This is a genomic window from Nonomuraea sp. NPDC003214 (genome assembly GCF_053590035.1).
Genome location: NZ_JBSFSX010000017.1, coordinates 1 through 56,031, shown reverse-complemented (window position 1 = coordinate 56,031; position 56,031 = coordinate 1). Strand labels below are relative to the sequence as shown.

The following is a 56,031-nucleotide window of genomic DNA, read 5'->3' as shown; positions in this document are numbered from 1 at the left end:
GGCGCACGATCCTGATCGCCGACGCCGTCATGTTCATCGCCGCGGTCGTGCTCTACCTGCTGGCGGTCGGCGGTGTGGCGGGATTCGCGTTCGCGATGGGCCTGACCACGCTGATCGACATCGTGGTGGTGTTCATGTTCACGAAGCCGTTCATCGCGTTGCTGGCGAGGCTGAAGTTCTTCGCCAAGGGGCACCCGCTGTCCGGTCTGGACGCCGAGCGCATGAGCCTCGACTCCTCCACCGGCTCCGGCCACAAGACCACCCCGCAGGAGGCCTGAGATGGGACTGGGGCGTCGCCTCTATCGGGGCGAGATCGACGTCGACTTCGTCGGCAAGTGGCGGCTGTGGTACAGCCTGTCGGGCATCCTGCTGGCGATCTCCATCGCCGGTCTGCTGATCAACGGGCTCAACCTGGGCGTCGAGTTCAAGGGCGGATCGGTCTTCTCCTGGAAGCCGCAGTCGACGGTCGGCATCGAGCAGGTCCGCGGGACGTTCCTGGACGAGGGCGTGCACCAGCCGATCGTGCAGACGGCCGGTGACCGCTACCGGGTCACGACCGAGACGCTGCCCGAGAGCAAGACCCTCGAGCTGCAGAGCGTCATCGCCAAGGAGTACGGCGTCACGGTCGACGACGTCAACATCCAGTCGATCGGCGCCTCGTGGGGCGGTGAGGTGTCCACCAAGGCCTGGTGGGGCCTGGCCGTCTTCATGGTGGCAATCATTTTGTACCTGTCGATGGCGTTCGAGCCGAAGATGGCGCTGGCGGCGATCGTCGCGCTCATCCACGACCTGGTCATCACGGCCGGCATCTACGCCTGGTCGGGCTTCGAGGTCACGCCGGCGACGCTGCTGGGCTTCCTGACGATCCTCGGCTACTCGCTGTACGACGCGGTCGTGGTGTTCGACATGATCAAGGAGGTCACGGCCAAGCTGGGCGCCACGTCGAAGCAGACCTACTCGATGGCGGCCAACGACGCCCTGAACCACACGCTGATCCGCTCGCTCAACACCTCGCTGGTGGCGATCCTGCCGGTGGCGGCGATCCTGTTCATCGGCACCACGGTGCTGGGCGCGGGCACGCTGAAGGACCTGTCGCTGGCCCTGTTCGTCGGCATGATCGTCGGCACCTACTCCTCGATCTGCGTGGCCACGCCGCTGCTGGTGACGCTCAAGGAGCGGGAGCCGCGCTACCAGGCCATCGCCCGCCGGCTGGCCTCCACCGGGGGCGGCAAGGGCGCCAAGGGGTCGAAGGGCTCCAGGAGCGCGGCCACGGCCAAGGGCTGACCGCTTCGCCGACGCCCCCGCCCACGCGACCGGGCGGGGGCGTCCGCGCGTCTGGACGCCCCCGTGCGCGCGTCTGAACGCCCCCTGAGCGCTCGCGGGGCCACGGGCGGGCTCCCCGGGGGCGCTGGTCGGATTACCGCCCGTCATGGGCCATCATGGAGCCCGCAAGCGTGGACAGCCCCCGAGGAGTGACGTGAAGACCGAGCTGAGCACGATGATCCTGGAGCGCATCCGGGACATCCCCGACTATCCGCAGCCCGGGGTGCTGTTCAAGGACATCACCCCGCTGCTGGACGACCCGGTGGCGTTCGCGGCCGTGGTGGACGAGCTGGCGGGGCTGCACGAGGTCGACAAGATCGTCGGCATCGAGGCTCGCGGCTTCATCCTGGCCGCCCCGGTCGCCTACCGGGCCGCCGCGGGATTCGTGCCGGTCAGGAAGAAGGGCAAACTGCCTGCCGCCACGCTGGAGGCGTCCTACGATCTGGAGTACGGTTCCGCGACCATCGAGGTGCACGCCGACGCGTTCCAGCCCGGCGACCGCGTCCTCATCGTCGACGACGTGCTGGCCACCGGCGGCACGGCGGAGGCGACGGTCGAGCTGGTGCGCAGGGCCGGAGCCGAGGTCGTCGGCGTGGCCGTCCTCATGGAGCTCGCCTTCCTCAAGGGGCGCGAGCGCCTGACGGGGGTGGAGACCCACGCCCTGGTGATCGTCTGAGCAGGACCCGCGGCGGCCCAGGTTCGCCGCCTGGATACACTGGGGGACCTGGACTCGAAAGTGAGGAGTCTGAGTGCCCCGTGATGTGGTCGCGCCCGACGTAGCGGACGCAGGCAGCGCCGAGACCGTGCCCGGCGCGCCCGCGGCACGTCGACGGCGATTTGGGGGTGGTGGCATGAATCCGGTGCTGGAGCCGCTGTTCCGGACCGTCCGCGCCACCCATCCCAAGGCCGACCTGCGGCTGATCGAGCGCGCCTACGATGTGGCCGCCTATCACCACCGCGATCAGAAGCGCAAGAGCGGCGACCCGTACATCACGCACCCGCTGGCCGTGGCGACGATCCTGGCCGAGCTCGGCACCGACGACGAGACGCTGTGCGCCGCCCTGCTGCACGACACGGTCGAGGACACCGCCTACAGCCTGGACGAGCTGCGCGGCGACTTCGGCGACACGATCGGCTCGCTGGTCGACGGCGTCACCAAGCTCGACAAGGTCAAGTTCGGTGACGCCGCCCAGGCCGAGACCGTGCGCAAGATGGTCGTCGCCATGTCGCGCGACATCCGGGTGCTCATCATCAAGCTGGCCGACCGGCTCCACAACATGCGCACGATGCGCTATCTGCCCGAGCACAAGCGCCACCAGAAGTCCCGCGAGACCCTGGAGATCTTCGCCCCGCTGGCCCACCGCCTGGGCATGAACACGATCAAGTGGGAGCTGGAGGACCTGGCGTTCGCCATGCTCTACCCCAAGCGCTACGACGAGATCGCGCGCATGGTGTCGGAGCGGGCGCCGCGCCGCGACCTGTTCCTGCAGGAGGTCATCGAGAAGGTCTCCGGCGACCTGCGCGACGCCAAGATCCGCGCGGTGGTCAAGGGCCGGCCGAAGCACTACTACTCGGTCTACCAGAAGATGATCGCCCGCGACGTGGCCTTCGACGACATCTACGACCTGGTGGGCATCCGGGTCCTCGTCGACAGCGTGCGCGACTGTTATGCGGCGCTCGGAACGATCCACGCGCGCTGGAACCCGGTCCCTGGCCGGTTCAAGGACTACATCGCGATGCCCAAGTTCAACATGTACCAGTCGCTGCACACGACGGTGATCGGTCCCGAGGGCAAGCCGGTGGAGCTGCAGATCCGCACCCACGGCATGCACCACAGGGCCGAGTACGGCGTGGCCGCGCACTGGAAGTACAAGGAGGAGGTCGGCGGCCCCGGCCCCGCCGGCAAGGTCAAGCCGGGCAGCGACATGGCCTGGCTGCGCCAGCTCCTCGACTGGCAGAAGGAGACCGCCGACCCGGGCGAGTTCCTGGAGTCGCTGCGCTTCGACCTGTCGGTGTCGGAGGTCTACGTCTTCACCCCCAAGGGCCAGGTCATCCCGCTGCCCGAAGGGGGCACGCCGGTCGACTTCGCCTACGCCGTGCACACCGAGGTGGGCCATCGGTGCATCGGCGCCCGGGTCAACGGCCGGCTGGTGCCGCTGGAGTCGCGGCTGGGCAACGGCGACACCGTCGAGATCTTCACCTCCAAGTCGCCCGACGCCGGGCCGTCGCGCGACTGGCTCAAGTTCGTCAAGTCCGGCCGCGCCCGTAACAAGATCCGGCAGTGGTTCTCCAAGGAGCGCCGCGAGACCGCGATCGAGGCGGGCAAGGAGGCCATCGGGCGGGCGATGCGCAAGCAGGGCCTGCCGCTGCAGCGGCTGATGTCCGGCGAGGCGCTGCTGGCCCTGGCCCGCGACCTGCGCTACCCGGACGTCTCGGCCCTGTACGCGGCCGTGGGCGAGGGCCACACGGCCGCGCAGACGGTCGTGCAGAAGCTCGTGGCGTCCATCGGCGGGGTGGAGAGCGCCGAGGAGGACATCGCCGAGACGTCGCTGCCCACGCGCCTGCGCGGCCGTCCCAGGGGCGGCGGGGCCGGCGTGGTCGTGGCGGGCGACGCCGACGTGTGGGTGCGGCTGTCCAAGTGCTGCACGCCGGTGCCCGGTGACGAGATCGTCGGGTTCGTCACCCGCGGCCACGGCGTCTCGGTGCACCGCGCCGACTGCACCAACGTCCAGCAGCTGCGCACCCAGCCCGACCGGCTGGTCGAGGTGAGCTGGTCACCGGGCGACGACAGCGTGTTCCTGGTGGCGATCCAGGTGGAGGCGCTCGACCGGCCGCGCCTGCTGTCAGACGTCACCCGTACGCTGTCCGACCAGCACGTCAACATCCTCAGCGCCTCCGTCACCACCTCGCGCGACCGGGTGGCGGTCAGCAAGTTCACCTTCGAGATGGGCGATCCCAAGCACCTGGGCCACGTGCTCAAGGCCGTCCGGAGCATCCAGGGCGTCTTCGACGTCTACCGGGTGAGCGGCGCGGGCAGCTAGCGGGGCCGCAGGTCGGGCAGGTTGACGACGATCGCCTCCTGGGTGCTGCGCGATGACGACGACGGCCTCCCGCGACGGGTCGGGGTTCTCCTCGCGGTGCGGCACGTACGGGGGCACGAAGACGTAGTCGCCGGGCCCGGTGTCGACGCGCCGCTCCCGCCCGTCCTCCAGGAAGACGAACGACGGGGTGCCGCTGACCACGTAGATGGCGGTCTCCGAGGCGCCGTGGTGGTGGTCGGCCGAGCGGGTGGCGGGGGAGACGTGCGTCTGGCCCATCCACAGCCGCCGCGACCCGGTCGTGCCGTCGCTGATCGCGGCCAGCCGCCGCATGCCGGGCGTCTGCGCGGTGCCGCCGGACAGGCCGGAGGACGGCACGTGGCGCAGCGGCTGGTGGAACGGGTCGGCCTCGATGCGGTGGCCCTCCCACAGGCGGCCGCCGGCGCGGTCGAGGACGCCGGTCGCGGCGGCGGCCAGCCGGGCCGGGTCGTCGCGGGCGGCCAGCAGCTCGGCGGCCAGCTCGGGGTCCTGGGCGCGCAGCTCGCGCAGCAGCCACTTGCCGCCGCCGTGCCAGCGGCCCGCCAGCGACAGCGCCAGCCGGGCGGTCTCCTCGACGACGTGCCAGGAGGTGAAGGCGCGCTCGCCGGGGTCGCCGCCGCCCGCCAGGTCGTCCAGCAGGTCCGACAGCACGTAGCGGGCCCGGTCGAGCCGGGGCGCGGGCAGCGGGCCGGGACCGGCGTCGAGGCGGGCGCGCAGCTCGCGCTGGAGCTCGGCGGCCTGGCCGTCCGAGCGGTCCACGAGCAGGACGCCGTCGGCGCACAGGCGCATCAGCGTGGGCCGGTCGCGCGCGACGTCCTGCTCGACGAAGGCGAGCAGGCTGGTGCGGCTGTGCACGAGCAGCTCCACCGGCCACTCCCTCCACCGGCGCGACTCCTTCACCGGCCGGGCCAGGCCGTCGATCACCACGACGACGTCGAGGTCGGAGGTGGGCGTGCGCCGCCCGGTCACCGAGCTGCCGCCGAGGAAGGCGTACAGGGCGCCGGGAAAGAGCTCCTCGACGAGGGTGCGCGCGGCCGTCACGGGATCCATGACGGCCAGCATAGGTCTCAGAGCTGCCGGGAGAACGTGACCAGGTCGTTACCGGGGCCGTTGTAGCCGGGCACCGGCGGGCTCACCGCGAACCCCAGACGCCGGTGGAAGGCGATCGACGCCGTGTTGGCGGGGGAGGTGATCGCCCTGACCACGTGGCAGCCGTGCTCACGGGCCAGGTCGAAGAAGCGCCCGTACAGGCGCCTGCCCAGGCCGGCCGCCCGCTCGCGCGGGCTGACGCCGACGAAGTGGATGTACGCCTCGCCGGGCAGCGACGGCGAGACGAGGCCGACGAGGAAGCCGGCCAGTCCGGCCGGCCCCTCGGCGACGAAGCTCGTGCGGTGGAAGTGGTCGAGGAAGAGCCGGGGGAGCACGGGCAGTATCGGCCGCCCCCACCACTCGTCGACCACCGCCGCGATCGCGTCATAGTCGCCGGGGACGGCGGACCGGATCTCGTCCACGCGCGTCAGCTGAACTCGGCCAGCGTGCGCTCGGCCTCCTCCAGCCAGGAGCGGCGCGCGATGATCGCCTCCTCGGCCTCCTTGGCGTCCTTGGCCCGGCCGTTGGCCTGGGCCTTGGCCAGCCGCTTCTCCAGCTGCTCGATCGAGGTGCGGAGCTGGTCGACCGTGCTCTGCGCGCGGGCGCGGGCCTCGGGGTTGGAGCGCTTCCACTCGGCGTCCTCGGCCTTGCGCACGGCGTCGTCGACCTTGCGCAGCCCGCCCTCCAGCCGGTCGCGCTGCTCGCGCGGCACCGGGCCGGCGGCCTCCCAGCGCTCCAGCAGGTTGCGCAGCGCCGCCCGGGCCGCGCGCACGTCGGTGACCGGGAGCAGCTTCTCGGCCTCGATCAGCAGCTCCTGCTTCACCTCCGCGTTGGCGGCCAGCGAGGCGTCACGCTCGGCGAAGACGGCCGAACGCGCCTGGAAGAACTGGTCCTGGGCGCTCTTGAAGCGCGCCCACAGCTCGTCCTCGGCCTCGCGGGAGGCGCGGCCGGCGCTCTTCCAGCGCTGCATCAGGTCGCGGTAGACGGCCGCGGTCTCGCCCCAGTCGGTCGAGCCGGCGATCGCCTCCGCCTCGGCCACGATGGCCTCCTTGGCGGCGCGCACGCCCTCACGCTGCTCGTCGAGCCCGGCGAAGTACTGCTTGCGCCGCTTGGCGAAGGCCGTGCGGGCGGCCGAGAGCCGCTTCCACAGCTGCGCCTCGGTGACCCGGTCGATGCGGTCGGCGGCCTTCCACTCCTCGACGAGCTGGCGCAGCCGCTCGCCGCCGGACTTCCAGTGAGTGGTCTCGTCGGCGATGCGCTCGGCCTCGGCGACGATCCGCTCCTTGACGCCCCTGGCCTCGACCCGGGCCTGCTCACGCGCCGCCTTGACCTCCTCGCGGCGCTGGGCGACCAGCTCCGAGAGGGTGTCGAGGCGGGCCGTCAGCGCGCCCAGGTCGCCGACGGCGTGCGCGTCGGAGACCGCCTCGCGCAGCTTGACGATGCTGGCCTCGGCCTGCGCCGGAGCCAGGTCGGTGCCGCGCACGCGCTGCTCCAGGAGCTGGACCTGGCCGGCCAGTTCGTCGTACTTGCGATGGAAGTAGGCCAGTGCCTCTTCGGGCTCGCCGGCCTGCCAGGACCCGACGGCCCGCTCTCCCTCAGCCGTACGCACGTAGACGGTGCCGTCGTCGTCTACCCGGCCCCACGGGTCGGTGCTCACCGTGTCCTCCCGCACTTTCCATCAGACCCTTCGGGACTCTTCGTCCCTAGTTTGTATTACGTCAGCTCTTGCCACTGATTGTCACGTCTTTGATTTCGACGGTTTCCTTGGGAGCTCCGGTCCCATCACCCGAATCGCCGATGACGCCCGCCTTGTTCACCTTGTCCAGGATGTCGAGCCCCTTCGTGATCGTACCCACCGGTGTGTAATCGGGGGTGAGACCGATGTCGCCGTACACGAGGAAGAACTGGCTCCCCGTCGAGCCCGGCGCCTGCGTCTTGGCCATCGCCATCACGCCGCGCTTGTAGGTGGCGCCCTCCAGGTTCTCCTCGACCATCACGTAGCCGGGCCCGCCCGAGCCGTCGCCCTGGGCCTTGCCGTCGGCCTTGGCCTTCGGGTCGCCGCACTGCAGCATCGGGAACTTGTCGTTGCCGAGCCGGTGGCACTTGCTGCCGTCGTAGAAGTTCTTGCTCGCCAGGTGGTCCAGCGAGTTGACGGTGCACGGCGCCTTGGCGTTGTCCAGCGTCACCACGATGTCGCCGAGATTGGTCTCCAGCGTCATCGTCTTGGTGGCCGGCTTGAGCTTCACCTCCGCCGGCGGCATGCCGACGTCCTTGACCTGCCCGCCCGCCGTGTCGGCGACGTAGCCGCACGTGCCGGTCGCCGGATCGTACGGCTTGGGCTGCGCGGCCGCGGAGGCGGTCTCCTGCGGCGCGGAGGCGGTCGGGGTGCTGGCTGCCTCCGTCGCGGAGTCGCCGCCGCCCAGCATCGCCACCGCGGCGACGATGCCGCCCACCACGACGACCACGCCCACCGTGGAGCCGATGATCGCGGTGCGCTTGTTGCGCTGCTCACGCTCCAGGCGGCGCTGCATCTGCCGCTCGTAGTGCTCGCGTGCCAGCTGCTTCTGCCGGTCCTTCCCCGTGGCCACCGCTTTGCCTCCCATAGTCAATCAACTGAGGTGGGCGAATCGTATCGGCCAACGGGTAATGATTCGCAGCCCGGCGACCCGCACCGGTACCCTTCGGTTACATTCCCATTGGCATTTTTGACGAGATCAGCTGAGGCAGATGCTCATCGCCGGCTTCCCCGCAGGGGCCTTCCAGACCAATTGTTACGCCGTCGCGCCCGCTGCGGGCGAGGAGTGCGTCATCATCGACCCAGGTCAGGACGCCACCGAGGGAGTCGAGGAGCTGCTGCGCGAGCATCGCCTCAAGCCGGTCGCGGTCCTGCTCACCCACGGCCACCTCGACCACGTGTGGTCGGTGGCCCCGGTCTGCGGCGCGCGCGACGTCCCCGCCTGGATCCACCCCGAGGACCGGCACCTGCTGAGCGACCCGGCGGCCGGCTGGTCGCCGACGAGCGCGTCGCTGTTCGGCGGCATCACGCTGAGCGAGCCCGACGACGTCCGCGAGCTGTCCGACGGCGCCGTGCTGGAGCTGGCCGGCATGGAGTTCACCGTCGACCACACGCCCGGCCATACCAGGGGGTCGGTGAGCTTCAGGCTGCCCGCTGACGAGATCATGTTCGCGGGTGACCTGCTGTTCGCCGGCTCCATCGGCCGCACCGACCTGCCGGGCGGTGACTATCCGACGATCCTGCGCAGCCTCGCTGCCAAGTGCCTGACGCTGCCTGACGATACGGTCGTCCTGCCGGGCCACGGACCACAGACCACGATCGGCCACGAGCGCGCCACCAATCCTTATCTCAAGGAGGCCGCGCCGCACGCCGGTCCCACACGAGGAATCTGATGACTTTCCAAGCACCGAAGGGCACCTTCGACTGGCTGCCACCCCGCTCCGAGCAGGTTCTCGCCGTCCGCGAGGCGCTCGTCGCCCCGGTACGGCTGGCGGGCTACGGCTATGTCGAGACGCCCGTCTTCGAAGACACGCAGCTGTTCGCCAGGGGCGTAGGCGAGTCGACCGACATCGTCTCCAAGGAGATGTACACCTTCCCCGACAAGGCCGGCCGCTCGCTGACCCTGCGGCCCGAGGGCACCGCGTCCGTGGTGCGCGCCGTCCTGCAGCACAACCTGCAGGCCGGGCAGCTCCCGGTCAAGCTGTGGTACTCCGGCAGCCAGTTCCGCTACGAGCGTGCCCAGAGGGGCCGTTACCGTCACTTCTGGCAGGTCGGCGCCGAGGCGCTCGGTTCCGAGGACCCGGCGCTCGACGCCGAGCTCATCATGCTCGCCGCCAACGGCTTCGCCTCGGTGGGGCTGAAGGACGTCAGGCTGCTGCTCAACTCGCTCGGTGACAAGACCTGCCGGCCCGCCTACCGGGCGGCGCTGCAGGACTTCCTGCGCGGCCTCGACCTCGACGAGGACACCCGCGCGCGGATCGAGATCAACCCGTTGCGCGTGCTGGACGACAACCGTCCTGCGGTGCAGGCCCAGCTCGAGGGCGCGCCCCTGGTGATCGACCACCTGTGCGAGGCGTGCAAGGCCTACCACGAGGAGGTGCGGTCCCTGCTGACCGCCTCCGGCGTCGCCTTCGAGGACGACCCCAAGCTCGTGCGCGGCCTCGACTACTACACCCGCACCACGTTCGAGTTCGTGCACGGCGGGCTCGGCTCGCAGTCGGCCATCGGCGGCGGCGGACGCTACGACGGCCTCAGCGAGATGCTCGGCGGCCCGCCGCTGCCCAGCGTCGGCTGGGCGCTCGGCGTCGACCGCACGTTCCTGGCGATGGAGGCCGAGGGCCTGCTGCCCGAGACCGCGCCAGGCCGCGTCCAGGTGTACGGTGTCGCGCTGGGCGACGACGCCCGCCGCCGGATGTTCCACCTCGTCGCGGAGCTGCGCGGGGCGGGCGTCAGCGCCGACATGGCCTTCGGCGGCAAGGGGCTCAAGGGCGCGATGAAGGGCGCCGACCGCTCGGGCGCCCGGTTCGCGCTCATCCTGGGCGAGCGTGACCTGGCCGCCGGGGCCGCGCAAGTGAAAGACCTGACCACCGCTGAGCAGACCGAGGTGCCGCTGGCCCAGGTCGTCGACGTCTTGAAGGGGAAAGTGCAGTGATCCGCACGCATAAGGCCGGGGAGCTCCGCGAGGAGCACGCCGGGCAGCAGGTGACGCTCGCAGGATGGGTGGCCCGCCGCCGTGATCACGGCGGCGTGGTCTTCATCGACCTGCGCGACGCCTCCGGCTCGGCGCAGGTGGTCTTCCGCGAGGAGGACCACGCCCACGACCTGCGCGCCGAATACTGCGTGCAGGTGTCCGGCCTGGTACGGGTGCGGCCCGAGGGCAACGAGAACCCCGAGCTGCCCACCGGCGCGATCGAGGTCGTGGCCGAGACGGTCGAGGTGCTCAGCGAGTCGGCGCCGCTGCCGTTCCCCATCGAGGGCAACGTGGGGGTGTCGGAGGAGGCGCGGCTGAAGTACCGCTACCTCGACATCCGCCGCCAGCAGGTCGCCACCGCGATGCGCACCCGCTCCAAGGCCACCTACCTGGCCAACGAGGTGATGAACGAGCTCGGCTTCGTCTACGTCGAGACGCCGACGCTCACCCGCTCCACGCCCGAGGGCGCGCGCGACTTCCTGGTGCCGGTGCGCCTGCAGCCGGGCAACTGGTACGCGCTGCCGCAGTCGCCGCAGCTGTTCAAGCAGCTGCTGCAGGTGGCCGGGCTGGAGCGCTACTACCAGCTCGCCAAGTGCTACCGCGACGAGGACCTGCGCGCCGACCGGCAGCCGGAGTTCACCCAGATCGACGTCGAGATGTCCTTCGTCGACCAGGAGGACGTCATCGAGGTCGGCGAGAAGCTGATCGGCAGGCTGTGGCGGGAGATCCTCGGCTACGAGATCCCCATGCCGCTGCCCCGCATGACCTACGCCGACGCGATGGCCCGCTACGGCTCCGACAAGCCCGACCTGCGCTTCGGCCAGGAGCTCGTCGAGATGACCGACTACTTCGCCGGCACGTCGTTCCGCGTCTTCCAGGCCGACTACGTCGGCGCGGTCGTCATGCCCGGCGGCGCCTCGCAGACGCGCAAGGAGCTCGACGGCTGGCAGGAGTGGGCGCGCAGCCGCGGCGCCAAGGGCCTGGCGTACGTGCTCGTCCAGGAGGACGGCACGCTCGGCGGCCCGGTGGCCAAGAACCTGTCGGAGGCCGAGACCTCGGGCCTGGCGGCGAAGGTCGGCGCGCAGCCGGGCGACGCCGTCTTCTTCGCGGCCGGCGCCCGCGGCGCCTCGCGCGACCTGCTCGGCGCGGCCCGGCTGGAGATCGGCCGCCGCTGCGGGCTCATCGACGAGTCGCAGTGGTCGTTCCTGTGGGTCGTGGACGCGCCCATGTTCGAGGAGGACGGCGAGGGCGGCTGGACGGCCGTGCACCACCCGTTCACCGGCCCCAAGCCCGAGTGGGCCGACAACTTCCAGGACCACCCGGCCGAGGCGCTCGCCTACGCCTACGACATGGTCTGCAACGGCATGGAGATCGGCGGCGGCTCCATCCGTATCCACCGCGCCGAGATGCAGCAGCGCGTCTTCGACGTGCTCGGCATCTCCAAGGAGGAGGCGGAGAGCAAGTTCGGCTTCCTGCTGGAGGCGTTCAAGTACGGCCCGCCGCCGCACGGCGGCATCGCCTACGGCTGGGACCGGATCTGCATGCTGCTGTCGGGCGGCGACTCGATCCGCGACGTGATCGCGTTCCCGAAGACCGCCTCCGGCTTCGACCCGCTCACCGGCGCGCCCACGCCCATCACCGGCGTCCAGCGCAAGGAGGCGGGCGTCGACGCCCAGCCCAAGGAGAGCTGAGCCTCCGGCCGCACATGACAACGGCAGGCGTCCGACGGGACGCCTGCCGTTGTCGTTGCCGTCGCCGCTCGTCAGGTGAGGGTGACCTTCTTGATGATGATCGGCGTCTTGGGGGCCGTGGAGCCGCCGTCGCCGGTGATGTCGTTCTCGTTGACGATGACGCCGTCCTTGGCGACCTTCTCGATGATCTCCAGGCCCGACTGGACCATGCCGAGCACCGAGTAGACCGGGTCGATCTGGGCGTTCTCGTCCGAGAGCGAGATGGCGAACTGGCTGCTGTTCTGCCCGGCGGCGTCCTGCGGCTGGGTGAGGAACACCACGCCCTTCGTGTACGGCACCAGGCCCGCGGCCTCGTCACGGAAGACGTAGCCGGCCGTGCCCTGGCCGTCGGTCGGGTTCTTGCCGTCGGCCTTGGCCTTCGGGTCGCCGCACTGCAGCAGGAACAGGCCGGACGTCTCCGGGGTCACCAGGCGGTGGCACTTGGTGTTGTCGTAGAAGCCCTTCTTGGCCAGGAAGGCCATCGAGTTGACCGAGCACGGCGTGACCGCCGGGTCGACCTGGATGACGATGTCGCCGTGGTTGGTGGTGATCGTCATCTTCGAGAGCTTCATGTTGGGCTTCTTGCCCGGCATGCCCACGTACTTGAACGGGACACCCGAGGTGTCCTTCTTGTAGTCGCACGTGACGGGGCCGGTCGGCGTCGCCGTGGGCGACGGCATCTCGGTCACCGGCGGCGAGGGCGTGGCGGAGGCCGTGGGCGTGGTCGCCGCCGCGACCGTCTGCTTGTCGTCGCCGCCGACGAGGGTGGTCACCGCGAAGATGCCGCCCGCCACCACGGCCACGGCCACGCCGGCGCCGATGAAGGTGTTGCGCCTGGCCTTGGACGCCTGGCCCGCCGCGCGCTGCGCCTGCCGCTCCTTGTGCTCGCGAGCCAGCTGGCTCTGGCGGTCGTCGTCGTCGCCGCTCACCGGTATGTCCTCCATCTTTGCTGACACATGACCAAATAACTCCGCGAATGCTACCGGCCCCGCGATGTGCCGGACGTAAGTGACGAAAACTCACCGCAGTGACTCGACGGCGCTGACCACGGACGCGACCCGGGACGACCGGTGGCGCCGGGCGCGTAAACTCGCGATGTGGAGAGTCTGTTCGATTCAGCGGCTGAGGAGGCCACGCCGCAGCCTCTGGCGGTCCGCATGCGGCCCCGCACGCTCGACGAGGTGATCGGCCAGCGCCACCTGCTCGGCGCCGGCACGCCCCTGCGCCGGCTGGTCGAGAGCGAGGCGCCGATGTCGCTGTTCCTGTGGGGACCGCCCGGCACCGGCAAGACCACGCTCGCCTACGTGGTCTCCAACGTCACCAAGCGGCGCTTCGTGGAGATCTCCGCCGTCTCGGCCGGGGTCAAGGACGTCCGGGCCGCCATCGACGACGCCCGCCGCCAGCTCGGCATGTCCGGCCGCCAGACCGTGCTGTTCGTCGACGAGGTCCACCGCTTCAACAAGGCCCAGCAGGACGCGCTGCTGCCCGCCGTGGAGAACCGCTGGGTCACCTTCATCGGCGCCACCACCGAGAACCCCGCCTTCTCCGTCATCTCGCCGCTGCTGTCGCGCTCGCTGCTGCTCACGCTGGAGTCGCTGACCGACGACGACATCGCCGCCGTGCTGCGGCGCGCGGTCTCCGACGAGCGCGGGCTCGGCGGGCGCGCCACGCTCGCCGACGAGGCGCTGGAGCACCTGGTACGGCTGGCCGGCGGCGACGCCCGCCGCTCGCTGACCTACCTGGAGGCGGCCGCGCTGCTCGACGACGAGATCACGGTCGAGGTCGTGGAGAAGGCCGCCGACAAGGCCGCCGTCCGCTACGACCGGCAGGGTGACCAGCACTACGACGTCATCAGCGCCTTCATCAAGTCGATGCGCGGCTCCGACGCCGACGCCGCGCTGCACTACCTGGCCCGGATGATCGAGGCCGGCGAGGACCCCCGGTTCATCGCCCGCCGCCTGGTCATCTTCGCCTCCGAGGACGTCGGCCTGGCCGACCCCACCTGCCTGCAGACCGCCGTCGCAGCCGCCCAGGCCGTGCAGCTCATCGGCCTGCCCGAGGGCCAGATCAACCTGGCGCACGCCGTCATCCACTGCGCGCTGGCGCCCAAGTCCAACGCCGTCGTCAAGGCCATCGGCGCGGCCGTCGGCGACGTGCGGCGCGGCCTCATCGGCCAGGTCCCCGGCCACCTGCGCGACGCCCACTACCCGGGCGCCGCCAAGCTGGGTCACGGCGAGGGCTACAAGTACCCGCACGACTTCGAGCACGGCCTGGTCCGCCAGCACTACGCGCCCGAGCAGGTGCGCGAGCGCCGCTACTACGAGCCGACCACGCACGGAGCCGAGGCGCCGGTCGCCGGACGCTGGGGAAAGATCCGCGAGTTCCTCAGGGGATCGGACCCGTCCTGACATGTCCTCACCGACCTCGTCCCCGGGACGCGATAGGGTCTTGGCGTTCCGGCCCAGCGTACGAGGGAGATGAGCGGATGCTTACCGCTGGAGAGGTCGCCGGGCTGATCGCCGCCACGGGATGGATCGTCCTGGTCTGCGTTCTCGCCATGGTGCTCGTCAAGCTCGCCAGGCTGCTCACCGAGACCACCAAGGCGGTCTCCGAGCTCAACGCGCGCCTGACGCCGCTGCTCGACGACATGAGCGTCACGGTCAACGAGACCAACCGGCAGCTCGTCGCGGTCGAGGCCATCGCCAGGGACGTCAAGCAGGTCAGCGGGCACGCCGCCAAGCTGAGCGCGGTGACCCAGACCGTCTTCACCGGGCCGCTGATCAAGGTGTCGTCGCTGAGCTACGGCGTCCGCAGGGCCATCGAGGCCCGCAGGCCGCGCAAGGCCGGGCGGCGGTGATCACGGCGATGATCAGACGGCTGTTCTACCTGTCGCTCGGCGCGCTCATCACGCTGTGGGTGATGCGCAGGCTGCAGGCGCTGCACCCCAACCACATCGCCCGCCGCACCGCCGACGGCGCCGCGGGCATGCTCGTGCGGGTGAGAGACTTTACCTCCGACGCGCTCGGCGAGGCCGCCGGGCGCGAAATCGAGTTGCGGGCCCGCTTCGGTCTCGACAACGCTGAAGACAACCACTAAAGCAAAGGATGGCCACCATGGAGTCGGCAGAGATCGCGCGCCGCTTCCTGCGCTTCTTCGAGGAGTGTGGGCACAAAGTAGTGCCCTCGGCCAGCCTGATCGCAGAGGACCCCACGCTTCTCCTGGTTCCGGCCGGTATGGTGCCGTTCAAGCCGTACTTCCTGGGGCAGCGCAAGCCTCCGGCGTCCCGGCTGGCCACCGCCCAGAAGTGCGTGCGCACCCCCGACATCGACGAGGTCGGCAAGACCACCCGTCACGCCACGTTCTTCCAGATGCTCGGCAACTTCTCCTTCGGCGACTACTTCAAGGCCGAGGCGATCCCCTTCGCCTGGGAGCTGCTGACGCGCTCGGAGTCCGACGGCGGCTTCGGCTTCCCCGAGGAGAAGCTGTGGGCGACCGTCTACCTGGACGACGACGAGGCCTACGACCTCTGGCGCAACAAGGTCGGCCTGCCGGACGAGCGCATCCAGCGCCGCGGCCTGGAGGACAACTACTGGCACATGGGCGTCGCCGGCCCCGGCGGCCCCTGCTCGGAGATCTACTACGACCGCGGCCCCGAGTACGGCAAGGAAGGCGGGCCGGTCGCCGACGAGGACCGCTACCTGGAGGTGTGGAACCTCGTCTTCATGCAGTACCAGCTCAGCCAGGTCCGCACCAAGGTCGACTTCGACGTGGCGGGCGAGCTGCCGGCCAAGAACATCGACACCGGCATGGGCCTGGAGCGCATGGCGGCGATCCTGCAGGGCGTCGACAACATCTACGAGATCGACACCACGTACAAGATCCTCGACAAGGCGGCCGAGCTCACCAAGAGCCGCTACGGCAGCGACCCGCGCACCGACGTGAGCCTGCGCGTGATCGCCGACCACGTCCGCACCGGCACCATGCTGGTCGCCGACGGCGTGCTGCCCAGCAACGAGGGCCGCGGCTACGTGCTGCGCCGCATCCTGCGCCGCTCGGTGCGCAACCTGCGGCTGCTCGGCTCCGGCGACGAGCGCTACATGCACACCCTCACCGACGTGGCGATCAACGTCATGGGCGAGCAGTATCCCGAGCTCAAGGTCGACGCGCCGCAGATCCACGGGGTCATCGACGCCGAGGAGGCGTCGTTCCTCGGCACGCTGCGCACCGGCACGGCGATCTTCGACGTGGCCGTCGAGGAGACCAAGCGCAAGTCCGCCACCACGCTCTCCGGCGACCAGGCATTCCAGCTCCACGACACCTACGGCTTCCCCATCGACCTCACCCTGGAGATGGCGGCCGAGCAGGGGCTCAAGGTCGACGAAGAGGGCTTCCGCCGGCTGATGAAGGAGCAGCGCGAGCGCGCCAAGGCCGACGCGGCGGCGAAGAAGACCGGCAACGCCGACATCTCCGTCTTCGGGCAGCTCCTGGAGAGCGCGGGCAAGGTCGAGTTCCTCGGCTACGACGAGACCGAGGCCGACACCACCGTCATCGGCATCCTGTCCGGCGGCGTCTCGGTCCCGGCGGCGGGCGCGGGCACCGAGGTCGAGGTCGTCCTCGGCCGCACCCCCTTCTACGCCGAGGGCGGCGGCCAGCTCGCCGACCAGGGCGTCATCCGCACCGCGGGCGCCGAGGTGGAGATCCACGACGTCCAGACGCCGGTCGCCGGCCTGGTCGTGCACCGCGGCAAGGTCCGCTCCGGCGAGCTGCGCGCGGGCGACGAGGCGCACGCGGAGATCGACCTGGAGCGCCGCCGCGCGATCTCGCGCAGCCACAGCGCCACCCACCTGGTCCACCGCGGCTTCAAGAACGCGCTCGGCGAGTCGGCGGCCCAGGCCGGTTCGGAGAACTCGCCCGGCCGCTTCCGCTTCGACTTCACCGCGGCCGGGGCGGTCCCGCCGAGCGTGCTGCGCGACGTCGAGGACGAGGTCAACGCCGTCCTGATCAACGACCTCAAGGTCAACGCCTTCTACACCTCCCAGGCCGAGGCGCGGGCGATGGGCGCGCTGGCGATGTTCGGCGAGAAGTACGGCGACGAGGTCCGCGTGGTCGAGATCGGCGACTACTCGCGCGAGCTGTGCGGCGGCACCCACGTGCACAGCTCCGGCCAGCTCGGCCTGGTCAAGGTGCTCGGCGAGCAGTCGGTCGGCGCGGGCGTGCGCCGCGTCGAGGCGCTGGTCGGCATCGACGCCTTCCGCTTCCTGGCGCGCGAGAGCCTGCTGGTCGCCCAGCTCACCGAGCAGCTCAAGGCGCGCCGCGAGGAGCTGCCCGAGCGCATCGAGGGCATCGTCACCCGGCTGCGCACCGCCGAGAAGGACCTGGAGAAGCTGCGCTCCGCCCAGGTGCTCCAGGTGGCGGGCGAGCTCGCCGCGCAGGCGGCCGACCTGCGCGGAGTCTCCGCGGTGACACACCGCGCGCCTGATGGCACCAGCGCCGACGATCTGCGTAAGCTCGCGCTTGACGTGCGCGGGAGGTTCCCGGCCGACCGTCCGGCGGTCATCGTGATCGCCGGAGTCCCCTCCGACCGGCCCGTGGTGGTTGCCGCGGTGAACGAGGCGGGACGCGAGCGCGGGCTCAAGGCCGGGAGACTGGTCGGCGTCGCCGCCAAGGCGCTTGGGGGTGGCGGTGGCGGCAAGGACGACGTCGCGCAGGGCGGTGGCACCAGGCCCGACGCGATCGACGACGCGTTGCGGCTGGTCGAGCAGGCCGTCGGCGAGCAGCTCGGCTGAGATGAGGTTCGGCACGCGGCTCGGCGTCGACGTCGGGTCCGTACGCATCGGCGTGGCGCGCAGCGACCCTTCGGGGATGCTCGCCACGCCGGTGGAGACCGTCAGGCGGGGCGAGGGCGACCTCGACCGCATCGCCGCGATCGCGGCAGAGCACGAGGCCGTCGAGGTGGTGGTGGGACTGCCCACCTCGCTGTCCGGCCGTCAGGGCCAGGCGGCCCAGCTGGCGCGCGAGTTCGCGGCTCGGCTGGCCGCCCGGCTGGCCCCCACGCCCGTCCGGCTCTTCGACGAGCGGCTCACCACGGTGGCCGCCCAGCAGGGGCTGCGGGCCAGCGGCGTGCGCGCCAAGAAGCAGCGCGGCGTCATCGACCAGGCGGCGGCCGTGGTGCTGCTGCAGGACGCGCTCGACGCCGAGCGCGCGACCCGCAGGCCGCCGGGCCGGCCGGTCGACCCGCCTTCCGCGACAGGCGACGGCCCGTCCGCATGACGGCCGTGCTCCACCGCTCGAAGATCGCTAAAGTGATCGTCGGCCGGTGCCGCCGCGTGGAAACTGTTACCCAGCGTGACGACAAAGTGCGCGTGGCGTGTCCGGCGACGGGTGATCCGCACCGGTTTAACGCGACGAATCCGGTGCATAGAATCACGAAATTCACCGACAAAGAGAGCGGGTTCGTGAGATACCGGAAAGAGTCGAACGACAACCTCGGGACGAACTGATGCTCGCCGGGCTGCATCCCACCCCGCGGGAGCGCGCCGGTGTCACCGTGCGAAGCTCCCGACCCGGGACACACACGCTCTTTCCGTCCTCTAGCATGGCTACTCACAGTGACCCCTGCCGGCCGTCGCAGCGTGTCCGGCACATCCCCCTCGTCCGCTCGGTGACCCCCCACCGCCGGGTGTCACCGAGTGACCCCGGGCCAGCAGTTCCGGGAGATTGGCCGGCTCACCTATGAACGATCTCGACATGGACTTCCTCCTCGGCGCCGAGGACGACGACGGCCGGGGCGGGCGTCGCGCCAGGGGCTCGGGCAGACGCGGCGGGCGCAGGAGGCGCAGGCGCCGCAGCCGGGGCCGCTTCCTGGCCCCGCTGCTCGCGTTCATCGTGCTGGCGGGCATCATCGGCGGTGGCGGCTACTACGGCTACCAGTGGGTCAGCGACGCCATCGTCCCCGACGACTACGCCGGCAAGGGCAGCGGCGAGGTCGTGATCGAGATCAAGGACGGCCAGAGCGCCTCCGAGGTGGCCCAGGAGCTGGAGCGGCAGGGGGTCGTCGCCAGCGCCAGGGCGTTCACCAACGCCGTCGACAGCGCGGGCAAGAGCTCGTCGCTGCAGCCCGGCTCGTACAAGCTTCGCAAGCAGATGGCCGCCGCCGAGGCCGTCAAGCTGCTCAACCCCGACGCGCGGCTGCGCCTGACGGTGACGCTCAAGGAGGGCCTGCGCCTGTCCGACACCTTCACCCAGCTCGCCGAGGCGACCGGCAGGAGCGTGAAGGAGTTCGAGACCGCGGCCAAGAAGCCCGACGAGCTCGGCCTGCCCAGCTACGCCAAGGGCAAGCTGGAGGGCTACGCCTTCCCCGCCACCTACGAGTTCCAGCCCAAGGCCACCGCGTCCGAGATCCTGGGCCAGATGGTCGAGCGGTTCAACCAGTCGGCCGAGAAGCACGACATCAAGGCCGCCGCGAGGAAGCGCGGCTTCACCGCCCACCAGATGCTCACGATCGCCAGCATCATCCAGGCCGAGGCGGGCCGGCACGAGGACATGCCCAAGATCGCCCGGGTCATCTACAACCGGCTCGACCACCAGCCGGAGATGCACCTGCGCATGGACAGCACGGTGATGTACGCCTGGAAGCGCTACAAGACCGCGGCCACGCACGCCGAGCTGGAGATCGACTCGCCGTACAACACCTACAAACACCTCGGCCTGCCGCCGGGCCCGATCGCCAACCCCGGCGACCACGCGATCGAGGCGGCGCTGAATCCCGCCAAGGGCTCCTGGCTGTACTTCGTGGCCACCGATCCCAGCAGGAGCAGCGTGACCAAGTTCGCCACCACCGAGGCCGAGTTCGAGGCGCTGCTCGCCGAGTACAGACGGAACGGCGGCTGATCCGGGGATGAGGGCCGCGGTCCTGGGCTCGCCCATCAGCCACTCGCTCTCGCCGTTCCTGCACCGGGCGGCGTACCGGGAGATGGGCCTGACCGGCTGGAGCTACGAGGCGTTCGAGTGCGACGAGGCGCGGCTGCCCGCGAAGCTGCGCGAGCTGCGCCCGGTGCGCGGCGAGCGCGACGGCGACGCGGGCGCGTGGGCGGGGCTGTCGCTCACGATGCCGCTCAAACGCGCCGTGCTGCCCCTGCTCGACACCGTCTCGGAGCTGGCCGTCGAGGTGGGCGGCGCCAACACCGTGGTGTTCTCCGGCGGCGCCGCGCACGGCGACAACACCGACGTGTACGGGATCACCCAGGCGCTGGCGGAGGCCGGGGTGCCCGCGCCGCGCTCGGCCACCGTGCTCGGCGGCGGCGCCACGGCCGGGTCGGCGCTCGCCGCGCTGCGCGAGCTGGGGCTGTTCGCGGTGACGCTGATCGTGCGCGATCCGGCCAGGGCGGGGGAGACCGCGGCCGTGGCCGAACGGCTCGGGGTGACGCTCTCGGTGCGGACGTTCGACAAGCTCGACGCCGCGCTGGAGGCCGACCTGGTCGTCTCGACGCTGCCCGGCGGGGCCGCCGACGCCTACGCCGACCGGCTGGCGCGGGTGCCGGCGCTCTTCGACGTGGTCTATGCGCCCTGGCCGACCGTCGCGGCGGCGGCCGTGCGCGCGGCGGGCGGCACCGTGGTCGGCGGGTTCGCCATGCTGCTGCACCAGGCGGTGCGGCAGGTGGAGCTCATGACCGGCCGCACGGACGTGCCGGTGGACGCCATGCGCGCGGCCGGCGAGGCGGAGATCCTCAGGCGGTCCGGCGAGCGGGGATGACCAGCAGGATGACCAGCACGGATGGACCAGCGGGATGATTCGAGGAAGCTCCGTGGTTGTGGTAATGTAGCTCTCTGATCGGTCCGGCATGACTTGCTGGACGCGCAAGCGGAGGTCTCCCTCCCACCCGAGTCGCCGCGAGGTGGCCGGGTAAAGGATCACGCCGGACTACTCCGGGGAGCTTGAGGCCACGAAGCCGAAAAGCTCAGTGGCCCCGCATGCGCGACGTGCGGGGCTTTTCGCGTTGCGGCGAAGAGCTGCCCGGCACGACGAGCACGTAGGGATCGCAAACCTAGGAGGCCCCATCAGCACTGAGCCCCGCATCAACGAGCGTATCCGAGTTCCCGAGGTCCGCCTCGTGGGCCCGAACGGCGAGCAGGTGGGCATCGTGTCCATTCACGACGCCCTGAAGCTCGCCCAGGAAGCCGACCTGGACCTCGTCGAGGTCGCGGCGACGGCTCGACCGCCCGTGTGCAAGCTCATGGACTACGGCAAGTTCAAGTACGAGTCCGCGATGAAGGCGCGCGAAGCGCGCAAGAATCAGGCGCACACGATCATCAAGGAGATCAAGCTCCGGCCGAAGATCGACCCGCACGACTACGAGACCAAGAAGGGTCACGTGGTGCGGTTCCTCAAGGCGGGAGACAAGGTCAAAGTCACGATCATGTTCCGCGGCCGTGAGCAGTCCCGGCCCGAGCTCGGCTTCCGGCTGCTGCAGCGGCTCGCCGAGGACGTCCAGGAGCTCGGGTTCGTCGAGTCCCAGCCCAAGCAGGACGGCCGAAACATGATCATGGTGATCGGTCCGCACAAGAAGAAGGCCGAGGCCAAGGCCGAGAAGGCCGCCGCCAAGGCACAGCGTGGCAGCGAGGAGCCTTCCGTAGAGGAAGTGTGACCCGCGGTTCGGGTTTAGCCTTACTGGACACCCGAGCAGGCCACCCCGCCACACGAAGACGCCGCGACCGGGCCGGCCAGCACCGGCCCGGCCACCGGCACGACCGAATGAGGAGAGACGGCGACATGCCGAAGATGAAGACGCACAGCGGTGCGAAGAAGCGGTTCCGGCTCACCGGCACCGGCAAGGTCAAGCGCCGCCGCGCCAACCGCGCGCACTACAACGAGTGGAAGTCGTCCACGCTGACGCGCCGTCTCAAGAACGAGGTCGTCCTTTCCGACGCCGATTCCAAGAAGATCAAGAAGCTGCTCGCCAAGTAGCGCGAACTTTCCCCGGGGAGAAGAAACATGGCACGCGTGAAGCGGGCGCTCAACGCCAAGAAGAAGCGCAAGGTCGTCCTCGAGCGGGCGAGCGGTTACCGTGGCCAGCGGTCGCGGCTCTACCGCAAGGCCAAGGAGCAGATGCTCCACTCGATGACGTACGCCTACCGGGACCGCAAGGACCGTAAGGGCACGTTCCGTCGTCTCTGGATCCAGCGGATCAACGCCGCCGCCCGCCAGAACGGCATCACCTACAACCGCCTGATCCAGGGTCTGCGTCTGGCCAACATCGAGGTCGACCGCAAGATCCTCGCCGACCTCGCGGTGAACGACAGCCAGACCTTCGCCACGCTCGTCGAGGCCGCCAAGAAGGCGCTCCCGGCGAACGTGAACGCGCCGGCCGCGAGCTGAGCCGTACCGAGCTGAGCCAAGGGCCCGCCTGACGGTGGGCCCTTTGCCGTGCCCGGGACCGGTTCGCCCGAGCCGGTCGTCCGGGCCGACCGTTGTGAGAGCCAGGGGGATGAGATGGCCGGGACCGAGCTGACCAACCTGAGGTCGCCGCGCGTGAAGGCGGCCCGCAGGCTCACCAAGCGCGCCTTCCGCGAACAGGACCGCAAGTTCCTGGCCGAGGGCCCGCAGGCGGTGCGCGAGGCGCTCAAGCTCGACGGCGTGACGCTGGAGCTGTTCACCACCGCCGAGGCCGAGCTGCGCCATCCCGAGCTCGTCACCCAGGCCACCCTCCAGGGCCTGCCGGTCCACCGGGCCAGCGGCGAGGTCATGGCCGAGCTGTCGCAGACCGTCACCCCGCAGGGGCTGCTGGCCGTCTGCCGCCACGTCCACGTGCCGCTCGGCGATGCGCTGCCCGCCGAGCCGAAGCTGGTCGCCCTGCTCGCCCACGTACGCGACCCGGGCAACGCCGGCACCGTGATGCGGGCCGCCGACGCCGCCGGGGCCGACGCCGTGGTCTTCACCGACGCCTCCGTCGACCCGTACAACGGCAAGTGCGTGCGTGCCAGCGCCGGGAGCCTGTTCCACCTGCCGGTCGTCATCGGCGAGTCGGTGGCGGCGGCCGTGGCGCGGCTCAAGGAGCGCGGGCTGCGCGTGCTGGCGGCCGACGGCGCGGGCAAGCACACCCTCGACGACGTCGACCTGTCCGGGCCGGCCGCGTGGATCTTCGGCAACGAGGCGTGGGGGCTGCCCGACGACGTGCTCGCGCTCGCCGACGACGTGGTCCGGGTGCCCATCTACGGGCAGGCGGAGAGCCTCAACCTGGCGACCGCCGCGGCGGTCTGCCTTTACTCGTCCGCGAGGGCTCAGCGAGTGCCCTAGGCGGCGGGAAACCCGCTATTGTCGGCCTTGTAGGCGGAGGAGGCGAGGTCGTGCACGGCGCAGACACCGACGGGCGGGTGGTGGCCGCCGCGTGTTCGATCGCCATCGACGACCTGCCCGACGGGCTCATCGTGACCGACCGGTTCGGCCGCGTCCTCGCCGTCAACCGGGCCGCCGCCCGCCTCACCTCCGTGACGGCCGAGCGCGCCGTCGGCCGCGACATGAGCGAGGTCTTCCCCTTCCGCGACAACGACGGGCGCGAGTGGTGGAAGGCCCTCGACCCCGAGGGCGGCCTGCGCACCCGCAGCCGCGTCCCCGAGCGCCCGCTCCACCTGCCCGGCGGCCAGGAGCTGTACGTGGCCGCCAGGCTCGTGCGCGAGCCCGAGCGGTGCGGCGACGTCGAGCGCGTCACGATCACCCTGCGCGACGGCGGCGCCCGCGCCCGGCTGGAGCGCAGCCGCGCCGACCTGGTCTCCACCGTCGCCCACGAGCTGCGCTCCCCGCTGACCAGCGTCAAGGGCTTCACCGCCACGCTGCTCGCCAAGTGGACGCGCTTCACCGACGAGCAGAAGCGCGTCATGCTGGAGACCGTCAACAACGACGCCGACCGCGTCACCCGGCTCATCACCGAGCTGCTCGACGTCTCCCGCATCGAGTCGGGCCGGCTGGAGCTGCACCGCCAGGTCGTCGACCTGCCCGCGCGGGCGCGCCGGGTCATCGCCGGCCGGGTCGCCGCGGGCGAGCAGGAGGACCGCTTCCGCCTCGTCGTCGGCGACGACCTGCCCGAGATGTGGCTCGACCAGGACAAGGTTGACCAGATCCTGGCTAACCTGGTGGAAAACGGAGTGCGTCACGGGCGCGGAACTGTGACGATCGAGATCGAGTCCGTCGAATGGGGAGTGGCCGTGTCGGTGCGCGACGAGGGCGAGGGCGTCAAGCCCGAGCTGGCTCCGCGCGTCTTCAGGCAGTTCTGGCGCGGCGGCAACAGCCGCCGGCGGGGCGGCACCGGCCTGGGCCTGTTCATCGTCAAGGGCCTGGTCGAGGCGCACGGCGGCACCATCATCGTGCAGCGCGCCCCCGAGGGCGGCGCGGAGTTCCGATTTACCATGCCCACCGGCACTCCTGACTTCGCATAAACAGGACCGGTGGGCCGGGCCACTAGACTTTTCCCGCTCAAGCCCTGGATACGGAGCTCACTCTTGTCTGACTACGACCCCGTCGAGGTCACCCCGCTGCACGCCGACGAGGTGGCGCGCATGGAGGCCGGCGCCCTGGAGGCGATCAAGGCGGCCGACACGCTCGACGCACTCAAGCAGGCCAGGCTGGCGCACGCCGGCGACCGCTCGCCCATCGCCCTGGCCAACCGCGAGATCGGCGCCCTGCCTCCGGCCGCCCGCGCCGAGGCCGGCAAGCGCGTCGGCGCCGCCCGCAAGGCCATCGGCGAGGCGCTGGCCGCCCGCCAGGCCGAGCTGGAGGCCGAACGCGACGCCCGCGTGCTCGTCGAGGAGACCGTCGACGTCACCCTGCCCTGGGACCGGCGCCCGCGCGGCGCCCGCCACCCGCTGACCACGATGCAGGAGCGCATCGCCGACACCTTCGTCGCCATGGGCTACGAGGTCGTCGAAGGCCCCGAGCTCGAAGGCGAATGGTTCAACTTCGAGGCGCTCAACATCGCCAAGGACCACCCGGCCCGCTCCGAGCACGACACGTTCTTCGTCGGCTCCGCCGACTCGGGCATGGTGCTGCGCACCCAGACCTCGCCGCTGCAGATCCGCGCGCTGCTGGAGCGCGGCGTGCCCTGCTACGCGATCGCGCCCGGCAAGACGTTCCGCACCGACGAGCTCGACGCCACCCACACCCCGGTCTTCCACCAGACCGAGGGCCTGGCCGTCGACAAGGGCCTGACGATGGCCCATCTCAAGGGCACGCTCGACCGGTTCGCCGAGGTCATGTTCGGCGAGGGCATCACGACCCGGTTCCGGCCCAACTACTTCCCGTTCACCGAGCCGTCGGCCGAGCTGGACCTGAAGTGCTTCGTGTGCCGCGGCGCCTCCGCGGTGCCCGGCAACCCGCCCTGCCGCACCTGCAAGAACGAGGGCTGGATCGAGTGGGGCGGCTGCGGCATGGTCAACCCGCGGGTGCTCGTCGCCTGCGGCGTCGACCCGTCGGTCTACTCCGGGTTCGCCTTCGGGATGGGCATCGAGCGGACGCTGATGTTCCGCCACAACGCCGAGGACATGCGCGACATGATCGAGGGAGACGTGCGCTTCACGCTCCCGTTCGGAATGGAGATCTGATGAGGGTCCCGCTTTCCTGGCTGCGGGAGTGTGTCGATCTCCCGGCGGCGGTCACCGCGCAAGAGGTGGCCGACCAGCTCACCGCGGCAGGGCTCAAGCTGGAGTCCATCACCTCGCACGGCCACGACGTCAAGAACGTCGTCGTCGGCGAGGTGCTGGAGATCGAGGAGCTGACCGGCTTCAAGAAGCCGATCCGCCACTGCAGGGTCGAGGTCGGCGAGGCCGCGCCCCGCGAGATCGTCTGCGGCGCCACCAACTTCGCCGCCGGCGACCGCGTCCCGGTCGTGCTGCCGGGCGGCGTGCTGCCCGGCGGGTTCGAGGTCGGCGCCCGCAAGACCTACGGCCGCATGTCCGAGGGCATGATCTGCTCCGAGCGCGAGCTGGGCCTCGGCGACGACCACGGCGGCATCATGGTGCTGCCCGAGGGCACGCCCATCGGCGCCGACGTGGTCGAGCTGCTCGGCCTGCGCGACGACGTGCTGGAGCTGGAGATCACCCCCGACATCGGCTACGCGCTGTCGATCCGGGGCGTGGCCCGCGAGGTCGCCACCGCCTTCGGCGTGCCGTTCCGCGACCCCGCCGCCGTCGAGCCGCCCGCCGAGACCGAGCAGTCCTGGCCGGCGTCCATCGCCGACGAGACCGCCTGCGACCGGTTCGTGCTGCGCCGCGTCACCGGCTTCGACCCGGCCGCGCAGAGCCCGCTGTGGATGCGCGTACGCCTCACCCGCGCCGGCATGCGGCCCGTGTCGCTCGCCGTCGACATCACCAACTACCTCATGCTGGAGCTCGGCCAGCCGCTGCACGCCTTCGACGGTGCCAAGCTCACCGGCCCCGTCGTGGTGCGCCGGGCGCGCGCGGGCGAGCGGCTGGAGACGCTCGACCACGTCGTACGCGACCTCGACCCCGACGACATCCTCATCACCGACGAGTCCGGGCCGATCTCGATGGCCGGCACCATGGGCGGCCTGCAGACCGAGATCTCCGAGGGCTCGACCGACATCGTCATCGAGGCCGCGCACTTCTCCGCGACCGGCATCTCCCGCGAGTCCCGCAGGCACAACCTCGTCTCCGAGGCGTCCAAGCGGTTCGAGCGGGGCGTCGACCGCGAGCTGCCGCTCGTCGCCTCCTGGCGGGCCGTGTCGCTGCTGGCCGAGCTCGGCGGCGCCACCGTCCAGCCGGGTGTCACGCACGCCGAGGTGGACGTGACGCCCGCCCGCATCGCCATCCCGGCCAGCCACCCCGGCGACATCGCGGGCCTGCCCTACTCCAAGGAGACCGTCGTCCACCGCCTGGAGCAGGTCGGCTGCGTCGTCACCGACGGCGCCGACCCGGCGGTGCGCAGCGGCGGCGTCGACCCGACCGGCGTCGTCACCGGCGGTGAGCTGGCCGCCCGGCTGGCCGTCACCGGCGACGACATGATCACGGTGACGCCGCCGTCGTGGCGCCCCGACCTCACCGACCCCAACGACCTGGCCGAAGAGGTCATCCGGCTGGAGGGCTACGAGAAGCTGCCCTCCGTGCTGCCCAAGGCCCCGGCCGGCGCCGGGCTCACCGAAGGGCAGCGGCTGCGCAGGCGCGTCGGCCGGGCGCTCGCCGAGGCGGGCTACGTCGAGGTGCTGGCCTACCCGTTCATCAGCGCCGACGACTTCGACCGGCTCCAGCTGCCCGCCGACGACGCGCGCCGCCGGGCCATGCGGCTGTCCAACCCGCTGGCCGAGGACGAGCCGCTGATGCGCACCACGCTGCTGCCGGGGCTGCTCAAGGTCCTGGTCCGCAACGCCGGACGCGGCTTCGCCGACGTGGCGCTGTTCGAGACCGGCGCGGTCTACCGGCCGCGCGAGGGCGCCCCCTCGGTCGCGCCGGTGCTCGGCGTCGAACGCCGTCCCACGGCCGACGAGCTCGCCTCCATCGAGGAGGCGCTGCCCGACCAGCCGATCCGGGTCGCGGCCGTGCTCGCCGGCGAGCTCGAGCGCTCCGGCTGGTGGGGCGCCGGCCGCCAGGCCTCCTGGGCCGACGCCGTCCAGGCCGCCCGCCTGATCGTCGGCGAGGCCGGGCTGGAGCTGTCGATCACCGCCGACCAGCACGAGCCATGGCACCCGGGCCGCTGCGCCGCCCTCTACCTGGGCGACACGCTCATCGGCCACGCCGGCGAGCTGCACCCGCGCGTGGTCGAGGCCTACGGGCTGCCGCCGCGCACCGCCGCGCTGGAGCTGGAGCTGACCCGCCTGGAGGCGGCGCTGACCGGCCCCGTCGACGCCCCGGCCATCTCGTCCTACCCGATCGCCACCCAGGACGTGGCGCTCGTCGTCCCCGACTTCACCCCGGTCGCGGACGTCGAGGCCGCGCTGCGTGACGGCGCGGGCGAGCTGCTGGAGTCGGTGCGGCTGTTCGACGTCTACGCGGGCGAGCAGGTGGGCGAAGGCAACAAGTCGCTCGCCTACAGCCTGCGCTTCCGCGCCCCGGACCGCACGCTGACGGTGGAGGAGACGACGGCCGCCCGCGACGCCGCCGTCGCCCTCGCCGCCGACCGCGTCGGCGCCCACCTGCGCACCTCCTGACCCCGACCCCCAGGGCCGGTACGGACTCCCGTACCGGCCCTCGCCATGCCTAGAAGGTGTCGATCTCGGTGAGGTCGAGGTCGATGTCGAAGGGGACGGTGACCTTGAGGCGGTCGTGGTAGATGCCGGTGGGCACGTAGGAGCGGGTGGGCGGGTCGAGCTCGTGGACGTAGACGACGGGTCTGCCGGAGTCGCTTTCGACGCGCCAGAAGTGGGGGATGCCGGCTTCGGCGTAGAGGGCCGGTTTGCGGGCGCGGTCGCGCTCCTCCGATTCGGGCGAGACCACCTCTGCCGCCAGCACCACGTCGGCGGCCTCGTAGAAGGTGGCGTCGGGGCGGATGACGGCCCGGGGGCCGAGGACGATGAGGTCCGGCTCGGGGCGCTGCCGGGGGCCGAGCTTCACGCTCATCTCGCGGCGGACCCGGTGCCCTTCGGGGGCCGCCGCGCGCAGCCCCACGGCCAGCAAGAACAGCGCCGAGGTGTGGAAGTCTCGCTGTGGGCTCACGAAGACCAAGCTTCCGTCAATCAACTCTGTGTGCGCAGGCAGATCCGGAATGTGATCGAGGTCTTCCGCCGTGAAGCCCTGCGGTGGCGGGAACACCCAGTCGGGTAGCGAAGGTGGCGTCATCGTCAGGCTCACCGCTTCGGCCGTCATGGTTCTTACCGTAGCAAGCTACTTCGATCACTGTAGGTGAACGAGTGCCGGGCTGGCGAGTGGTGAGAGAATGCGGCTCTATGAGGCAGCTGCTCGTGTTCGGTGAGAGGGACGACGCCGAAGAGGTGGCCGAGACGCTGGGGGAGTGGTTCCCGGGGCTGGGGGTGCCGCGGGTGGTGCGGGAGACCCTGGCGGGGGAGGACGACGCCGAGGACGCCCAGTGGGTCGTGGTGCTCGACGGCGCCGATGAGGTGGATCCGGTGAAGGTCGACGAGCTGGTGGAGCGCTACGACGGGTGGCGCGAGGACGCGTAGGGCGCCGGAGCGGGCGTGCTCCGGCGCCCGGCGGGCGGTGCGGGGTCAGCCGATGGGCTCGAAGGGGTTCGGGGGCTGGGCGGTCCAGCGGTGGAGCTGGGCGTGGGCGGTCTGCTTGGTCACCCCGTCCTCGACGATCTTGCCGTCCTTGACGACGTAGAAGCGGCCGTCGTCCAGCGAGGCCAGGCCGTACTGGCCGCCCGACTCCCAGCCGCGGACGCCGCTCTGCGGGTCGTGCAGGCCCTTGGGGGCGAGGGGGAGGATGGCGCCCTGCTCCGGCTGCGGCTGGCCCACGACGGGCCCGGTGACGGGCTTGGCCGAGGCGTCGACGGTGAAGAGCGAGTAGTTGGGGAAGCCCGGCTTGGCGCCCTTGTAGGCGGCCATGAGCCAGGTGCCGCTGTGGCCGTCGAACTCCAGGTTCTGCACCCCGTACCTGGTGTTGCCGGTGCGGACGAAGTACTTGCCGGCGGGGGCGTCGGGCCCGGCGGTGTGCGGGGCCGACTGGGTGAGGGGCCGCTCGTACTTGCGCCACTGGTTGACGTCGTACTGCAGCAGGACCTGGTGGTCGTTGTCGGCGCGGGTGGTGTTGGAGTAGACGCCGTAGGCGACGGTGAGCTTCTGCTTGCCGTGCCGCTTGCCGAACTCGGGCCCGAACGCGACGCCGTCGATGCCGCTGCAGCCGTAGCGGTGGTCGGGGGTGTCGGCCACGTTGCCGTCGAAGACGCCGTCGCCGTTCATGTCGGCGCTGTAGTCGGCCACGACCTCCTTGAGGTAGACGGTCTTGACCACGTCGGAGTTCTCGGCGTCCATGCCGAGGCTGGTGATGCGGTCGACGTCGAAGATCGCGATGTAGAACGCCTTGGCGTCCTTGTACTCCAGCGAGCCGTAGACGCGGCCGTCCTGCCGGTTGAGATCGAGGTCGCCCAGGTGGCCGGTGAAGCCGGTCACCGAGCCGACGGGCTTGCCGGTCAGGTCGGTCTTGACGAGGAGGTTGGTGAACGAGAAGTACATGAAGCCCTTCTTCTCGTCCACCGCGATCCCCTGGACGTGCCCCGCCTGCCAGGCCCCGCCGTACACCTCCGCCGGGAAGGACGGCCGGTCGGCCGCGTGGGCGGGGAGGGAGACGAGGGTGGAAGCCGTGAGGGCGGCGGCCAGGACGTGTGCGACCCGCATGTGTTGCCTTTCAGGATGTTCCTTGACGAACCCGGATAATAAGGCGTCGCAGAAGATCCTTACAGACTTCTAGACGGCCAGTCCATGTCCGCTGGTCAAACTCCTGGTGAGGCGGAGGTCGTGGGAGCCGTCGGCGCGGGTCAGCTCGTAGTAGAACCACCACTCGTCCCCGACGGCCAGCGCGTTGACGTAGCGGAGGGACCCGGTGGCGTACGGCGAGACCGACCAGGGACCGCCGGGCGTGAGGCTGCGCCAGGAGCGCAGGTCAGGGGAGACGGCCAGGCCGCAGCGCTCCTCGTAGTTCTCCTCGTGGGAGGCCGAGCCGTCGTAGAGGCCGAGGAAGCCGCCCTCGATGGGCACGACGCTGTTGAGCCGGGCCTGGTAGCGGTCCCAGCCGCCGCCGACCGCCAGCGCCTCGCCCTCCCAGCGGAACTCCTCGCCGCCGTCGTGGGAGACGGCCAGGCCGGTGGGGTGGGTGGTGGCGCCGACCGCGTAGACGTCGCCGCTCGCGTGGGCGTCCGCGCGCGGCCCGGCGAACGGGGCGGCGTAGCTGGCGAACAGGTACGTCACCCCGCCCCAGGTCAGCGCGTACGGGTCCTTGACCCCCTCGGTGCCGGTGGACGCGGCCGTCAGGACCGGGCGGCGGGCGGCGAGGTCGAAGCGCGCGGGGTGGGCGGCGGTCAGGCCGTCGATCCGCCAGCGGTTGTCGGCGGGATCCACGTACGAGATCAGCAGCCGGTAACCGCCGGACGCGGTGCGCGTCAGGCAGAAGCGTTCCATGGAGGGGGTGCCGAGCTCGTCCTTGCGCACCGACCACACGTCGGTGAAGCGGACGCCGTCGTCGGAGACGGCCACGGCGCAGCGCCAGCCGCGCTCGGCGGCGGCGCCCCGGGGGCGGCGCTGCCGGTAGGTGAGCCAGAACCGCTCGCCGTCGTGCAGCACGCCGGCGCTGCCGGCCCAGTAGCCGGGCTCGTCGCGTTCGGGCCGCAGGACGACGGTCGCGCCGGCGGGGTCGATCGGGGGCAGGGGCATGGGGCCTCGCAGGCGGGAACGGGCGGCCCGCGGGGGCCGCCGTGAAATTTGCTCAGGTTGCGAAATTAACCCGCCGTTCGTCACGCGCCGCAACCCTCGTTACGCGAACGTTACGGGACGTGCACGATCACCTACGGCGGTGTTTCGCCTGGTGAAGGCCGAAATTTCGGCCCGTAGACCGTTTTTTCCGGGTTATTGACCAAAAAGAGCGGCGGTCGGCAGACTCTGCCCTATGCCCGGTCCACTCTCACAGTTGCGCCGCGGGCACGAGGAGCTCGTCCTCGGCCTGTTGCGCCGGCACGGCCCGCTGAGCCGCGGCGAGCTCGGCAAGCACTGCGGCCTGTCCCGCACCACCCTGTACGACATCCTGGCCGAACTCGTGGCCAGCGGCGCGGTCGTCGCCGCCACCCAGCAGGAGGCGCCGCGCGGACGCGGCAGGCCCGCCGAGACCCTCACCCTCAACCCCGACGCCGGCCAGGCCATCGGCATCGACTTCGCCCGGCGCGCCGTGCACGTCGCCGCCGTCAACGTGGCGCACGAGGTCGTCGGCTCGGCGAGCGAGCCGCACCCGGCCGGTCTGCCGTGGGAGGAGCGGGTGGAGCTCGCCGCCCGGCTGGTGCGCGGCCTGACCGGCGCCCACGGCGGCGGCGCGCTGCGGCTCGGCGCGCTCAGCGCGATCGGCGTCGGCGTCGTCGGCCCCGTGGGCGGCGGCCCTCAAAGTGAGGACGGCCCCGGTGACGGCCGCGGGGGGAGCGACCCCCGGGGGCACGAACGGCTCGCCGGGCTGCTGCGCGAGCGCTTCGGCGTGCCGGTGCTGGCCGACAACAACACCCGGCTGGCGGCGCTGGCCGAGTCCATCTGGGGCGCGGCCACCGGCGTCGAGGACGTGCTCTACCTGCGGCTGTCGCACGGCGTCGGCGGCGGGCTGGTGGTCGGCGGATCGCTGCACCGCGGAGCGTACGGGCTGTCGGGGGAGTTCGGCCACATCACGGTCGACCCGGCGGGCGCGCGCTGCGACTGCGGCGGGACCGGTTGCCTGGAGACCGTCGCGTCGATAAGGGCCGTGCTCGACGCCTACCGGGCGGCGGGCGGGCGCGCCGAGGACGTGCCGGAGCTGGTCAAGGCGGTGCGCGAGGGTGACGCCGTCGCGCTCGGCCTGCTGCGCGACGTCGGCTCGCGCGTCGGCGCGGTGCTCGCCGCGCTGTGCAACGCGATCGGCCCGAGCGTGGTCGTCGTCGGCGGCGAGCTGGCGGAGGCCGGGGCCGCGCTGTTGGACCCGGTCGGGGAGACGCTGGGCGCGCAGATCATGCCCGTCACCCGCGACCGGGTGAGCCTGCGCCGAGCCACGCTGGGCGAGGCCGCGGGCGCGCTCGGGGCGATCGCCCTGGTCCTGCATGAATCGCCCCTGCTGTCCCGCTACCCGGCGGACGGCGACGAGGCGGAGCGGCCTCCGGCGGCGCCGGAGCGAGCGGAGGAGACCATGAACCCTGGGAGGCGGCGATGACCGCGATCTCCGCGCCGCAGCGCAAGACGGGCGGCGGGGCCGAGGGGCGCAGGCCGCGCCGCTCGATCGTGCTCAACCTGGTGGCCGTCGTCATCGGCCTGGCGATCTGGACGCTGCTGGCGTCGGTCGGCGTGCAGGGCATGCCCGGCCCGGCCGAGGTCGCCGCCCGGGCGGTCGAGCTGGTCGCCGACGGCACGCTGGCGATGGACGCGCTGGCCAGCCTGCGCCGCGTGCTGCTCGGCTTCCTGCTGGGCACGCTGCTGGCCGTGCCGGTCGGCTTCCTGATGGGCTGGTACGCCACCGCGCGCGGCCTGCTGGAGCCGTACGTCCAGTTCTTCCGCACGATCCCGCCGCTGGCGATCATCCCGCTGGCCATCGTGCTCATGGGCATCGGCGAGGTGCCCAAGGTGTTCGTCATCTTCCTGGCGTCGTTCCTGTCGAGCGTCGTGGCGACGTTCCAGGGCGTGGTGGACGTGGACAAGACGCTCATCAACGCCGCCCGGGTGCTCGGCGCCTCGGACCGGACCATCTTCCTCAAGGTCGTGGTGCCGGCCTCCACGCCGTTCATCCTGGTCGGCATGCGGGTCGGGCTCGGCTCGGCGTGGGGCACGCTGGTGGCCGCCGAGCTGATCGCCGCGCAGGAGGGGCTCGGCTTCCGGATGCAGCAGGCCCAGCTCTACTACGACCTGTCCACGATCTTCGTCGGACTGATCGCCATCGGCGTGCTCGGCCTGCTGATGGACCGGCTGCTGCTCCTGGCCGAGCGACGACTCACCGACTGGCAGGAGCGCCGATGACCACCAAGATCTCCTTCAGGGACGTCGTCAAGACCTACCCGATGCGCGAGGGCACGTTCACCGCGCTCGACCACGTCAGCCTGGACATCGCCGACCAGGAGTTCGTCACCGTCGTCGGCCCGTCGGGGTGCGGCAAGAGCACGCTGATGAGCATGGCCGCCGGGCTCGTCGAGCCGTCGGCGGGCCAGGTGCTCGTGGACGGCGAGCCGGTCGCCGGCCCCGGCCCCGACCGCGGCGTCATCTTCCAGCAGTACGCGCTGTTCCCCTGGCTGACCGTGCGCAAGAACGTCGAGTTCGGGCTGAAGCTGGCCGACCTCCCGGCGGAGGAGCGCAGGCGCCGCGCCGAGCGGGCCATCGAGCTCGTCGGCCTGTCGGACTTCGCCGACGCGCTGCCCAAGACGCTGTCCGGCGGCATGAAGCAGCGCTGCGCCATCGCCCGCGCCTACGCGGTCAACCCGAAGGTGCTGCTCATGGACGAGCCGTTCGGCGCGCTGGACGCGCTGACCCGGGTGCAGCTCCAGGACCAGCTCCTGCACACCTGGAGCCAGGATCAGCGCACGGTCATGTTCATCACCCACGACGTGGACGAGGCCGTCTACCTGGCCAGCCGGGTGATCGTCATGGCCGCCAGGCCCGGCCGGGTCCAGCGGATCATCGACGTCGGCCTGCCCTACCCGCGCACCGAGGAGATCCGCCTGTCGCCCGAGTTCGGCCGCATCCGCAACGAGGTCTGGCACTCCGTCTACCACCAAGCTCCCGCGGCCTGATCGGCCGACGAAACCCCCCGGAAAGGACGTACCCGCCATGCGTGTGCTTCGCCGCGCCCTGACGGCCGCCACAGCGGTGATCATGATGTCGCTGTCCGTGTCCGCGTGCTCCGAGGACGGCTCCACCGTCCGCTTCGGCTACATCAGCGACTACAACGGCGCCAGCCTGCTGGCCATCGCCGACAAGCAGGGCCTGTGGGAGAAGCAGGGCCTGACGCCCGAGATCAAGGTCTTCACCAACGGCCCGCTGCAGATCCAGGCGCTCGGCGCGGGCGACCTCGACTTCGGCTACATCGGCCCGGGGGCCATGTGGCTGCCCGCGTCCGGCAAGGCCAAGGTCGTGGCCGTCAACACCCTCGCCTACGCCGACCGCGTCATCGCCCGGCCCGGCATCGCGAGCATCCGGGACCTGAAGGGCAAGAAGGTCGGCGTGCCCGAGGGCACCTCCGGAGACATGGTGCTCAACCTGGCCCTGCGGAAGGCCGGCATGACCGTCGAGGACATCGAGAAGGTGCCGATGGACCCGGCCACGGTCGTCTCCGCGTTCGCCGCCGGGCAGATCGACGGCGCCGGCATCTGGTACCCGCTGATCGACACGATCAAGGCCAAGGTGCCCGGCACGGTCGAGCTGGCCAGCACCAAGGAGTTCCCGGACAACTCGTTCCCGACCGCGTTCGTCGGCGGCAACGAGGTGGCGCCTGAGCTGACCGAGAAGGTGCTCAAGGTGCTGCAGGAGGCCAACGACTGGCGCGCCGCCCACCCGGACGAGGCGATCGCCGAGGCGGCGGCCCTGCTCAAGCTCGACAAGGCCAAGGTCGCGGCCGACGCGGCGAACGTGCAGACGATGTCGACCGCCGACCTGGTCGCCAAGACCCAGGACGGCAGCGTCGGCAAGTGGCTGAACAGCCTGAGCGAGTTCTTCGTCAGCACCGGCCAGCTCCCGTCGGCCCCCGACCCGGCCACCTACTACACCGGCGATCTCTACACGAAGGCCTACAGTAAGTGAACCTGCTGTTCCTGATGACCGACCAGCACCGCGTCGACACGCTGGGCTGCTACGGCAACCCGCACGTCGCCACGCCGAATCTCGACCGGCTGGCCGAGACCGGCACGCGGTTCGACCGGTTCTACACGCCCACGGCCATCTGCACCCCGGCGCGGGCCAGCCTGCTCACCGGGCAGGCGCCGTTCCGGCACCGGCTGCTGGCCAACTACGAGCGCAACGTCGGCTACCTGGAGGACCTGCGCGACGACGCCTTCACCTTCCCGGAGGCGCTGAAGGAGCGCGGCTACCGGCTCGGGCTGATCGGCAAGTGGCACGGCGGCACCCACCGCAACGCCGCCTCGTACGGCTTCGACGGTCCCGACCTGCCCGGCTGGCACAACCCGGTCGACCACCCCGACTACCTGGCGTACCTGAAGGAGCGTGACCTGCCGCCGTACCGGATCTCGGACCTGATCCGCGGCACCACGCCCAACGGCAACCCGGGCAACCTTCTGGCGGCGCGGCTGCACCAGCCGGTGGAGGCCACGTTCGAGCACTACCTGGCGACGCGGGCGATCGAGCACCTGGACCGTTACGCGGCCATCGGGGAGCCGTTCTTCCTGGCGACCCACTTCTTCGGGCCGCACCTGCCGTACCTGCTGCCGGACGAGTACTTCGACCTGTACGACCCGGCGCTGGTCGAGCTGCCGCCCTCGATCGCCGAGACGTTCGAGGGCAAGCCGCCGGTGCAGCGCAACTACAGCGAGCACTGGACGTTCGACACGATCCCCATCGAGGTGACGCGCAAGCTGATCGCCGTCTACTGGGGGTACGTGACGCTCATCGACCAGCAGATCGGCCGCATCCTGGACAGGCTCGACGAGCTTGGCCTTTCCGACCGGACCGGGGTGTTCTTCACCGCGGACCACGGCGAGTTCACCGGGGCGCACCGGCTGCACGACAAGGGCCCGGCGATGTACGAGGACATCTACCGCATCCCCGGCATCATCCGCGTCCCGGGGGCGCAGCCGCAGGTCAGGGACGAGTTCGTCACGCTCACCGACTGCACGGCGACGATCCTCGACCTGGCCGGTGTCGACACCTCCCCGGCGGTCGACAGCCGCAGCCTGGTCCCGCTGGTGCGCGGCGAGCGGCCGGAGTGGGCCCCCGAGCTGGTCGCCGAGTTCCACGGCCACCACTTCCCCTACCCGCAGCGGATGATCCGCGACGAGCGCTACAAGCTGGTGGTCAACCCCGAGTCCGTCAACGAGCTGTACGACCTCGCCGGCGACCCGCACGAGCTCAGCAACCGCTACGAGCACCCCGAGCTGCGCCCGGTCCGTCAGCGCCTCATGCGCAGGCTGTACGACCTGCTCCGGGAGCGCGGCGACAACTTCTATCACTGGATGACGCCCATGTACGACATCGGCGCCTCGGACTACGACCCGAGCCTGAGCGCCTTCGAACCAGAGGACAGTCCGGTCTAGGCGGTCGTCGGCTCCTGGGCGCGGCGCGCCCGCTCCGCCAGCGCGTGCTCGTCGGTACGCGCGTCGTAGCGGCGGAAGGCGGGCAGCGCCGCGCTCAGCAGCGCGACCGCGCCCACGCACATCAGCCCGCCCAGGCCCAGCGACAGCCTCGGCCCGCCGAGCTGGCCCATCAGCGACGCTCTGGCGTTGCCCAGCATCGGCCCGGTCGAGTAGGACAGCAGCTCGATGCCCGCCAGCCGGCCGCGCATCTCGTTCGGGATCGTCTGGTTCCACATCGTCATCCGGAAGATGCCGCTGATCATGTCGGCGGCCCCGGCCAGAGCCAGGCAGACGACCAGCGCCCAGAACTGCGGGATCGCGGCGGCCAGCGCCACCGCGACGCCCCACACCGACGCGGCCACGATCACGCCGAGCCCCTGCCGCTGCACCCGGGCCGCCCAGCCGCCGGTCACCGAGGCGATGAGGGAGCCGATCGCGCCCGCCGAGTAGAGCAGGCCGACGGCCGGCAGCGCCCCGTACTCCTCGGCCAGGCCGGGGAACAGCGCGATGGACATGGCGAACACCATCGCCGCGATGTCCACCAGGTAGGTGCCGACCAGGTCCTTGCGGCTCACCGCGTAGCGCAGCCCGTCGATCATCGACCTGATCGAGGCGGGCTGGGCGTCCTCGGCCGGCGGGCGGGAGCCGATCCGCCACAGCAGCGCCAGCGACAGCAGGAAGCTGACCGTGTCGAGCCCGTAGGCGAAGGCCGCACCCCATTCGGCCACCAGCCAGCCGCCCAGCGCGGGGGCGGCGATCGCGCCGAAGTTCCACCGCAGGCTCGTCAGCACCGCCGCGGCGCCGAGCTGCTCGTGCTTGACCACCTGCGGGATCAGCGACTCCATGCTGGGCCGCTGCAGGCACGTGATGCCCACCGCCAGCGCCCCGACCACGTACAGCACCCAGATCTGCGGCTGCGGCAGCATGGCGTTGACCATGAGCGCCGCCGCCGTCACGGCCAGCCCGACCTCGCTCAGCAGGATGATCCTGCGCCGGTCGAGGGAGTCGGCGATCGCGCCGCCCCACAGCCCGCACACCACCATGGGCACGAACTCGACCAGGCTCATCATCCCGACGGCCACGTACGAGCCGGTGAGCTGCCACATCTGGAACGGCAGCGCCACCATCGTGATGAACGTGCCGAACATCGTCACGACGCCGGAGGCCATCAGCAGCCGGAAGTCACGCGAGTCACGCAGCGGGCTCAGGTCCGGGGCGAGTCTGCTGAGCTGGGATATCACACGACGGCGCACGGGCGTCGATTGTCCACGCCCGTGCGCGTTCCCGGCAAACCGTTTTCCGCCCGGTGGTCAGCGGAGCTTGCGCAGGCCCATGATCTGCAGCTCGGCGAACACGCCCACCACGAGCGCCTGGGCGATGGCCCACACCGCGCCGATCGTGGTGAACTCCATCATCCCGGTGATCACGGCGGCGACGCTGCCGAGCGTCCAGGCGATGTTCAGCCCGATCACGGCCTTGACGCCCGCCTGGCTGACCGTGCCCCTGGCCGCCAGGAGGCCGACGGCGACGCCGTACACGAGCAGGAACGCCCCGATGCCGCGCAGCAGGCCCGCGTCCGGCCCGAGCAGGTCGCTCACCAGGCCGGCCCCGGCGAGGTAGACCAGCCCGTTGGCGCCGGTGACGACGGCGTCGAGGGCCAGCACGAGGCGCAGGAACTTGGCGCGGCCGGTGGTGGCGACGGTGAGAGTGGTCATCTCGCTTCTCCTTCAAGGATTCTGTCCGACACCGCAACCGTGCCATCACGGGCGTAGGCGGCGCGATTACGCGTGAGGTAATGCGGCCTCCGGGCGGCGGTTCAGGCGGGCCAGCTCGCCGGGGGTGAGCCTCAGCCCGGCGGCGGCGGCCGAGTCGGTGATCGAGGCCGGCCGGGTCGCGCCCGGGCTGGGGATCACCCGCGGGCTCAGCGCGAGCAGCCAGGCGAGGCAGACGCGCTGCGGGCTCACCCCGCGCAGCCGTCGCGGACGGCGGGGGAGAAGCGGTTCTGCACCGACACCAGCCTTTCGCCCAGGTCGAGCGCAGCGCCCCGACCGACTCGGCGACCGGCACCGCCGGGTCCGGCCTGTGCAGCTGGTACAGGCCGATGGCCTCGGCGCCCAGCCCGACGGCGCCCACGCGGACGTCCCCGATCACGCGCACCCTGCCACCTGCCCTGCCACCCGCCCCTCCGCGACCCCCGCCACGACCTCCGCCGCCACCCCCGGCAGCCAGGCGCTCAGCTCCGAGAAGCGGAACCCGAGCCCGCTCGCCCGGCCGTTGTCCAGGGCGTACGCGCGCCCGAACGAGTACGGGGACGCCTCCTCGCCGACGGTGTAGACGGCCCGGCCGGCCCCCGCGGCGGCCAGCGCGTCGCACAGATCGAACACGTCGGCCGGCCCGTGCGAGCAGGCGTTGACCGGCCCGGTGAACGATCCGCGCACCGCCCACACGAGCACGTCGGCGATCTCCGCGTGGCTGACGAACGTCGCCGGGCGGGGCCGCCGGTGCACCACGATCGGGACGCCGTCGCGCATCCGCCGCGCGTAGTGGGCCAGCCGCCCGGTGAAGTCGGCCCCGCCCAGCACGTGCGCGGTGCGCACCGCCACCACCTCGAACGGCGGGCGCCCGGCCAGCACCGCCTCCGCCTGCCGCTTGCCCTCGCCGTAGTGGGCCGCCAGGAAGCCCGGGTCGCGCCACGGCAGCTCCGGCCGCACCGGCCAGGCGCCCGCGTCCACCGCGTCCTCGGCCCACGGGCCGCCGTCGAGCCGGTCGTACACCTCGGCGGTCGAGGTCATCACGTAGCGGCCGGCGCGCCCGGCGAAGACGCGCCGCGCCGACGCCGCCTGCAGCGGGGTGTAGCAGACCTGGTCGAGCACCACGTCGAAGGAGCGTCCCGCGAGCGCGGCCCGCAGCCCCGCCTCGTCGTCGCGGTCGGCCGCCACGTGCCGCACCCCTTCGGGCACGGGGGCCGAGCCGCGGCTGACCACGGTCACGTCGGCCCCCTCGTCGCGCAGGCGCTCGACCACCCGCCTGCCGAAGTACCGGCTGCCGCCGATCACGCACACACTGTCCATGCGCACAGCCTCGCGGCACTACAGTCATCAGCGGTAGTGGTGATCTGCTTATCCGGTCGTAAGGAGCACTGATGATCGATGTCCAGCGCCTGCGGGTGCTGCGCGAGGTCGCCCGGCACGGCAGCTTCAACCGCGCCGCCGCCACCCTGCGCTTCACCCCGTCGGCCGTCTCCCAGCAGATCGCCGCCCTCGAACGCGGCCTCGGCCTTCCGGTGGTCGAGCGCAGCACGCGCGGCGTGACGCTCACCGCGGCCGGACGCACGCTGGTGGAGACCGCCGACGCCATCGCGGCCGAGCTGGCCGACGCCCAGGAGCGCCTCGACCGGCTCTCCCGCCAGAGCGCGCGGTTCACGGTCGCGGCGTTCGCCAGTGGCGGCAGGCGGCTGCTGCCGGCCGCGCTGGCCGCCTTCAGCGCCCGGCATCCCGAGGCGGAGCTGACGATCCTGGAACGGGAGCCGGAGGAGAGCCTGCCGCTCGTCCGGGAGGGGCGGGCCGACCTCGCCCTCGCCTACCACTTCGACGGCCCGCCGCCCGCCAGGCCGGGCGACCGGTCCGGCCTCGACTGGACGCCGCTCGCCGCCGACCCGCTCCAGGTGGTGCTGCCCGCGGGCCACCCGTACGCCGGGCGCGCCGCCGTGCACCTGGCCGAGCTGGCGGGTGAGCGGTGGGTGCTCGGCTGCCTCAAGACGGCCGGGCTGATGGACCGCTACGCCGCTCTGTCCGGGTTCGAGCCGCGCGTCTGCTGCGCGGCCACCGACTACGGCTTCGCCCAGTCGCTGGTCGGCGCGGGCGTCGGCGTCGCGCTCATCCCGAGCGTCGCGCTCGGCGACACCCCCGGCCTGGTGGCCGTGCCGCTGGAGCCGCCCGCTCCGGCGCGCCACATCGGCGTGGCCACGCCGCGCCGCCACCGCGGCGCCGCGCAGCCGTACGTCGAGTCGCTGCTGGAGCTGTTGCGCGGTTAGGCGCCCAGCACCTCCCTGCGCAGGCGCGTCTTGAGGATCTTGCCGCCGGGGTTGCGGGGCAGCTCGGTGTCGCGGAACCACACGTGCGCCGGGATCTTGAACTTGGCGATCCGGTCGGCCAGGAACGCCGTCAGCTCCTCGCGGGTGGCCGAGGCGCCCGGGGCGAGCCGGATCACCGCCCCGACCTCCTCGCCCAGCTCGTCGTGCGGTACGCCGATCACCGCCGCGTCGTCCACCGCCGGGTGCTCGAACAGCGCGGCCTCGACCTCGGCGCAGTAGACGTTCTCGCCGCCCCTGATCACCATGTCCTTGGCCCGGTCGACGATGTAGACGAAGCCCTCCTCGTCGATCCTGGCCAGGTCGCCGGTGTGCAGCCAGTTGTCGACGAACGTCTCGGCGGTGGCCTGCGGCTTGTTCCAGTAGCCCATGATCACGTTCGGGCCGCGCAGGCAGAGCTCGCCCACCTCGCCCGGCGGCAGCTCCTCGCCCATCGGGTCCACCACGCGCACGTCCACCACGGCCGTCGGGCGGCCGATGCTGTCGGGCTTGGCCTGGTAGTCGGCGCCGCCGTTGCCGATGGCCAGCGCGGTCGTCTCGGTCATGCCGTAGCCGTTGGACGGCGCCCGGTCGGGCAGGTTCGCGGTGATGCGCTCCAGCAGCTTGGGCGGGGCGGGGGCGCCGCCGTAGCCGAGCGTCGTCAGCGAGGACAGGTCGTGCTTGCCGAAGTCGGGGTGCGACATGAGCTGCCAGGCGTTCGTCGGCACGCCGATCATCGCGGTGACCTTCTCCCGCTCGATCAGCTCCAGCGCCTGCTTGGGGTCCCACTTGTACATGAGCACCAGGCCGCCGCCGCTGAAGATCGTCGTCATCAGCGCCGAGAAGCAGCCCGTCACGTGGAACAGCGGCACCGTCAGCAGCGTCACCCGGCGCACCGCCGACGCCTCGGCGTAGTCCTTGCCCGCCATCGTCACCGCGCGCATCAGCCCGTAGGCGACCGTCATCGGCGCCTGGCCCAGGTTGCGGTGGCTGCCCAGCGCGCCCTTGGGGCTGCCGGTGGTGCCGGAGGTGTAGAAGATCGTGGCCGGGTCCTCGGGGGACAGCTCCACGTCGGGCAGCCGCACGCCGGGCTCGACCACGCCCAGCACGTCCTCGAACGAGCGCGCGCCCGCCGGGACCTCGCCGCGGGCGACGATCAGCGGCACGCCGGTGCCGGTCAGCCGGGCCGCGCGCTCCCCGTCGGCGACGATCACCTTGGCGCCCGAGTCGCTGACCCCGTAGGACAGCTCCTTCTCCGTCCACCAGGCGTTGAGCGGCACCGCGATGGCCCCGGCGGCCAGCGCCGCCGAGAACGCGATCGACCATTCCGGGTAGTTGCGCATGGCCACGGCGACCCGGTCGCCCTTGCGGACCCCGTACTCCTCGACGAGCCGGTGGGCGAGCGTGGCGGCCCTGCGGAAGTGGTCCTCGAACGTGACGTGCTCGTCCTCGTACACCAGGAAGACCTTGTCGCCGTGGAAGGCGCTGTTCTCCAGCAGGGTGCGGAAGTGGCCGGGGGCGTGCTTCCACGTCCGTATCCCGCTCTCGCCGATCTCCTCGACCTCGAAGAGCTGACCAGGGCCGGTGAGCTGGGCTTGCACCTCGGCGTGCGACAGGGTCATGACGCAGAACTCCCGCAGTGGAACGGCATCCGGATAAATCACAGTACCGACCGGTTAGTACGTCGCGCTAGACCAATGTTCCGGAGTTCCTGATCTCGACATGTGGGACGGCGAGACGCCTCGACTTGCATGTTCATCATCGGGAGTACATAGTCTTTACAAGCAAGCCTATGAGCTATGATGCATGAATATGCAGGAGGTCAGATGAGAGCCGCGATCGCCGGAGCCAGCGGCTATGCGGGCGGCGAGCTGCTCCGCCTGCTGCTCGGCCATCCGGAGCTGGAGATCGGCGCCCTCACCGCGGCATCCAGCGCCGGCAGCGCGCTCGGCTCCCACCAGCCCCACCTGCCGCAGCTGGCCGACCGGGTCATCCAGGAGACCACCGCCGACGCCCTCGCCGGGCACGACGTCGTCTTCCTCGCCCTGCCCCACGGCCACTCCGCCGCCGTGGCCGCCCAGCTCGGCCCCGCCACGCTCGTCGTCGACTGCGGCGCCGACCACCGGCTCGCCGACCCCGCCGCCTGGCAGGAGTTCTACGGCGGCGAGCACGCCGGCACCTGGCCCTACGGCCTGCCCGAGCTGCCCGGCCAGCGCGAAGCGCTCCGGAGCACCCGCCGCGTCGCCGTCCCCGGCTGCTACCCCACCTCCGTGCTGCTCGCGCTGACGCCCGCGTTCGCCGCCGGGCTCGCCGAGCCGGACGTGGTCGTCGTCGCCGCCAGCGGCACCAGCGGCGCCGGCAAGTCGCTCAAGCCCAGCCTGCTCGGCAGCGAGGTCATGGGCTCCGTCAGCGCCTACAGCGCCGGCGGCGTCCACCGCCACACCCCCGAGATGGAGCAGGGCCTCAGCGCCGCCGCGGGCGCGCCCGTACGGGTCTCGTTCACCCCGACGCTCGCCCCCATGAGCCGCGGCATCCTGGCCACCTGCACGGCCCCCGCCCGGCCCGGCGTCACCCGCGACTCGCTCCGGGCGGCCTACGAGACGGCCTACAAGGCGGAGCCGTTCGTGCACCTGCTCCCCGAGGGAGCCTGGCCCGCCACCGCCATGACCTACGGCGCCAACACCGCCGCCCTCCAGGTCGCGCTCGACGAGCGCGCGGGCCGGGTGATCGCCGTCATCGCCATCGACAACCTGACCAAGGGCACGGCCGGAGGCGCGATCCAGAGCGCCAACCTCGCCCTCGGCCTCCCGGAAGAGCTCGGACTTCCCACGACAGGAGTTGCTCCATGAGCGTGACCGCCCCCCTCGGCTTCAGGGCCGCGGGCATAGCCGCAGGCATCAAGGCCGGCGGCGCCCGGGACCTGGCCCTCGTCGTCAACGACGGGCCGAGCCGTGCCGCCGCCGGCGTCTTCACGGCCAACCGCGTGAAGGCCGCCCCGGTGCTCTGGTCGCAGCAGGTGCTGCGCGGCGGGCGGCTGCGAGCGGTGGTGCTCAACTCCGGCGGCGCCAACGCCTGCACCGGCCCCGAGGGCTTCCAGGACACCCACGCCACGGCCGAGAAGGCCGCCGCCGCGCTCGACGACTCCGCGGGCGAGATCGCGGTCTGCTCCACCGGCCTGATCGGCGAGCGGCTGCCGATGGACGCGCTGCTGCCCGGCGTCGAGCTGGCCGCCTCCCAGCTCTCCCGCGACGGCGGCCTGGCCGCCGCCGACGCGATCCGCACCACCGACACCGTCTCCAAGATCTCCTTCAAGCGCGGCGACGGCTACATGGTGGGCGGCATGGCCAAAGGCGCGGGCATGCTCGCCCCCGGCCTGGCCACCATGCTCTGCGTCATCACCACCGACGCCGACCTGACCGCCGAGCAGCTCGACACCGTGCTGCGCCGCGCCACCTCGCGCACCTTCGACCGGCTCGACACCGACGGCTGCATGTCGACCAACGACACCGTCCTGCTGCTGTCCAGCGGCGCTGCGGGCGTAAGTCCCGAGCTCGCCGAGTTCGAGCAGAAGGTCACCGAGGTCTGCGCCGACCTCGCCCGCCAGCTCCTCGTCGACGCCGAGGGCGCCTCCAAGGCCATCGCCATCGAGGTCATCGGCGCCGCCTCCGAGGACGACGCCGTCACCGTCGGCCGCGCGGTCTCCCGCTCCAACCTGCTCAAGTGCGCCATCCACGGCGAGGACCCCAACTGGGGCCGGGTGCTGGCCGCCGTCGGCACCACCGACGCCGTCTTCGAGCCCGACCGGCTCAACGTCGCCATCAACGGCATCTGGATCTGCCGCGCCGGGGCCGTCGGCGACGACCGCGCCAAGGTCGACATGCGCCCCCGCGACGTGACGATCACCATCGACCTGTCGGCCGGCCCCCACACGGCCACCGTCCACACCACGGACCTGACGGCCGACTACGTCCACGAGAACTCGGCGTACTCCTCATGAGGGCCGGCACCGCGCAGGCGAAGGCCGGCACGCTCATCGAGGCGCTGCCCTGGCTGACCCGCTTCCACGGCGCGACCGTCGTCATCAAGTACGGCGGCAACGCCATGACCGACGAGTCCCTCAAGGCGTCGTTCGCCGAGGACGTCGTCTTCCTGCGCTACGCCGGGCTGCGCCCGGTCGTCGTGCACGGCGGCGGCCCGCAGATCAGCGAGCACCTCGACAAGCTCGGCATCGAGTCCACGTTCACCGCCGGGCTGCGCGTCACCACGCCCGAGGCCATGCAGGTCGTCCGGATGGTCCTGGTCGGCCAGGTCGGCCGCGACATCGTCGGGCTGCTCAACCAGCACGGCCCGTTCGCCGTCGGCCTGTCGGGCGAGGACGCCCACCTGTTCACCGCCGAGCGCAAGAGCGCCGTCGTCGACGGCAGCCCCGTCGACATCGGCCAGGTCGGCGAGATCGTCGACGTCCAGGCCGGAGCTGTGCGCGCGCTGCTCGCCGACGGCCGCATCCCCGTCGTCTCCAGCGTGGCGCGCGGCGACGACGGGGAGATCTACAACGTGAACGCCGACACCGCGGCCGCCGCGCTCGCCGTGGCGCTGCAGGCCGACAAGCTCGTCGTCCTCACCGACGTCGAGGGCCTGTACGCCAACTGGCCCGAAGACTCGGAGGTCATCAGCCGGCTCGACGCCGCCGAGCTGGCCGAGCTCATGCCGACGCTGTCGAGCGGCATGGTGCCCAAGATGGAGGCGTGCCTGACCGCGGTCAAGGGCGGCGTGCCGCAGGCCCACGTGCTCGACGGCCGGGAGCCGCACGCGCTGCTGCTGGAAATCTTCACCAACGAAGGAATCGGAACGATGGTGGTGCCCTCATGAGCCTCTTCGACAGGTTCGAACAGGCCTTCATGCCCAACTACGGAGTCCCCCCGGTCGCGCTGGCGCGCGGCGAGGGCACCCGCGTCTGGGACGTCGACGGCCGGGCCTACCTCGACTTCATCGGCGGCATCGCCGTCACCTCGCTCGGCCACGCCCACCCGGCGCTCGTCGAGGCCGTCTCCACCCAGGTGGCCACGCTCGCCCACACGAGCAACCTGTTCCTGCACGAGCCCGAGGTGCTGCTCGCCGAGAAGCTGCTGGAGCTGCTCCAGGCCCCCGGCCGCGTCTTCCTCGCCAACTCCGGCACCGAGGCCAACGAGGCCGCGCTCAAGCTCGCCATCAAGTACGGCAAGCGCCACGGCCGCACCTACTTCGTCGCCGCCGAGAACGGCTTCCACGGCCGCACCCTCGGCGCCCTGTCGCTGACCGGCAAGCAGGCGATCCGCGACCAGTTCGGCCCGTTCCCGGTCGAGGTCCGCTTCGTCCCCTACGGCGACGCCGACGCGCTGAAGGCGGCCGTGACCGGCGAGTGCGCCGCCGTCTTCCTGGAGCCCACGCAGGGCGAGGCGGGCGTGGTCCCGCCGCCCGACGGCTACCTGGCGGCCGCCCGCGAGATCTGCGACGCCGCCGGCGCGCTGCTGGTGGCCGACGAGATCCAGTCGGCGATCGGCCGCACCGGCCACTGGTTCGCCCATCAGGCCGACGGCTACACGCCCGACATCCTCACGCTGGCCAAGGGCCTCGGCGGCGGCCTGCCGATCGGCGCCTGCGTCGGCTTCGGCGAGGCGGGCACGCTGTTCGACAAGGGCGACCACGGCTCGACGTTCGGCGGCAACCCGGTCTCCTGCGCCGCCGCGCTGGCCGTGCTCGCCAACGTCGACCTCGGCCACGTCCGCACGGTCGCCGCGCGGCTGCGCGACGGCCTGGAGGCGATCGGCCACCCGCTGCTGAAGGGGGTGCGCGGACGCGGCCTGTGGCTGGGCGTCGTCCTCACCGAACCGGTGTCGGCGCGGGTCCAGAAGGCCGCCGCCGACGCGGGCTTCCTCGTCAACGCCCTGCAGCCCGACGCCGTACGCCTCGCGCCCCCGCTGGTCGTGACGGAGCAGGAGATCGACGCCTTCGTGACGGCGTTCCCGCGGATTCTCTCGGAGGCAGCCAAGTGACCCGCCACTTCCTCAAGGACGACGACCTCACGCCCGAGGAGCAGGCCGAGGTCCTCGACCTGGCCGCCGCGATGAAGAAGGACCGGTTCGGCTACCGGCCCTTCGAGGGCCCCCAGTCGGTCGCCGTCCTGTTCGACAAGCCGTCCGCGCGCACCCGTGTGTCGTTCCACACCGGCATCGGCGAGCTCGGCGGCCTGCCGCTCATCGTCGACGGCGTCTCCACGCTCATGGGACGCGGCGAGCCCACTGAAGACATCGCCCGCGTGCTCGGCAGGCAGGTGTCCGCCATCGTCTGGCGCACCAGCGGCCAGGAGCTGATCGAGACCATGGCCGCTCACGCCGGCGTGCCCGTGGTCAACGCGCTCACCGACGACTACCACCCCTGCCAGATCCTCGCCGACCTGCAGACGGTGCGCGAGCGGTTCGGCCGCACCGCCGGGCTGACCCTCGCCTACACCGGCGACGGCGCCAACAACATGGCCCACTCCTACCTGCTCGGCGGCGCCACCGCCGGCATGCACGTACGGATCGCCGCCCCGCCCGGCTACCAGCCCGACGCCGTCATCCTCGGCCGAGCCGCCGCCATCGCCGCCCGCACCGGCGGCTCGGTGGTCGCGCTGTCCGACCCGGCGGCCGCCGTCCAGGGCGCGCACGTGGTCGCCACCGACACCTGGGTGTCGATGGGCCAGGACGGCAAGGAGCGGCGCATTGCCGACCTCATGCCCTACCAGGTCAACGACGAGCTGCTGGAGCACGCCGACGCCGAGGCGATCGTGCTGCACTGCCTGCCCGCCTACCGCGGCCACGAGATCACCGCCGAGGTCCTCGAAGGCCCGCGCAGCGCCGTCTGGGACCAGGCGGAGAACCGGCTGCACGCGCAGAAGGCCCTGCTCCACTGGCTGATGAGCGAGACATGACGATCCCGATGACCAAGGCCGGCAGACAGGCCAAGATCACCGACCTGCTGCAGCGCCAGCCCGTCCGCTCCCAGCCGGAGCTGGCCAAGCTGCTCGCCGAGAGCGGCGTCGAGGTCACCCAGGCCACCCTGTCCCGCGACCTCGACGAGCTCGGCGCGCTCAAGCTGCGCGCCGAGGACGGCTCCCTCGTCTACGCGCTGCCCGGCGAGGGCGGCGGGCGCATCCCGCTCGCCCGGCTCGGCACCGGCGAGTCGCCTGCCGCCCGGCTGCACCGCATCGCCGAGGAACTGCTGGTCAGCGCCGAGGCGTCGGCCAACCTGATCCTCGTCAGGACACCGCCCGGAGCCGCCCAGTTCCTGGCCTCCGCCATCGACCACGCCGACTGGGAGTCCATCCTCGGCACCGTCGCCGGCGACGACACGATCCTGGTCATCAGCCGCGACCCGCTCGGCGGGCAGGCGGTGGCCGAGGCGCTGCTGAAGACCGCCGACAGGCGCAGCCAGCACGCCGAGTGACGAAGTTCGACCCATGACCGCGAGAGTGGTCCCGGCCCGCCCGGGAGGGCCCGGCACGTCCGCCGCCCTCCCGGCGCCGCCGGGCGCCACACCGCCGGCCGCGACCAGGCCACAGGGTTCGTGCACCCGCCTTCCAAGATCGCCGCGACCCGCGACGCGAGGAACGGCCGGGGTGCACTATGGTCGCGGAGACGGTGGCAGGACAGTTTGAGGAGATGACGGTGAGTGATGGCAAGCCGATGCGGCTGTGGGGCGGGCGTTTCGAAGGGGGACCGTCCGACGCGCTGACCCGGCTGTCGGTGAGCGTGCACTTCGACTGGCGGCTGGTGCCGTACGACCTGGCGGCGTCCAGGGCGCACGCCCGCGTGCTGCACAGGGCGGGGCTGCTCAGCGCGGACGAGCTCGAGCGCATGATCGGCGCCCTCGACGACCTGGAGCGCGCCTGCAAGGCCGGCGAGTTCCGGCCGACGGTCGCCGACGAGGACGTGCACACCGCCCTGGAGCGCGGCCTGCTGGAGCGGCTCGGCTCGCTCGGCGGCAAGCTCCGCGCCGGTCGCAGCCGCAACGACCAGATCGCCACCGACCTGCGCCTCTACCTGCGCGACCACGCCCGCACGATCGTCTCGCGGCTGGTCGAGCTGGAGACGGCGCTCATGGCGCAGGCCGAGCAGCACGCCGAGACGGCCGCGCCCGGCATGACCCACCTGCAGCACGCCCAGCCCGTCTCGTTCGGCCACCAGCTCCTGGCCCACGTGCACGCCTTCGCCCGCGACGTCGACCGGCTGTCCGACTGGGACCGGCGCGCCGCCGTCTCGCCGCTCGGCGCGGGCGCGCTGGCCGGCTCGTCCCTGCCACTCGACCCGCAGGCCGTGGCGGAGGAGCTCGGCTTCTCCTCGGCGGCCCCCAACTCGATGGACGCCGTCGCCGACCGCGACTTCGCCGCCGAGTTCCTGTTCGCCGCGGCGATGATCGGCACCCACCTGTCGCGGCTGGGCGAGGAGATCGTCCTGTGGGCCTCGCAGGAGTTCCGCTGGATCGAGATGGACGACGCCTACTCCACCGGCTCGTCGATCATGCCGCAGAAGAAGAACCCCGACGTGGCCGAGCTGGCCCGGGGCAAGTCCGGCCGCCTCATCGGCAACCTCATGGCGCTGCTGACCACGCTCAAGGGCCTGCCGCTGACCTACAACCGCGACCTCCAGGAGGACAAGGAGCCGGTGTTCGACTCGGTCGACACGCTGCTGCTCGTCCTGCCCGCGATGGCCGGCCTGGTCGCCACCATGCGCGTCAACACCGCCCGCATGGAGGCGTCGGCCCCCGACGGGTTCGCGCTCGCCACCGACCTGGCCGAGCTGCTGGTGCGGCGCGGCGTGCCGTTCCGCGAGGCGCACGAGGCCGTCGGCCACCTGGTCGTGTGGTGCCAGGTCAACGACAAGGACCTCGGCGACCTCACCGACGACGAGCTGGCCAAGGTGTCGGCCCACCTGACGCCCGACGTGCGTGACGTGCTCAACGTGCCCGGCGCGCTGGCCGCCCGCAAGGCCCACGGCGGCACCGCCCCCGACCGCGTCCGCGACCAGCTCGTCGCGCTGCGCGAGTCGGTCGACGCGCAGGCGGCCTGGGCGGCGGGCGAGTCCTGACCGCAGTGTCGTCATCCGCGCTGTCCTTCGAGCCGCTGCCGCGCGGCTTCTTCGACCGGCCCTCCCACGAGGTGGCGCCCGACCTGCTCGGGCGCGTCCTCGTGCACAGCGGTGCCGACGGGTCCGTCGCCGTGCGCCTCACCGAGGTCGAGGCGTACGGCGGGCCCGGCGAGGACCCGGCCGCCCACACCTACCGGGGCAAGACGCCGCGCAACGCCGTGATGTTCGGCCCGCCGGGACACCTGTACGTGTACTTCACGTACGGGATGCACTTCTGCGCCAACCTGGTCTGCCTGCCCGAGGAGCACGGCTCGGCGGTGCTCCTGCGGGCCGGCGAGGTGGTGGCGGGCCTGGACCTGGCCCGCGAGCGGCGCTCCAACGGGACCAGGCGGCCCGCGGACCGTGACCTCGCCCGCGGTCCGGCCCGGCTGGCCGTGGCGCTCGGGCTGCGGCGCGAGCACAACGGGCTCGACGCCGTCCTGGACGGAATGGCACCCGGCTTCGTGCCGGGCGACCGGCTCACCGGGTGGCCCGCCGGGGCGGCGGCCGTGCTCGAAGGCCGCCCGCCCGCGCGCGGATCCGGTCAGGCCCCCGGACCGGGATCTCGACGGCCAAGGACACGCCGTGGCGGTTCTGGATCGACGCCGACCCGACCGTCTCGCCGTACCGGGCTCACGTGCCGCGGCGGCGCAACGCCGCGGCCACCTCCGTGGGCGAGGCGCCCAGCTCGTGAGGGCTGAAGATGTGCAGATGGTCGCCGGTGTCGATCTCCAGCATCTCGCTGCGCAGCCCGAACCGCGTCCGCACGTCGACCTTGACGTCCTGGATGTCCTCCCACGGCACGTGCCGCCGGCCGGCGAAGCCGTGCGTCACGGTGATGCCGCTCTCGTCGGCCGCCAGCCGCACCGGCACCAGCACGTCGCGCAGGCCCATCGCGCCCACCAGCACGGCGGCGGGCACGGCGAGGATCACCCCGCGCAGGTCGCCGCCGAGATACCAGTAGACGGCGAGCCCGGCGCACGCCAGAGCCCCTAAGATCTTGAAAACGGCCAGCTCGCGACGGACCCTCCACATGGGGACCGAGACTATCCAAGTAGCGGTCACTCCACGCGATCGGGCACGCTGTAACCACCCGACACCTACCGGAAAGCCAGCACCGTGACCGACATCCTCGACGACCTCGCCTGGCGAGGCCTGATCGCGCAGTCAACCGACCTCGACGCCCTGCGCGCGTCCATGGCCAAGGGGCCGATCACGGTCTATGCGGGCTTCGACCCGACCGCCGCCTCCCTGCACGTCGGTCACTTCGTCCCGCTGCTCACGCTGCGGCGCTTCCAGCTCGCCGGCCACCGGCCGATCGGGCTCGTCGGCGGCGCGACCGGGCTGATCGGCGACCCGAGCGGCCGCAACACCGAGCGTTCGCTCAACTCCGGCGACGTCGTGGCCCAGTGGGTGGAGCGGCTGCGCGGCCAGGTGGGCCGGTTCCTCGACTTCGGCGAGGTGCCCAACGCCGCCCTCATGGTGAGCAACCTCGACTGGACCGGCGAGCTGTCGGCCATCGACTTCCTGCGCGACATCGGCAAGCACTTCCCGGTCAACCGGATGCTCGCCCGCGAGTCGGTGTCGGCCCGGCTGGCCGGTGAGGGGCTGAGCTACACCGAGTTCAGCTACCAGATCCTGCAGTCCAACGACTACCTGGAGCTGTTCCGGCGCTACGGCTGCACGCTGCAGATCGGCGGCAGCGACCAGTGGGGCAACATCACCGCGGGCGCCGACCTGGTGCGCCGCATCGAGGGCGCGCACGTGCACGCGCTCACGCTGCCGCTCATCACCAAGGCCGACGGCACCAAGTTCGGCAAGACCGCGGGCGGCGCCCTCTGGCTCGACCCGGAGATGACCTCCCCGTACGCCTTCTACCAGTACTTCCTCAACTCCGACGACCGTGACGTGATCCACTACCTCAAGGTGTTCACGTTCCGCAGCCGGGAGGAGATCGAGGAGCTGGAGAAGGCGGTCGCCGAGCGGCCCTTCGCCCGCGAGGCGCAGCGCACGCTGGCCGAGGAGCTCACCGAGCTGCTGCACGGCAAGCAGGAGCTGGCGGCCGTGGTCGCCGCGTCCAAGGCGCTGTTCGGCCAGGGCGCGCTGGAGGAGCTGCCGGCCGCGACGCTCGGCGCCGCGCTGGCCGAGGTGCCGAAGGCCACCGTGCCGGCGCTCGGCGCGACGCTGGTCGACCTGCTGGCCGACAGCGGCCTGGTCGAGTCCAAGTCGGCGGCGCGGCGCGCGGTCAAGGAGGGCGGCGCCTACCTCAACAACGTCAAGATCACCGACGAGTCCTACGTCCCGTCGGGCGACGACCTGCTGCACGGGCGCTACCTGGTGCTGCGGCGCGGCAAGAAGTCGATCGGCGGCGTCGAGGTCGGCTGACGGCCCACAGGATCAGGCGGAGGCGGGCTCTCGTTCCGGGGCCCGCCTCCGGTCGTTCACCGGGCGGTGTAGAGCGCGACCGTGAGTCCCGGCAGGTCGGCGGAGTGCCAGGCCGACTTCTGCTCGAACCCGGCCTCGCGCACCGCCTCGACCCGGGGCAGCCGGGCGCCGCTCGACTTGGCGCCGCGCCACACGACCCACACCCGCTCCCGCCCGGTCAGCGCCTCGGCGACGTCGTCGCGCTCGGGGAAGCCGAACCCGTCGGGGTCCGGGGCCGTGCCGATCCGGAGCACGTCGTCCGGCGTCGCCCCGGCGCCGTAGTAGTCGAACCCGGCCCTGACCGAGCTCTGGCCGTAGACGATCGCGTCGCCCGGCCGTACGTCCATCCTGCGCAGCGCCCACGGGACGTCCTCGAACCGGCCGTTCGGCTCGCGCACCTCGACGTGCTGGGCGAACCCGGCCGCCACCGTCACCGCCACCAGCGCGCAGCACGCGGCCAGGGCGATCCTCGGCACGCTCGCCGCCGCCAGCCCGGCCAGCAGCGCCAGCGCCGGAGCGGTGACGAAAAGGTAGCGGTCCACGTACGCAGGTGTCACCAGGTGGGAGACCGCGAGCAGCAGCAGCGGCGGCAGGACCAGCCACCCGAGCAGCGTCGCCGCCCACACCCGGCCCCCGGGGCGGGTGCGCGCCGACCACCACAGCAGTCCCGCGCCCGCCAGCGCCACCGCGAACAGCGGCAGGCCCGCCTCGGCCGCGCCCGCCGCCATCTTCGGGAACTTCAGCAGCACCTCGGGGCCCCGCTGCGGGATCCAGCTGATCGCGTGCCGCTCGCCGTAGCCCACCAGGCCGAGCACCACGGCCGGCACGCCGCCGGCGGTCAGCGCGGGCAGCGCCCGCAGGAGCAGGTCCCGCCGCGACAGCAGCGCGACGGCCGCGACGAGCTGCGCGGGCAGCACCAGCACGGCGAACAGGTGCGTGCAGCACACCAGCGCCACGCTCACCCCGTACACCACCCACCGGCGGGCCGCCTCCGGCCGCTCGGCCGCCCGGTGCAGCGCCCAGAACGACAGCACGACCGCCGCGGCGGCGAACGCGTAGGAGCGGGCGAACGCCCCGTAGTAGGACACCGACGGCAGCACCGCGAAGACCGCCGCCGCCGTGACCCCCGCCCGCGTGCTGTGCAGCCGCCTGCCCAGTGCGACCAGCAGCCCCGCCGCCACCGCGATCGCCAGCGCCGACGGCAGCCGCAGCCACAGCTCGGCCGTGCCCGCCTTGGCCCAGAAGTGCATGAACAGGTAGTAAGGCAGGAAGTGCCCGTCGATGTGCTGGGCCAGCTCCCACAGCCCGGCGAGCGAGCGGGACGCGGCGCTGATCGTGGCCAGCTCGTCGCCGTTCAGCGTCGCCGCGCCCGTCCCGCTGAACGCGACGGCTCCCGCCGCCGCCCCCGCCAGCCAGGCGCTCGCGTGCCCGCGCGTACGGGGTTCCGGAGTGGTGGGCGGGGCTAGTGTGGCGGCACTGGTCACCGGGGCAGGATACGCGCATAAGCTCGGAAGCATGCCCGAAGTGATCGTTTTCGATTTGTACGGTGTCATCGCCAGGACGCAGACCGACGAGGCCAGACAGCAGCTCGTCGACCTGGCCGGGGTGTCGGCGGACCGCTTCTGGGAGGCGTACTGGGCCTGCCGGCCGCCCTACGACGCCGGGCAGCCGAGCGACCTCTACTGGGCGGCCGTCGCCGAGCGGCTCGGCGCGCGGTTCGCCGACGTGGCGGCGCTGACCGAGGCCGACCTGGAGAGCTGGTCGCACGTCGACCCCGAGATGGTGGCCCTCGTGCACGAGCTGGCCGACAGCGGACGCAGGCTCGGCCTGCTGTCGAACATCATCGAGGACCTGGTGCCCGTCTGGGAGGAGCGGCACGGCGACTGGCTGGGCCGCTTCGACGCGCTCACCTACTCCTGCCGGATCGGCGTGGCCAAGCCCGACCCGCGCGCGTACGAGATCTGCGCCTCCCGGCACGGGGTCGCCCCGGGCGACGTGCTGTTCTTCGACGACAACGAGGCGAACGTGGTGGCGGCGCGGCAGGCGGGGATGGCGGCCGAGCTGTTCGTCTCCCCCGGGCAGGTGCGCGCGAGCGTCGCCCGCTGACCGCGGGCGCACCGGCGCTACTGGCTGGTCGTGTGCGTGGGGCGGACGACGATCACGACGCGGCGGGCGGCGTCGCCGACCGGCCGCTCGTACGGCAGGCCGTAGCGGGTGGCCAGGACGTCGAAGAAGTCGCCGGACGGGTCGGGCTCGACGCGCTCGACCACGCCGCGGATCTCCAGATAGCGGTACGGCTGGTCGGGGTCGTTGACGGAGACGGCCACCTCCGGGTGGTCGGCGACGTTGCGGCACTTGCGGCGGTCGGTGGTGGTCGTGAAGCGCAGGTGCTCGCCGTCCCACACCGTCCAGACCGGGTTCACCTGCGGCGCGCCGCCGGGCCCGATGGTCGCCAGGTGCGCGAACAGCGGGCGGGTCAGCAGGTCGAGGTGGCTCTCGGGAATCACGTTGCGATCTCCTTCGTGATGGCTGGCGCAGGGGGACAATATCAAAGCTTTGATGACTATCAAGACTCGAAGCCTTGTACGCTTGCCGTCATGGTGGACATGCCCGCGCAGGAGCGGCTCGGCCTCGACATCAAGCGGGCCGAGCAGGAGCTGATCGCGGCCAAGCAGGTCGCGGTGCGGGCGGCGGGCCTGACGGTCCCGCAGTACGCGGCGCTGTTCGCGCTGGCCGGCAACCCCGGCATCTCGGGCGCCGCGCTGGCCAGGGCATGCCTGGTCACCCCGCAGGCGATGACCGTCGTGCTCAAGAACCTCGAGGAGCGCGGCCTGGTCGAGCGCACCCCGCACCCCTGGCACCGCAACGTGCTGGAGACCCGGCTGACCGAGCCGGGGCGCGTGGCGCTGGAGACGGCCGACGCCCGCGCCGTCGTCATCGAGCGCGCGATCGCCGACGAGCTCGACGACGCGGAGCGCGACACCCTCCGCGCCCTGCTCGCGCGGTGCGGCGAAGCGATCCGCCGGGCTTCGTCCGAACTGTGAGCGGCGTGTGATTTGACGTCCGGCGAATCGCGACCTAATGTTTGACCTCGCCCCGGGAGCGAGCCGGACGCCTGACACGGCGGACGGGCCCCAGGGCAGCCCCTTGAGAACGAATCACTCGGCTGTGGGCGCTCTTGCGCGTCATGGCATGAGTCGTCTCGGGTGTCTGTTGGACCACCGCGAAAAATCGGTTGATTCGACAGGAACCGGATGCCACGGTAAGTTACGAGGGTTGCCTCGGAGACGGGGCGCGCAATCCTAAGCGGGTTGAGCGATTGGAAGCAAATCTTCGGATTTGACAGCCGATCGGCGGCCTGATAAGATTGCGAAAGACGAGATCGCGCCTCTCGCAGGACCGGGGAGCAAGCGTCCGTTTCTTGAGAACTCAACAGTGTGTCAAAAGCCAGTGCATGAAGTTTTTTCATGCAAAACCTCGTCAAATATGACGGAGATAATGTTGCCTGGTATCAAACCTTTTTTGGAGAGTTTGATCCTGGCTCAGGACGAACGCTGGCGGCGTGCTTA

At 71.7% G+C, this 56,031-nt stretch carries 55 protein-coding genes and 1 pseudogene (1 of these 56 only partly in view); 40 read left to right on the top strand and 16 right to left on the bottom strand.

Annotated features, from left to right (window positions below):
* The 4 genes from secD to ACWDXC_RS38395 all read left to right on the top strand — a co-directional run.
* On the top strand, window positions 1–278 hold the end of the coding sequence (secD, locus tag ACWDXC_RS38410) for a protein translocase subunit SecD (RefSeq protein WP_449990693.1). Its footprint begins 1,612 nt before the window's first position; 278 of the gene's 1,890 nt are visible here — the last part of the coding sequence; its start codon lies off the left edge, out of view; the stop codon is at window positions 276–278.
* Window position 279: 1 nt separating this feature from the next.
* On the top strand, window positions 280–1,284 hold the full coding sequence (secF, locus tag ACWDXC_RS38405) for a protein translocase subunit SecF (RefSeq protein WP_449990691.1): 1,005 nt from the start codon (window positions 280–282) through the stop codon (window positions 1,282–1,284).
* Window positions 1,285–1,477: 193 nt separating this feature from the next.
* The gene (locus ACWDXC_RS38400; protein WP_219502173.1) at window positions 1,478–1,999 is read left to right on the top strand and encodes an adenine phosphoribosyltransferase; all 522 of its coding nucleotides are present in this window, start codon (window positions 1,478–1,480) and stop codon (window positions 1,997–1,999) included.
* A 175-nt stretch (window positions 2,000–2,174) separates the two neighbouring features.
* Window positions 2,175–4,364 (top strand): RelA/SpoT family protein, encoded by a 2,190-nt coding sequence (locus ACWDXC_RS38395; RefSeq protein ID WP_219502174.1) that lies wholly within the window; start codon window positions 2,175–2,177, stop codon window positions 4,362–4,364.
* A 117-nt stretch (window positions 4,365–4,481) separates the two neighbouring features.
* On the opposite strand, the pseudogene ACWDXC_RS38390 reads toward ACWDXC_RS38395, so the two are convergent.
* The 4 genes and pseudogenes from ACWDXC_RS38390 to ACWDXC_RS38375 form a co-directional block, all read right to left on the bottom strand.
* Window positions 4,482–5,450: pseudogene (locus tag ACWDXC_RS38390) on the bottom strand (nucleotidyltransferase domain-containing protein); the annotation flags it as partial.
* Window positions 5,451–5,467: 17 nt separating this feature from the next.
* Complete coding sequence (locus tag ACWDXC_RS38385; RefSeq protein ID WP_449990816.1) at window positions 5,468–5,920, bottom strand: N-acetyltransferase family protein; 453 nt, start codon at window positions 5,918–5,920, stop codon at window positions 5,468–5,470.
* Window positions 5,917–7,146 carry a DUF349 domain-containing protein gene (locus tag ACWDXC_RS38380; protein WP_449990687.1) on the bottom strand — a complete coding sequence of 410 codons (1,230 nt, stop codon included), beginning with the start codon at window positions 7,144–7,146 and terminating at the stop codon, window positions 5,917–5,919. The genes ACWDXC_RS38385 and ACWDXC_RS38380 overlap by 4 nt, the downstream gene beginning before the upstream one ends.
* Window positions 7,147–7,207: 61 nt before the next feature.
* Entirely contained in the window at window positions 7,208–8,077 is an 870-nt protein-coding gene (locus ACWDXC_RS38375; protein WP_308125660.1) for a peptidylprolyl isomerase, read from the bottom strand.
* Between the two features lie 139 nt (window positions 8,078–8,216).
* On the opposite strand from ACWDXC_RS38375, the gene ACWDXC_RS38370 reads away from it, so the two are divergent.
* Genes ACWDXC_RS38370 through aspS form a run of 3 tightly spaced genes read left to right on the top strand, consistent with a single transcriptional unit; the run spans window position 8,217 to window position 11,886 of the window.
* Window positions 8,217–8,897 (top strand): MBL fold metallo-hydrolase, encoded by a 681-nt coding sequence (locus ACWDXC_RS38370; protein WP_364181605.1) that lies wholly within the window; start codon window positions 8,217–8,219, stop codon window positions 8,895–8,897.
* Window positions 8,897–10,156, top strand: a complete 1,260-nt coding sequence (gene hisS, locus ACWDXC_RS38365) for a histidine--tRNA ligase (RefSeq protein ID WP_449990686.1) — start codon at window positions 8,897–8,899, stop codon at window positions 10,154–10,156. Before ACWDXC_RS38370 ends, hisS begins: the two co-directional genes overlap by 1 nt.
* Window positions 10,153–11,886, top strand: a complete 1,734-nt coding sequence (gene aspS, locus ACWDXC_RS38360; protein WP_449990683.1) for an aspartate--tRNA ligase — start codon at window positions 10,153–10,155, stop codon at window positions 11,884–11,886. Before hisS ends, aspS begins: the two co-directional genes overlap by 4 nt.
* 71 nt (window positions 11,887–11,957) lie before the next feature.
* Here the strand turns inward: aspS and ACWDXC_RS38355 are convergent, their stop codons facing one another.
* On the bottom strand, window positions 11,958–12,854 hold the full coding sequence (locus ACWDXC_RS38355; RefSeq protein ID WP_449990680.1) for a peptidylprolyl isomerase: 897 nt from the start codon (window positions 12,852–12,854) through the stop codon (window positions 11,958–11,960).
* A gap of 228 nt (window positions 12,855–13,082) precedes the next feature.
* Between ACWDXC_RS38355 and ACWDXC_RS38350 the strand changes: the two genes are divergently transcribed.
* The 15 genes from ACWDXC_RS38350 (at window position 13,083) to ACWDXC_RS38280 (ending at window position 28,073) form a co-directional block, all read left to right on the top strand.
* Window positions 13,083–14,333: a replication-associated recombination protein A gene (locus ACWDXC_RS38350; protein ID WP_246644345.1), complete on the top strand. Its 1,251-nt coding sequence runs from the start codon at window positions 13,083–13,085 to the stop codon at window positions 14,331–14,333.
* 77 nt (window positions 14,334–14,410) lie between these two features.
* Entirely contained in the window at window positions 14,411–14,782 is a 372-nt protein-coding gene (locus ACWDXC_RS38345) for a DUF948 domain-containing protein (protein ID WP_049568533.1), read from the top strand.
* 8 nt (window positions 14,783–14,790) lie between these two features.
* Window positions 14,791–15,021 carry a hypothetical protein gene (locus tag ACWDXC_RS38340; RefSeq protein ID WP_219502194.1) on the top strand — a complete coding sequence of 77 codons (231 nt, stop codon included), beginning with the start codon at window positions 14,791–14,793 and terminating at the stop codon, window positions 15,019–15,021.
* Between the two features lie 17 nt (window positions 15,022–15,038).
* Window positions 15,039–17,711: an alanine--tRNA ligase gene (gene alaS, locus ACWDXC_RS38335; RefSeq protein WP_449990677.1), complete on the top strand. Its 2,673-nt coding sequence runs from the start codon at window positions 15,039–15,041 to the stop codon at window positions 17,709–17,711.
* Window position 17,712: 1 nt separating this feature from the next.
* Window positions 17,713–18,195: a Holliday junction resolvase RuvX gene (ruvX, locus tag ACWDXC_RS38330; RefSeq protein WP_219502196.1), complete on the top strand. Its 483-nt coding sequence runs from the start codon at window positions 17,713–17,715 to the stop codon at window positions 18,193–18,195.
* Complete coding sequence (locus ACWDXC_RS38325) at window positions 18,192–18,425, top strand: hypothetical protein (RefSeq protein ID WP_364181593.1); 234 nt, start codon at window positions 18,192–18,194, stop codon at window positions 18,423–18,425. The genes ruvX and ACWDXC_RS38325 overlap by 4 nt, the downstream gene beginning before the upstream one ends.
* Window positions 18,426–18,657: 232 nt before the next feature.
* Window positions 18,658–19,815: an endolytic transglycosylase MltG gene (mltG, locus tag ACWDXC_RS38320; RefSeq protein ID WP_449990674.1), complete on the top strand. Its 1,158-nt coding sequence runs from the start codon at window positions 18,658–18,660 to the stop codon at window positions 19,813–19,815.
* A 7-nt stretch (window positions 19,816–19,822) separates the two neighbouring features.
* Entirely contained in the window at window positions 19,823–20,677 is an 855-nt protein-coding gene (locus ACWDXC_RS38315) for a shikimate dehydrogenase (RefSeq protein ID WP_449990671.1), read from the top strand.
* 244 nt (window positions 20,678–20,921) lie between these two features.
* Window positions 20,922–21,569: a translation initiation factor IF-3 gene (gene infC, locus ACWDXC_RS38310; protein WP_246644322.1), complete on the top strand. Its 648-nt coding sequence runs from the start codon at window positions 20,922–20,924 to the stop codon at window positions 21,567–21,569.
* 125 nt (window positions 21,570–21,694) lie between these two features.
* Window positions 21,695–21,889: a 50S ribosomal protein L35 gene (gene rpmI / locus ACWDXC_RS38305; protein WP_219502200.1), complete on the top strand. Its 195-nt coding sequence runs from the start codon at window positions 21,695–21,697 to the stop codon at window positions 21,887–21,889.
* Between the two features lie 27 nt (window positions 21,890–21,916).
* The gene (gene rplT / locus ACWDXC_RS38300; protein ID WP_049568547.1) at window positions 21,917–22,300 is read left to right on the top strand and encodes a 50S ribosomal protein L20; all 384 of its coding nucleotides are present in this window, start codon (window positions 21,917–21,919) and stop codon (window positions 22,298–22,300) included.
* Between the two features lie 114 nt (window positions 22,301–22,414).
* On the top strand, window positions 22,415–23,218 hold the full coding sequence (locus tag ACWDXC_RS38295; protein ID WP_449990667.1) for a TrmH family RNA methyltransferase: 804 nt from the start codon (window positions 22,415–22,417) through the stop codon (window positions 23,216–23,218).
* Between the two features lie 50 nt (window positions 23,219–23,268).
* Window positions 23,269–24,354, top strand: a complete 1,086-nt coding sequence (locus ACWDXC_RS38290) for a sensor histidine kinase (RefSeq protein ID WP_308125661.1) — start codon at window positions 23,269–23,271, stop codon at window positions 24,352–24,354.
* A 120-nt stretch (window positions 24,355–24,474) separates the two neighbouring features.
* Window positions 24,475–25,515, top strand: coding sequence for a phenylalanine--tRNA ligase subunit alpha (gene pheS, locus ACWDXC_RS38285; protein WP_449990811.1), 1,041 nt, complete (start codon window positions 24,475–24,477; stop codon window positions 25,513–25,515).
* Window positions 25,515–28,073 (top strand): phenylalanine--tRNA ligase subunit beta, encoded by a 2,559-nt coding sequence (locus tag ACWDXC_RS38280; RefSeq protein ID WP_449990663.1) that lies wholly within the window; start codon window positions 25,515–25,517, stop codon window positions 28,071–28,073. Before pheS ends, ACWDXC_RS38280 begins: the two co-directional genes overlap by 1 nt.
* Window positions 28,074–28,122: 49 nt before the next feature.
* On the opposite strand, the gene ACWDXC_RS38275 is transcribed toward ACWDXC_RS38280, so the two are convergent.
* On the bottom strand, window positions 28,123–28,701 hold the full coding sequence (locus tag ACWDXC_RS38275) for a Uma2 family endonuclease (RefSeq protein ID WP_449990808.1): 579 nt from the start codon (window positions 28,699–28,701) through the stop codon (window positions 28,123–28,125).
* Window positions 28,702–28,808: 107 nt separating this feature from the next.
* Here ACWDXC_RS38275 and ACWDXC_RS38270 point away from each other — a divergent pair, with 107 nt between their 5' ends.
* Entirely contained in the window at window positions 28,809–29,042 is a 234-nt protein-coding gene (locus ACWDXC_RS38270) for a hypothetical protein (RefSeq protein WP_449990660.1), read from the top strand.
* Window positions 29,043–29,087: 45 nt separating this feature from the next.
* On the opposite strand, the gene ACWDXC_RS38265 is transcribed toward ACWDXC_RS38270, so the two are convergent.
* Complete coding sequence (locus ACWDXC_RS38265; RefSeq protein WP_449990657.1) at window positions 29,088–30,215, bottom strand: hypothetical protein; 1,128 nt, start codon at window positions 30,213–30,215, stop codon at window positions 29,088–29,090.
* 69 nt (window positions 30,216–30,284) lie between these two features.
* Window positions 30,285–31,247 (bottom strand): hypothetical protein, encoded by a 963-nt coding sequence (locus ACWDXC_RS38260; protein ID WP_449990655.1) that lies wholly within the window; start codon window positions 31,245–31,247, stop codon window positions 30,285–30,287.
* A gap of 232 nt (window positions 31,248–31,479) precedes the next feature.
* On the opposite strand from ACWDXC_RS38260, the gene ACWDXC_RS38255 reads away from it, so the two are divergent.
* Genes ACWDXC_RS38255 through ACWDXC_RS38235 form a run of 5 tightly spaced genes read left to right on the top strand, consistent with a single transcriptional unit; the run spans window position 31,480 to window position 36,787 of the window.
* Window positions 31,480–32,751: an ROK family protein gene (locus ACWDXC_RS38255; protein ID WP_449990653.1), complete on the top strand. Its 1,272-nt coding sequence runs from the start codon at window positions 31,480–31,482 to the stop codon at window positions 32,749–32,751.
* Window positions 32,748–33,548, top strand: coding sequence for an ABC transporter permease (locus ACWDXC_RS38250; RefSeq protein WP_449990650.1), 801 nt, complete (start codon window positions 32,748–32,750; stop codon window positions 33,546–33,548). The genes ACWDXC_RS38255 and ACWDXC_RS38250 overlap by 4 nt, the downstream gene beginning before the upstream one ends.
* Complete coding sequence (locus tag ACWDXC_RS38245; RefSeq protein WP_364181565.1) at window positions 33,545–34,315, top strand: ABC transporter ATP-binding protein; 771 nt, start codon at window positions 33,545–33,547, stop codon at window positions 34,313–34,315. Before ACWDXC_RS38250 ends, ACWDXC_RS38245 begins: the two co-directional genes overlap by 4 nt.
* A gap of 37 nt (window positions 34,316–34,352) precedes the next feature.
* A complete protein-coding gene (locus tag ACWDXC_RS38240) occupies window positions 34,353–35,321 on the top strand; it encodes an aliphatic sulfonate ABC transporter substrate-binding protein (RefSeq protein ID WP_357587458.1) in 969 nt (322 codons plus the stop codon).
* Complete coding sequence (locus ACWDXC_RS38235; protein WP_449990647.1) at window positions 35,318–36,787, top strand: sulfatase-like hydrolase/transferase; 1,470 nt, start codon at window positions 35,318–35,320, stop codon at window positions 36,785–36,787. Before ACWDXC_RS38240 ends, ACWDXC_RS38235 begins: the two co-directional genes overlap by 4 nt.
* Here the strand turns inward: ACWDXC_RS38235 and ACWDXC_RS38230 are convergent.
* The 4 genes from ACWDXC_RS38230 to ACWDXC_RS38215 form a co-directional block, all read right to left on the bottom strand.
* Entirely contained in the window at window positions 36,784–38,079 is a 1,296-nt protein-coding gene (locus ACWDXC_RS38230; protein ID WP_449990644.1) for an MFS transporter, read from the bottom strand. The genes ACWDXC_RS38235 and ACWDXC_RS38230 overlap by 4 nt on opposite strands.
* Before the next feature lie 57 nt (window positions 38,080–38,136).
* A complete protein-coding gene (locus tag ACWDXC_RS38225) occupies window positions 38,137–38,541 on the bottom strand; it encodes a hypothetical protein (RefSeq protein WP_357587452.1) in 405 nt (134 codons plus the stop codon).
* 66 nt (window positions 38,542–38,607) lie between these two features.
* Window positions 38,608–38,790 carry an aldo/keto reductase gene (locus ACWDXC_RS38220; RefSeq protein WP_449990641.1) on the bottom strand — a complete coding sequence of 61 codons (183 nt, stop codon included), beginning with the start codon at window positions 38,788–38,790 and terminating at the stop codon, window positions 38,608–38,610.
* A 183-nt stretch (window positions 38,791–38,973) separates the two neighbouring features.
* Window positions 38,974–39,897 carry an NAD-dependent epimerase/dehydratase family protein gene (locus ACWDXC_RS38215; RefSeq protein WP_449990638.1) on the bottom strand — a complete coding sequence of 308 codons (924 nt, stop codon included), beginning with the start codon at window positions 39,895–39,897 and terminating at the stop codon, window positions 38,974–38,976.
* A gap of 71 nt (window positions 39,898–39,968) precedes the next feature.
* Here ACWDXC_RS38215 and ACWDXC_RS38210 point away from each other — a divergent pair, with 71 nt between their 5' ends.
* Window positions 39,969–40,859: a LysR family transcriptional regulator gene (locus ACWDXC_RS38210; protein WP_449990635.1), complete on the top strand. Its 891-nt coding sequence runs from the start codon at window positions 39,969–39,971 to the stop codon at window positions 40,857–40,859.
* Here ACWDXC_RS38210 and ACWDXC_RS38205 read toward each other — a convergent pair.
* A complete protein-coding gene (locus tag ACWDXC_RS38205; protein ID WP_449990632.1) occupies window positions 40,856–42,517 on the bottom strand; it encodes a class I adenylate-forming enzyme family protein in 1,662 nt (553 codons plus the stop codon). The two genes, ACWDXC_RS38210 and ACWDXC_RS38205, sit on opposite strands and share 4 nt — an antisense overlap.
* A gap of 204 nt (window positions 42,518–42,721) precedes the next feature.
* Between ACWDXC_RS38205 and argC the strand changes: the two genes are divergently transcribed.
* The 8 genes from argC (at window position 42,722) to ACWDXC_RS38165 (ending at window position 50,739) form a co-directional block, all read left to right on the top strand.
* Window positions 42,722–43,744, top strand: coding sequence for an N-acetyl-gamma-glutamyl-phosphate reductase (argC, locus tag ACWDXC_RS38200; RefSeq protein ID WP_375073999.1), 1,023 nt, complete (start codon window positions 42,722–42,724; stop codon window positions 43,742–43,744).
* Window positions 43,741–44,892 (top strand): bifunctional glutamate N-acetyltransferase/amino-acid acetyltransferase ArgJ, encoded by a 1,152-nt coding sequence (gene argJ, locus ACWDXC_RS38195; RefSeq protein WP_449990628.1) that lies wholly within the window; start codon window positions 43,741–43,743, stop codon window positions 44,890–44,892. The genes argC and argJ overlap by 4 nt, the downstream gene beginning before the upstream one ends.
* Window positions 44,889–45,764, top strand: coding sequence for an acetylglutamate kinase (gene argB, locus ACWDXC_RS38190; protein WP_449990626.1), 876 nt, complete (start codon window positions 44,889–44,891; stop codon window positions 45,762–45,764). Before argJ ends, argB begins: the two co-directional genes overlap by 4 nt.
* Complete coding sequence (locus tag ACWDXC_RS38185; RefSeq protein WP_449990623.1) at window positions 45,761–46,927, top strand: acetylornithine transaminase; 1,167 nt, start codon at window positions 45,761–45,763, stop codon at window positions 46,925–46,927. The genes argB and ACWDXC_RS38185 overlap by 4 nt, the downstream gene beginning before the upstream one ends.
* A complete protein-coding gene (gene argF, locus ACWDXC_RS38180; RefSeq protein WP_364184379.1) occupies window positions 46,924–47,844 on the top strand; it encodes an ornithine carbamoyltransferase in 921 nt (306 codons plus the stop codon). Before ACWDXC_RS38185 ends, argF begins: the two co-directional genes overlap by 4 nt.
* Window positions 47,841–48,359 carry an arginine repressor gene (locus tag ACWDXC_RS38175; RefSeq protein ID WP_219502250.1) on the top strand — a complete coding sequence of 173 codons (519 nt, stop codon included), beginning with the start codon at window positions 47,841–47,843 and terminating at the stop codon, window positions 48,357–48,359. Before argF ends, ACWDXC_RS38175 begins: the two co-directional genes overlap by 4 nt.
* Window positions 48,360–48,574: 215 nt before the next feature.
* Complete coding sequence (gene argH / locus ACWDXC_RS38170; protein WP_357587435.1) at window positions 48,575–49,999, top strand: argininosuccinate lyase; 1,425 nt, start codon at window positions 48,575–48,577, stop codon at window positions 49,997–49,999.
* A gap of 5 nt (window positions 50,000–50,004) precedes the next feature.
* Entirely contained in the window at window positions 50,005–50,739 is a 735-nt protein-coding gene (locus ACWDXC_RS38165; RefSeq protein ID WP_449990618.1) for a DNA-3-methyladenine glycosylase, read from the top strand.
* On the opposite strand, the gene ACWDXC_RS38160 is transcribed toward ACWDXC_RS38165, so the two are convergent.
* Window positions 50,672–51,073, bottom strand: coding sequence for a PH domain-containing protein (locus tag ACWDXC_RS38160; protein WP_219502253.1), 402 nt, complete (start codon window positions 51,071–51,073; stop codon window positions 50,672–50,674). The two genes, ACWDXC_RS38165 and ACWDXC_RS38160, sit on opposite strands and share 68 nt — an antisense overlap.
* Before the next feature lie 84 nt (window positions 51,074–51,157).
* On the opposite strand from ACWDXC_RS38160, the gene tyrS reads away from it, so the two are divergent.
* Window positions 51,158–52,423: a tyrosine--tRNA ligase gene (gene tyrS / locus ACWDXC_RS38155; protein ID WP_449990615.1), complete on the top strand. Its 1,266-nt coding sequence runs from the start codon at window positions 51,158–51,160 to the stop codon at window positions 52,421–52,423.
* Window positions 52,424–52,479: 56 nt separating this feature from the next.
* Here tyrS and ACWDXC_RS38150 read toward each other — a convergent pair whose 3' ends face one another.
* Entirely contained in the window at window positions 52,480–53,946 is a 1,467-nt protein-coding gene (locus ACWDXC_RS38150) for a glycosyltransferase family 39 protein (protein ID WP_449990612.1), read from the bottom strand.
* Window positions 53,947–53,977: 31 nt separating this feature from the next.
* Here ACWDXC_RS38150 and ACWDXC_RS38145 point away from each other — a divergent pair, with 31 nt between their 5' ends.
* Window positions 53,978–54,568, top strand: coding sequence for an HAD family hydrolase (locus ACWDXC_RS38145; protein WP_449990610.1), 591 nt, complete (start codon window positions 53,978–53,980; stop codon window positions 54,566–54,568).
* 17 nt (window positions 54,569–54,585) lie between these two features.
* Here ACWDXC_RS38145 and ACWDXC_RS38140 read toward each other — a convergent pair whose 3' ends face one another.
* Complete coding sequence (locus tag ACWDXC_RS38140; protein ID WP_364184364.1) at window positions 54,586–54,969, bottom strand: PPOX class F420-dependent oxidoreductase; 384 nt, start codon at window positions 54,967–54,969, stop codon at window positions 54,586–54,588.
* A 90-nt stretch (window positions 54,970–55,059) separates the two neighbouring features.
* Here ACWDXC_RS38140 and ACWDXC_RS38135 point away from each other — a divergent pair, with 90 nt between their 5' ends.
* The gene (locus ACWDXC_RS38135) at window positions 55,060–55,506 is read left to right on the top strand and encodes a MarR family winged helix-turn-helix transcriptional regulator (RefSeq protein WP_364184361.1); all 447 of its coding nucleotides are present in this window, start codon (window positions 55,060–55,062) and stop codon (window positions 55,504–55,506) included.
* The last annotated feature ends 525 nt before the right edge of the window (window positions 55,507–56,031 follow it).

Coding starts and splice junctions, on each gene's coding strand:
- secF (WP_449990691.1), top strand. CDS start 280: ATGGGACTGGGGCGTCGCCTCTATCGGGGCGAGATCGACGTCGACTTC.
- ACWDXC_RS38395 (WP_219502174.1), top strand. CDS start 2,175: ATGAATCCGGTGCTGGAGCCGCTGTTCCGGACCGTCCGCGCCACCCAT.
- ACWDXC_RS38370 (WP_364181605.1), top strand. CDS start 8,217: ATGCTCATCGCCGGCTTCCCCGCAGGGGCCTTCCAGACCAATTGTTAC.
- hisS (WP_449990686.1), top strand. CDS start 8,897: ATGACTTTCCAAGCACCGAAGGGCACCTTCGACTGGCTGCCACCCCGC.
- ACWDXC_RS38350 (WP_246644345.1), top strand. CDS start 13,083: ATGCGGCCCCGCACGCTCGACGAGGTGATCGGCCAGCGCCACCTGCTC.
- ACWDXC_RS38345 (WP_049568533.1), top strand. CDS start 14,411: ATGCTTACCGCTGGAGAGGTCGCCGGGCTGATCGCCGCCACGGGATGG.
- ACWDXC_RS38340 (WP_219502194.1), top strand. CDS start 14,791: ATGATCAGACGGCTGTTCTACCTGTCGCTCGGCGCGCTCATCACGCTG.
- alaS (WP_449990677.1), top strand. CDS start 15,039: ATGGAGTCGGCAGAGATCGCGCGCCGCTTCCTGCGCTTCTTCGAGGAG.
- ruvX (WP_219502196.1), top strand. CDS start 17,713: ATGAGGTTCGGCACGCGGCTCGGCGTCGACGTCGGGTCCGTACGCATC.
- ACWDXC_RS38325 (WP_364181593.1), top strand. CDS start 18,192: ATGACGGCCGTGCTCCACCGCTCGAAGATCGCTAAAGTGATCGTCGGC.
- mltG (WP_449990674.1), top strand. CDS start 18,658: ATGAACGATCTCGACATGGACTTCCTCCTCGGCGCCGAGGACGACGAC.
- ACWDXC_RS38315 (WP_449990671.1), top strand. CDS start 19,823: ATGAGGGCCGCGGTCCTGGGCTCGCCCATCAGCCACTCGCTCTCGCCG.
- rpmI (WP_219502200.1), top strand. CDS start 21,695: ATGCCGAAGATGAAGACGCACAGCGGTGCGAAGAAGCGGTTCCGGCTC.
- rplT (WP_049568547.1), top strand. CDS start 21,917: ATGGCACGCGTGAAGCGGGCGCTCAACGCCAAGAAGAAGCGCAAGGTC.
- ACWDXC_RS38295 (WP_449990667.1), top strand. CDS start 22,415: ATGGCCGGGACCGAGCTGACCAACCTGAGGTCGCCGCGCGTGAAGGCG.
- pheS (WP_449990811.1), top strand. CDS start 24,475: ATGGAGGCCGGCGCCCTGGAGGCGATCAAGGCGGCCGACACGCTCGAC.
- ACWDXC_RS38280 (WP_449990663.1), top strand. CDS start 25,515: ATGAGGGTCCCGCTTTCCTGGCTGCGGGAGTGTGTCGATCTCCCGGCG.
- ACWDXC_RS38275 (WP_449990808.1), bottom strand. CDS start 28,701: ATGACGCCACCTTCGCTACCCGACTGGGTGTTCCCGCCACCGCAGGGC.
- ACWDXC_RS38270 (WP_449990660.1), top strand. CDS start 28,809: ATGAGGCAGCTGCTCGTGTTCGGTGAGAGGGACGACGCCGAAGAGGTG.
- ACWDXC_RS38265 (WP_449990657.1), bottom strand. CDS start 30,215: ATGCGGGTCGCACACGTCCTGGCCGCCGCCCTCACGGCTTCCACCCTC.
- ACWDXC_RS38260 (WP_449990655.1), bottom strand. CDS start 31,247: ATGCCCCTGCCCCCGATCGACCCCGCCGGCGCGACCGTCGTCCTGCGG.
- ACWDXC_RS38255 (WP_449990653.1), top strand. CDS start 31,480: ATGCCCGGTCCACTCTCACAGTTGCGCCGCGGGCACGAGGAGCTCGTC.
- ACWDXC_RS38250 (WP_449990650.1), top strand. CDS start 32,748: ATGACCGCGATCTCCGCGCCGCAGCGCAAGACGGGCGGCGGGGCCGAG.
- ACWDXC_RS38245 (WP_364181565.1), top strand. CDS start 33,545: ATGACCACCAAGATCTCCTTCAGGGACGTCGTCAAGACCTACCCGATG.
- ACWDXC_RS38240 (WP_357587458.1), top strand. CDS start 34,353: ATGCGTGTGCTTCGCCGCGCCCTGACGGCCGCCACAGCGGTGATCATG.
- ACWDXC_RS38225 (WP_357587452.1), bottom strand. CDS start 38,541: ATGACCACTCTCACCGTCGCCACCACCGGCCGCGCCAAGTTCCTGCGC.
- ACWDXC_RS38215 (WP_449990638.1), bottom strand. CDS start 39,897: ATGGACAGTGTGTGCGTGATCGGCGGCAGCCGGTACTTCGGCAGGCGG.
- ACWDXC_RS38210 (WP_449990635.1), top strand. CDS start 39,969: ATGATCGATGTCCAGCGCCTGCGGGTGCTGCGCGAGGTCGCCCGGCAC.
- ACWDXC_RS38205 (WP_449990632.1), bottom strand. CDS start 42,517: ATGACCCTGTCGCACGCCGAGGTGCAAGCCCAGCTCACCGGCCCTGGT.
- argC (WP_375073999.1), top strand. CDS start 42,722: ATGAGAGCCGCGATCGCCGGAGCCAGCGGCTATGCGGGCGGCGAGCTG.
- argJ (WP_449990628.1), top strand. CDS start 43,741: ATGAGCGTGACCGCCCCCCTCGGCTTCAGGGCCGCGGGCATAGCCGCA.
- argB (WP_449990626.1), top strand. CDS start 44,889: ATGAGGGCCGGCACCGCGCAGGCGAAGGCCGGCACGCTCATCGAGGCG.
- ACWDXC_RS38185 (WP_449990623.1), top strand. CDS start 45,761: ATGAGCCTCTTCGACAGGTTCGAACAGGCCTTCATGCCCAACTACGGA.
- ACWDXC_RS38175 (WP_219502250.1), top strand. CDS start 47,841: ATGACGATCCCGATGACCAAGGCCGGCAGACAGGCCAAGATCACCGAC.
- argH (WP_357587435.1), top strand. CDS start 48,575: ATGACGGTGAGTGATGGCAAGCCGATGCGGCTGTGGGGCGGGCGTTTC.
- ACWDXC_RS38160 (WP_219502253.1), bottom strand. CDS start 51,073: ATGTGGAGGGTCCGTCGCGAGCTGGCCGTTTTCAAGATCTTAGGGGCT.
- ACWDXC_RS38145 (WP_449990610.1), top strand. CDS start 53,978: ATGCCCGAAGTGATCGTTTTCGATTTGTACGGTGTCATCGCCAGGACG.
- ACWDXC_RS38135 (WP_364184361.1), top strand. CDS start 55,060: ATGGTGGACATGCCCGCGCAGGAGCGGCTCGGCCTCGACATCAAGCGG.